Origin of the sequence: Pseudomonas sp. F01002 (genome assembly GCF_004402115.1) — a bacterium.
Classification (GTDB): domain Bacteria; phylum Pseudomonadota; class Gammaproteobacteria; order Pseudomonadales; family Pseudomonadaceae; genus Aquipseudomonas; species Aquipseudomonas frigoris.
Map to the genome: position 1 here is coordinate 279 of NZ_SOPU01000003.1, position 57,671 is coordinate 57,949.

General features: G+C 58.8%; 48 protein-coding genes and 4 pseudogenes (1 of these 52 only partly in view). 23 read left to right on the plus strand and 29 right to left on the minus strand.

Annotation, left to right across the window (positions count from 1 at the left end; genetic code table 11):
- Positions 1-258 precede the first annotated feature (258 nt).
- Both E3W21_RS00615 and E3W21_RS00620 read right to left on the minus strand, forming a co-directional pair.
- Positions 259-529 (minus strand): annotated as a pseudogene (locus tag E3W21_RS00615) (DUF6124 family protein); the annotation flags it as partial.
- Positions 530-555: 26 nt separating this feature from the next.
- On the minus strand, positions 556-1,524 hold the full coding sequence (locus E3W21_RS00620) for a LysR family transcriptional regulator (RefSeq protein WP_008150590.1): 969 nt from the start codon (positions 1,522-1,524) through the stop codon (positions 556-558).
- 294 nt (positions 1,525-1,818) lie between these two features.
- Here E3W21_RS00620 and E3W21_RS00625 point away from each other — a divergent pair, with 294 nt between their 5' ends.
- The 4 genes from E3W21_RS00625 (at position 1,819) to E3W21_RS00640 (ending at position 6,757) form a co-directional block, all read left to right on the plus strand.
- A complete protein-coding gene (locus E3W21_RS00625) occupies positions 1,819-3,330 on the plus strand; it encodes an efflux transporter outer membrane subunit (protein WP_134417197.1) in 1,512 nt (503 codons plus the stop codon).
- Between the two features lie 138 nt (positions 3,331-3,468).
- Positions 3,469-5,679 carry an FUSC family protein gene (locus E3W21_RS00630; RefSeq protein ID WP_134417199.1) on the plus strand — a complete coding sequence of 737 codons (2,211 nt, stop codon included), beginning with the start codon at positions 3,469-3,471 and terminating at the stop codon, positions 5,677-5,679.
- Positions 5,669-5,869, plus strand: a complete 201-nt coding sequence (locus tag E3W21_RS00635) for a DUF1656 domain-containing protein (RefSeq protein WP_007896379.1) — start codon at positions 5,669-5,671, stop codon at positions 5,867-5,869. Before E3W21_RS00630 ends, E3W21_RS00635 begins: the two co-directional genes overlap by 11 nt.
- Before the next feature lie 39 nt (positions 5,870-5,908).
- A complete protein-coding gene (locus E3W21_RS00640) occupies positions 5,909-6,757 on the plus strand; it encodes an HlyD family secretion protein (RefSeq protein ID WP_134417201.1) in 849 nt (282 codons plus the stop codon).
- 144 nt (positions 6,758-6,901) lie between these two features.
- Here the strand turns inward: E3W21_RS00640 and E3W21_RS00645 are convergent, their stop codons facing one another.
- Genes E3W21_RS00645 through E3W21_RS00655 form a run of 3 tightly spaced genes read right to left on the minus strand, consistent with a single transcriptional unit; the run spans position 6,902 to position 8,623 of the window.
- The gene (locus tag E3W21_RS00645; RefSeq protein WP_134417203.1) at positions 6,902-7,300 is read right to left on the minus strand and encodes a DUF4440 domain-containing protein; all 399 of its coding nucleotides are present in this window, start codon (positions 7,298-7,300) and stop codon (positions 6,902-6,904) included.
- Positions 7,297-8,124 carry an SDR family oxidoreductase gene (locus E3W21_RS00650; RefSeq protein WP_134417205.1) on the minus strand — a complete coding sequence of 276 codons (828 nt, stop codon included), beginning with the start codon at positions 8,122-8,124 and terminating at the stop codon, positions 7,297-7,299. The genes E3W21_RS00645 and E3W21_RS00650 overlap by 4 nt, the downstream gene beginning before the upstream one ends.
- A gap of 34 nt (positions 8,125-8,158) precedes the next feature.
- Positions 8,159-8,623, minus strand: coding sequence for a multidrug transporter (locus tag E3W21_RS00655; protein ID WP_134417207.1), 465 nt, complete (start codon positions 8,621-8,623; stop codon positions 8,159-8,161).
- A 182-nt stretch (positions 8,624-8,805) separates the two neighbouring features.
- Between E3W21_RS00655 and E3W21_RS00660 the strand changes: the two genes are divergently transcribed.
- Positions 8,806-11,541, plus strand: coding sequence for an RHS repeat-associated core domain-containing protein (locus E3W21_RS00660; RefSeq protein WP_256661479.1), 2,736 nt, complete (start codon positions 8,806-8,808; stop codon positions 11,539-11,541).
- A gap of 95 nt (positions 11,542-11,636) precedes the next feature.
- On the opposite strand, the gene E3W21_RS00665 is transcribed toward E3W21_RS00660, so the two are convergent.
- The 13 genes from E3W21_RS00665 to yaaA all read right to left on the minus strand — a co-directional run bounded on the left by E3W21_RS00665 (position 11,637) and on the right by yaaA (position 29,923).
- On the minus strand, positions 11,637-13,088 hold the full coding sequence (locus E3W21_RS00665; protein ID WP_129438309.1) for a mannose-1-phosphate guanylyltransferase/mannose-6-phosphate isomerase: 1,452 nt from the start codon (positions 13,086-13,088) through the stop codon (positions 11,637-11,639).
- 283 nt (positions 13,089-13,371) lie between these two features.
- Positions 13,372-14,025, minus strand: a complete 654-nt coding sequence (locus E3W21_RS00670; protein WP_129438307.1) for an alginate O-acetyltransferase AlgF — start codon at positions 14,023-14,025, stop codon at positions 13,372-13,374.
- Between the two features lie 14 nt (positions 14,026-14,039).
- Complete coding sequence (locus E3W21_RS00675; protein ID WP_134417209.1) at positions 14,040-15,215, minus strand: alginate O-acetyltransferase; 1,176 nt, start codon at positions 15,213-15,215, stop codon at positions 14,040-14,042.
- 11 nt (positions 15,216-15,226) lie between these two features.
- A complete protein-coding gene (locus E3W21_RS00680) occupies positions 15,227-16,792 on the minus strand; it encodes an MBOAT family protein (RefSeq protein ID WP_129438302.1) in 1,566 nt (521 codons plus the stop codon).
- A 213-nt stretch (positions 16,793-17,005) separates the two neighbouring features.
- Positions 17,006-18,139: a mannuronate-specific alginate lyase gene (locus E3W21_RS00685; RefSeq protein WP_134417211.1), complete on the minus strand. Its 1,134-nt coding sequence runs from the start codon at positions 18,137-18,139 to the stop codon at positions 17,006-17,008.
- Between the two features lie 10 nt (positions 18,140-18,149).
- The gene (locus tag E3W21_RS00690) at positions 18,150-19,598 is read right to left on the minus strand and encodes an alginate O-acetyltransferase (RefSeq protein WP_129438298.1); all 1,449 of its coding nucleotides are present in this window, start codon (positions 19,596-19,598) and stop codon (positions 18,150-18,152) included.
- A gap of 10 nt (positions 19,599-19,608) precedes the next feature.
- Positions 19,609-21,198, minus strand: a complete 1,590-nt coding sequence (algG, locus tag E3W21_RS00695; RefSeq protein ID WP_134417213.1) for a mannuronan 5-epimerase AlgG — start codon at positions 21,196-21,198, stop codon at positions 19,609-19,611.
- Between the two features lie 26 nt (positions 21,199-21,224).
- Complete coding sequence (locus tag E3W21_RS00700; protein ID WP_129438293.1) at positions 21,225-22,709, minus strand: alginate export family protein; 1,485 nt, start codon at positions 22,707-22,709, stop codon at positions 21,225-21,227.
- A complete protein-coding gene (gene algK, locus E3W21_RS00705) occupies positions 22,706-24,112 on the minus strand; it encodes an alginate biosynthesis TPR repeat lipoprotein AlgK (RefSeq protein WP_134417215.1) in 1,407 nt (468 codons plus the stop codon). The genes E3W21_RS00700 and algK overlap by 4 nt, the downstream gene beginning before the upstream one ends.
- 12 nt (positions 24,113-24,124) lie before the next feature.
- Positions 24,125-25,294: an alginate biosynthesis protein Alg44 gene (locus E3W21_RS00710; protein WP_129438290.1), complete on the minus strand. Its 1,170-nt coding sequence runs from the start codon at positions 25,292-25,294 to the stop codon at positions 24,125-24,127.
- A gap of 35 nt (positions 25,295-25,329) precedes the next feature.
- Positions 25,330-26,811 carry a mannuronan synthase gene (alg8, locus tag E3W21_RS00715; protein ID WP_371927029.1) on the minus strand — a complete coding sequence of 494 codons (1,482 nt, stop codon included), beginning with the start codon at positions 26,809-26,811 and terminating at the stop codon, positions 25,330-25,332.
- 210 nt (positions 26,812-27,021) lie between these two features.
- Positions 27,022-28,338, minus strand: a complete 1,317-nt coding sequence (locus E3W21_RS00720) for a nucleotide sugar dehydrogenase (RefSeq protein ID WP_129438286.1) — start codon at positions 28,336-28,338, stop codon at positions 27,022-27,024.
- 805 nt (positions 28,339-29,143) lie between these two features.
- Complete coding sequence (gene yaaA / locus E3W21_RS00725) at positions 29,144-29,923, minus strand: peroxide stress protein YaaA (protein WP_134417217.1); 780 nt, start codon at positions 29,921-29,923, stop codon at positions 29,144-29,146.
- A gap of 232 nt (positions 29,924-30,155) precedes the next feature.
- Here yaaA and E3W21_RS00730 point away from each other — a divergent pair, with 232 nt between their 5' ends.
- From E3W21_RS00730 to cyoE, 12 genes are all read left to right on the plus strand, one after another.
- A complete protein-coding gene (locus E3W21_RS00730; RefSeq protein WP_134417219.1) occupies positions 30,156-31,280 on the plus strand; it encodes a polysaccharide deacetylase family protein in 1,125 nt (374 codons plus the stop codon).
- Between the two features lie 337 nt (positions 31,281-31,617).
- Positions 31,618-33,012, plus strand: a complete 1,395-nt coding sequence (locus E3W21_RS00735) for a PhoH family protein (protein ID WP_129438280.1) — start codon at positions 31,618-31,620, stop codon at positions 33,010-33,012.
- Positions 33,013-33,249: 237 nt separating this feature from the next.
- Positions 33,250-33,723 carry a cyclic pyranopterin monophosphate synthase MoaC gene (gene moaC, locus E3W21_RS00745; RefSeq protein WP_129438276.1) on the plus strand — a complete coding sequence of 158 codons (474 nt, stop codon included), beginning with the start codon at positions 33,250-33,252 and terminating at the stop codon, positions 33,721-33,723.
- A complete protein-coding gene (gene moaD, locus E3W21_RS00750; RefSeq protein WP_134417223.1) occupies positions 33,720-33,962 on the plus strand; it encodes a molybdopterin converting factor subunit 1 in 243 nt (80 codons plus the stop codon). Before moaC ends, moaD begins: the two co-directional genes overlap by 4 nt.
- 3 nt (positions 33,963-33,965) lie before the next feature.
- Entirely contained in the window at positions 33,966-34,418 is a 453-nt protein-coding gene (gene moaE / locus E3W21_RS00755) for a molybdopterin synthase catalytic subunit MoaE (protein WP_134417225.1), read from the plus strand.
- A 319-nt stretch (positions 34,419-34,737) separates the two neighbouring features.
- A complete protein-coding gene (locus tag E3W21_RS00760; RefSeq protein ID WP_129438269.1) occupies positions 34,738-35,514 on the plus strand; it encodes an ABC transporter substrate-binding protein in 777 nt (258 codons plus the stop codon).
- 190 nt (positions 35,515-35,704) lie between these two features.
- On the plus strand, positions 35,705-36,214 hold the full coding sequence (locus E3W21_RS00765; RefSeq protein WP_129438267.1) for a disulfide bond formation protein B: 510 nt from the start codon (positions 35,705-35,707) through the stop codon (positions 36,212-36,214).
- A gap of 817 nt (positions 36,215-37,031) precedes the next feature.
- Positions 37,032-37,976: a ubiquinol oxidase subunit II gene (gene cyoA, locus E3W21_RS00775; RefSeq protein WP_008147621.1), complete on the plus strand. Its 945-nt coding sequence runs from the start codon at positions 37,032-37,034 to the stop codon at positions 37,974-37,976.
- A gap of 3 nt (positions 37,977-37,979) precedes the next feature.
- Positions 37,980-40,010 carry a cytochrome o ubiquinol oxidase subunit I gene (gene cyoB, locus E3W21_RS00780; RefSeq protein ID WP_129438263.1) on the plus strand — a complete coding sequence of 677 codons (2,031 nt, stop codon included), beginning with the start codon at positions 37,980-37,982 and terminating at the stop codon, positions 40,008-40,010.
- Between the two features lie 3 nt (positions 40,011-40,013).
- Entirely contained in the window at positions 40,014-40,640 is a 627-nt protein-coding gene (locus tag E3W21_RS00785; protein ID WP_008147627.1) for a cytochrome o ubiquinol oxidase subunit III, read from the plus strand.
- Positions 40,641-40,976: a cytochrome o ubiquinol oxidase subunit IV gene (gene cyoD / locus E3W21_RS00790; protein WP_033061037.1), complete on the plus strand. Its 336-nt coding sequence runs from the start codon at positions 40,641-40,643 to the stop codon at positions 40,974-40,976.
- Positions 40,977-40,987: 11 nt separating this feature from the next.
- Positions 40,988-41,875, plus strand: a complete 888-nt coding sequence (gene cyoE / locus E3W21_RS00795) for a heme o synthase (protein WP_095132943.1) — start codon at positions 40,988-40,990, stop codon at positions 41,873-41,875.
- A 278-nt stretch (positions 41,876-42,153) separates the two neighbouring features.
- On the opposite strand, the pseudogene E3W21_RS00800 reads toward cyoE, so the two are convergent.
- Positions 42,154-42,846, minus strand: a pseudogene (locus E3W21_RS00800) (aminotransferase class I/II-fold pyridoxal phosphate-dependent enzyme); the annotation flags it as partial.
- A 280-nt stretch (positions 42,847-43,126) separates the two neighbouring features.
- Here E3W21_RS00800 and E3W21_RS00805 point away from each other — a divergent pair.
- Both E3W21_RS00805 and E3W21_RS00810 read left to right on the plus strand, forming a co-directional pair.
- Positions 43,127-43,404 (plus strand): annotated as a pseudogene (locus tag E3W21_RS00805) (DUF3077 domain-containing protein).
- A 185-nt stretch (positions 43,405-43,589) separates the two neighbouring features.
- Positions 43,590-44,084 (plus strand): RidA family protein, encoded by a 495-nt coding sequence (locus tag E3W21_RS00810; protein WP_129445070.1) that lies wholly within the window; start codon positions 43,590-43,592, stop codon positions 44,082-44,084.
- Between the two features lie 74 nt (positions 44,085-44,158).
- On the opposite strand, the gene E3W21_RS00815 is transcribed toward E3W21_RS00810, so the two are convergent.
- The 4 genes from E3W21_RS00815 to E3W21_RS00830 all read right to left on the minus strand — a co-directional run bounded on the left by E3W21_RS00815 (position 44,159) and on the right by E3W21_RS00830 (position 47,811).
- Positions 44,159-44,863 carry a hypothetical protein gene (locus E3W21_RS00815; protein WP_134417229.1) on the minus strand — a complete coding sequence of 235 codons (705 nt, stop codon included), beginning with the start codon at positions 44,861-44,863 and terminating at the stop codon, positions 44,159-44,161.
- Between the two features lie 137 nt (positions 44,864-45,000).
- Entirely contained in the window at positions 45,001-45,516 is a 516-nt protein-coding gene (locus E3W21_RS00820) for a hypothetical protein (protein WP_134417231.1), read from the minus strand.
- Positions 45,517-45,580: 64 nt separating this feature from the next.
- Positions 45,581-47,098 carry a HAMP domain-containing sensor histidine kinase gene (locus tag E3W21_RS00825; RefSeq protein ID WP_134417233.1) on the minus strand — a complete coding sequence of 506 codons (1,518 nt, stop codon included), beginning with the start codon at positions 47,096-47,098 and terminating at the stop codon, positions 45,581-45,583.
- Positions 47,095-47,811, minus strand: a complete 717-nt coding sequence (locus E3W21_RS00830; protein WP_123365373.1) for a response regulator transcription factor — start codon at positions 47,809-47,811, stop codon at positions 47,095-47,097. The genes E3W21_RS00825 and E3W21_RS00830 overlap by 4 nt, the downstream gene beginning before the upstream one ends.
- A gap of 151 nt (positions 47,812-47,962) precedes the next feature.
- Between E3W21_RS00830 and msrB the strand changes: the two genes are divergently transcribed.
- From msrB to msrA, 3 genes are read left to right on the plus strand one after another with little or no spacing between them, the layout of a single operon-like run.
- Complete coding sequence (gene msrB, locus E3W21_RS00835; RefSeq protein WP_134417235.1) at positions 47,963-48,481, plus strand: peptide-methionine (R)-S-oxide reductase MsrB; 519 nt, start codon at positions 47,963-47,965, stop codon at positions 48,479-48,481.
- A 42-nt stretch (positions 48,482-48,523) separates the two neighbouring features.
- Entirely contained in the window at positions 48,524-50,299 is a 1,776-nt protein-coding gene (locus E3W21_RS00840) for a cytochrome c biogenesis protein DipZ (RefSeq protein WP_134417237.1), read from the plus strand.
- Between the two features lie 31 nt (positions 50,300-50,330).
- On the plus strand, positions 50,331-51,038 hold the full coding sequence (msrA, locus tag E3W21_RS00845) for a peptide-methionine (S)-S-oxide reductase MsrA (RefSeq protein WP_129438249.1): 708 nt from the start codon (positions 50,331-50,333) through the stop codon (positions 51,036-51,038).
- Positions 51,039-51,057: 19 nt separating this feature from the next.
- Here msrA and E3W21_RS00850 read toward each other — a convergent pair whose 3' ends face one another.
- Both E3W21_RS00850 and E3W21_RS00855 read right to left on the minus strand, forming a co-directional pair.
- Positions 51,058-52,071 carry a sensor domain-containing diguanylate cyclase gene (locus E3W21_RS00850; RefSeq protein ID WP_134417239.1) on the minus strand — a complete coding sequence of 338 codons (1,014 nt, stop codon included), beginning with the start codon at positions 52,069-52,071 and terminating at the stop codon, positions 51,058-51,060.
- 75 nt (positions 52,072-52,146) lie between these two features.
- A complete protein-coding gene (locus E3W21_RS00855) occupies positions 52,147-53,052 on the minus strand; it encodes a LysR family transcriptional regulator (protein ID WP_056743154.1) in 906 nt (301 codons plus the stop codon).
- A gap of 102 nt (positions 53,053-53,154) precedes the next feature.
- Between E3W21_RS00855 and E3W21_RS00860 the strand changes: the two genes are divergently transcribed.
- A complete protein-coding gene (locus E3W21_RS00860; protein ID WP_134417241.1) occupies positions 53,155-54,330 on the plus strand; it encodes an aspartate aminotransferase family protein in 1,176 nt (391 codons plus the stop codon).
- A gap of 119 nt (positions 54,331-54,449) precedes the next feature.
- Here E3W21_RS00860 and E3W21_RS00865 read toward each other — a convergent pair whose 3' ends face one another.
- The 4 genes and pseudogenes from E3W21_RS00865 to E3W21_RS00880 form a co-directional block, all read right to left on the minus strand.
- Positions 54,450-54,647 carry a hypothetical protein gene (locus E3W21_RS00865; protein ID WP_134417243.1) on the minus strand — a complete coding sequence of 66 codons (198 nt, stop codon included), beginning with the start codon at positions 54,645-54,647 and terminating at the stop codon, positions 54,450-54,452.
- Positions 54,648-54,749: 102 nt separating this feature from the next.
- Positions 54,750-55,195, minus strand: a pseudogene (locus tag E3W21_RS00870) (bleomycin resistance protein).
- 24 nt (positions 55,196-55,219) lie between these two features.
- Entirely contained in the window at positions 55,220-55,723 is a 504-nt protein-coding gene (locus E3W21_RS00875; protein WP_134417245.1) for an adenylate kinase, read from the minus strand.
- 46 nt (positions 55,724-55,769) lie between these two features.
- Positions 55,770-57,671 carry the 3' portion of an alkaline phosphatase D family protein gene (locus E3W21_RS00880; RefSeq protein ID WP_134417247.1) on the minus strand. Its footprint extends 21 nt past the window's final position, so only the last 1,902 of its 1,923 coding nucleotides appear in the window; its start codon lies beyond the right edge, outside the window; it ends in the stop codon at positions 55,770-55,772.

Consider the following 57,671-nt stretch of genomic DNA (forward strand, 5'->3'; position numbering starts at 1 on the left):
TATAGGGCGGGTGGATCAAGATCAAGAGCTGCAGGCGAGCTAACGCTCGTCCTGTTGAGTGGTGAGGAGCGAAAGGCGTATCTGAACCATAGATGTGGGAGCTGGCTTGCCTGCGAGGCGGCCTGACAGCCGACCAATATATTGCTGATGTACCAAATTCAATTGTGGGAGCGGGCTTGCTCGCGAATGCGGTGTGTCATTCAGCATTAATATCGACTGAAGCACCGCTTTCGCGAGCAAGCCCGCTCCCACAAGGGATTAGCTGTGCGGCGAAGGTTTTGGTGTGTCGATGTTACCCAGCACTCGGTTCGCCGTGATCTCCGCCAGCATGATGATGTTTGAAATGCCCAGCAGGGTATTGCGCGACCCACCGTCAAGATGGTCCACCAGGTGATGGACCATCACATCGACCGAGGCTAGCGTCTCGACCAGAAAAACCACGAGGGTTTCGGTCGTGGCCTCTGAGTCCACTGTGAACAGTGTTGGGCGTGCGCGGGGTGGCTTTGATGTCGGCAATCGACGGGAAGTGGAGGTGGCAGCTGTACGCGGACAAAATCAGTTCGCCACCCGAACCCCACCCATACTCCCGCTCAATTCATACGCCACCAATTCCGCCTGATGCGCCGCCAATATCTCCGGCAACGACCCGCGCAAATACTCGACCCACGTCTTGATCTTCGCATCCAGATACTGCCGCGACGGGTAGATCGCATACAGATTCAATTCCTGCGACCGGTAGTTCGGCATCACCCGCACCAGCGTACCGTTGCGCAACCCTTCAATCGCTGCATACACCGGCAAAACCCCAACCCCCATGCCGCTGGTGATCGCAGTCTTCATCGCATCAGCGGAGTTCACCAGAAACGGCGAGCTATTAATCGTCACCATCTCCTGGCCTTCCGGGCCGTCAAAGGTCCATTTCTCCAGCGGAATCACCGGGCTTACCAAACGCAGGCACGCGTGGTTCAGCAAATCGCTGGGCTTCTGCGCGCAGCCGTTGGCTTTCACATACGCGGGCGAGGCGCAAACGATGCTGTAGGTGATGCCCAAACGCTGGGAGACGAAGCCCGAGTCCGGCAGCTCGCTGGCGAGCACGATGGACACGTCGTAGCCCTCGTCGAGCAAGTCCGGCACGCGGTTGGCCATGGTCAGGTCGAAGGTGACGTCGGGGTGGGTCTTGCGGTAGCGGGCGATGGCGTCGATCACGAAGTGCTGGCCGATGCCGGTCATGGTGTGCACCTTGAGCTGCCCGGCCGGACGGGCATGGGCGTCGCTGGCTTCGGCTTCGGCTTCTTCGACGTAGGCCAGGATCTGCTCGCAGCGCAATAGATAGCGCTTGCCGGCCTCGGTCAGGGCGATGCGTCGGGTGGTGCGGTTGAGCAGGCGGGTTTGCAGGTGGGCTTCCAGGTTGGAGACCGCGCGCGAAACGTTGGCCGTCGTGGTATCGAGTTGCACGGCGGCGGCGGTGAAGCTGCCGGCCTCGGCCACGTAACTGAAGGCGCGCATGTTTTGCAAAGTGTCCATGGGGTGCTCTCTAGGCGAATGGCAAATTGTGACACGAAGTTGCTGACTTTCTACAGGCGACTAAAGATGGACTGACGGATTATCGCGTTAACGGTAACAAAGATTCACAGGATTCCCAGCTTATCGCCAACAAAGCCGACCCCTAGAATTGCGCCCACCTCTGTAGGAGCTGTCGAGTGAAACGAGGCTGCGATCTTTTGATGTTGCCTTTAAAAGCGAAGATCAAAAGATCGCAGCCTCGTTTCACTCGACAGCTCCTACGGGGGATCTATCTCAACTCAGGAATTTGCAGCAGTGCCGCGTCGCATCAACAGAGCGCTTCAGACGCTCAGTGTTTTGGCTTTAACCCTGGCAATCAGCGGCTGCATCGGTACCGGAGGTATTGCCCCACAGGGCAAGGCATTCGAGGCCAATTCATTGGCCACCGACGAAGCCATCCAGAACGCTGCACAGGACGCTCACTGGCCCACCGCCCAATGGTGGCAGGCCTATGGCGACCCGCAATTGAACCGCTGGATCGACCTCGCCCTGCAAGGTAGCCCGACCATGGCCATGGCGGCGGCGCGAGTGCGTCAGGCCAAATCCATGGCCGGGATCGCCGAGTCCGCTGAGTCGCTGCAGATCAATGGCGAATCCACTCTCAAACGCCACAACTGGCCCACCGATCAGTTCTACGGGCCGGGCGAGTTGGCCAACACCACCACCTGGGACAACAACGCCGCGCTGGGCTTCAGCTACACCCTCGACCTTTGGGGGCGCGAAAGCAACGCCACCGAGCGCGCCGTGGACATGGCCCACATGACGGCCGCCGAAGCGCGTCTGGCCCAGCTCGAATTGCAGAACAACATCGTGCGCGCCTACATCGAGCTGTCGTTGCATTACGCGCAACGGGACATCGTCGCCGCGACCCTGAAACAGCAGCAGCAAATTCTCGATCTCGCGCAGAAGCGCCTGAACGGTGGCATCGGCACCCATTTTGAAGTCAGTCAGGCTGAAACGCCGCTGCCGGAAACCCACCGCCAGATCGATGCACTGGACGAAGAAATCGCCCTTAGCCGCAACCAGCTCGCGGCACTTGCGGGCAAAGGTCCGGGGGAGGGCGCGCAGTTGCAACGGCCGACGTTGTCGTTGGGCGCGGCGCTGAAGTTGCCATCGACCTTGCCCGCGCAACTGCTTGGCCAACGCCCGGACGTGGTCGCCAGTCGCTGGCAAGTAGCGGCCCAGGCGCGGGGCATTGACGTCGCCCATGCCGGGTTCTACCCCAACGTCGATCTGGTCGGCAGCCTCGGTTACATGGCCACGGGCGGTGGAGCGTTGGAGTTCCTGACCGGCAAGAAGCTCAACTACAGTGTCGGCCCGGCCATCTCGTTGCCGATCTTCGACGGCGGCCGTTTGCGCTCGGAGCTGGGTGAAGCCTCGGCCGGTTACGACATCGCCGTGGCCAAGTACAACCAGACGCTGGTCAACGCGTTGAAAAACATCTCCGACCAGTTGATCCGCCGCGAATCCATGGACAAGCAGCAAACCTTCGCCGCCGAGTCGGTGGCCGCTGCGCAGAAGACCTACGACATTGCGATGATCGCCTACCAGCGCGGGCTCACCGACTACCTCAACGTGCTTAACGCCCAGACTTTGTTGTTCAAACAGCAACAAGTTCAGCAGCAAGTGCAGGCCGCGCGACTGAGTGCTCATGCCGAACTGGTGACGGCGCTCGGCGGCGGATTGGGCGCGGGTAGCGACGTGCCGAAAGACAGCCAGATCGCCGTACCGAAAACCCCGACTCTTCTTAAGAGCATCTCGAAGTGAGCACGGACCCTGTGGGAGCGAGCTTGCTTGCGATGACTGAGTGCCAGTCGACATCAATGTTGAATGTCAGACCGCAATCGCGAGCAAGCTCGCTCCCACAGGTTCCCAGCCTGACTGAATATCAATGAGCAGGACTCCATGACTCCCTTGCCCGCACCTTTGCGCTGGCTGTATTCCCTTGAATGGCGCCGGGGTTTCTTCGATTGGGCGCGCAGCGATGGCGTGACCTGGGTCTACATTTTCAAGGTGCTGTTCGCCGCGTTCCTGACCCTGTGGCTGGCCATGCGCCTGGAGTTGCCGCAGCCGCGCACGGCGATGATCACCGTGTTCATCGTCATGCAACCGCAAAGCGGCCACGTGCTGGCCAAGAGTTTCTATCGCTTCCTTGGGACATTGGCCGGCTCGGCGGTGATGGTCGCGTTGATCGCTTTGTTTGCGCAGAACACCGAGCTGTTCCTCGGTTCGCTGGCGATCTGGGTGGGCATCTGTTCGGCGGGCGCGGCGCGCTATCGCAACTTTCGCGCCTATGGTTTCGTGCTCGCCGGGTACACCGCCGCGATGGTCGGTTTACCCGCATTGGCTCACCCGGACGGCGCGTTCATGGCGGCAGTCTGGCGGGTGCTGGAAATCTCCCTGGGGATTATTTGCTCCACGCTGGTCAGCGCCGCAATCCTGCCGCAATCCGCCAGCGCCGCCATGCGCAACGCCTTGTATCAGCGCTTCGGCGTGTTCGCGCTATTCGTCACCGATGGCTTGCGCGGTCGCAGCAAACGGGAGGCTTTCGAGGCGAGCAACGTGCGCTTCATCGCTGAGGCCGTGGGGCTGGAAGGGTTGCGCAGCGTCACCGTGTTCGAAGACCCGCACATGCGTCGGCGCAATGGTCGGCTCAGCCGCTTGAATAGCGAGTTCATGGGCATCACCACCCGTTTCAACGCCTTGCACCAGTTGCTCGAACGCTTGCGCAGCAGCGGCACCGATCACGTGGTTGCGGCTATCAAGCCGGGTTTGCAGGACCTGGCCGAACTGCTCGACGGCTTCAGCGGCCGTGCGCTGACCAATGCCGATGCGGGGCGTCTGGTCATCGCACTGACCGCCTATAAAGAAGGTCTGCCGGCGCGGGTTCGCAGCCTGCGGGCGATCTTCCAGGAGGGCGATCCGAGCGACGCCGAGCAGCTGGATTTTCATACCGCGTACGAGCTGCTCTATCGCTTCGTCGACGACTTGCACAGTTATGCACAGACCCACGCGTCGCTGGCCGATCACAGCCATGCGCGCGAGCAATGGGATGAGCCGTTCACCCCGCAAACCAACTGGATGGCGTCGGCCGCCTCGGGGATTCGCGCGGCGTTCATTCTGGTGGTTCTGGGCAGCTATTGGGTCGCAACGGCATGGCCGAGCGGTGCGACGATGACCCTGATTGCCGCCGCTACCGTGGGCCTCTCGGCGGCGACACCGAATCCAAAACGCATGGCCTTTCAGATGGCCTGCGGGACGCTCCTCGGGGCTCTGATCGGCTTCGTCGAGATGTTTTTCATTTTCCCCTGGATCGACGGTTTTCCGTTGCTCTGCGTGATGCTCGCACCGGTGATCGTACTCGGTTCGTTCCTGACTTCACGACCGCAATATGCGGGCATAGGCCTCGGCTTGCTGATCTTCTTCAGCACCGGTTCGGTGCCGGACAACCTCACCGTTTACAACCCTTACGCCTTTATCAACGACTACATCGCCATGGTGCTCGGCATGCTGGTATGCGCGGCGGCCGGGGCGACCATTCTGCCGCCCAACAGCCGCTGGTTGTGGCGTCGGCTGGAACAGGATTTGCGCGGGCAAGTGGTGTACGCCATCAGCGGCAAACTCAAGGGTTTGGCGTCGAGTTTCGAAAGCAGCACGCGGGACTTGCTGCACCAGGCCTACGGTCTCGCGGCAGGGCAACCGCAGGTGCAGCGGGACTTGTTGCGCTGGATGTTCGTGGTGCTGGAAGTCGGCCACGCGATCATCGAGTTGCGCAAGGAGCAGGCGATCCTGCCGGTGCATCCGGCGTATGCCGAATCGCAGCCGTGGCGCCAGGCGATCCGCGTGATGGGCCGTTCGCTGGTGCGGTTGTTCCTGCAACCGAGCCAGAGCAATCTCGAACGCGGCCTGATCGCCGTCGATCACGCGATCAGCCGCGTGCAAGCCACCGACGAACCTTTCGCGCCGCACTTCGACACCTCGGCCCTGCGCCGGGTGAAGAGCTACCTGCACTTTATCCGCACTTCGTTACTGGACCCGCAATCGCCGCTCGCCGGCTACATAAAGGCCAACGCCAACGCCACCGCCAAGCCCCAAGGACTTGAACATGCCTCGTGAAATCGCCTTCCACGGCGTGTACATGCCGACCATGACCCTGATGTTTTTCATCGCGGCGGCGCTGGCCTGGGCACTCGATCGGTTCCTGTCCGGGTTCGATCTGTACCGCTTCTTCTGGCACCCGGCGCTGCTGCGCCTGAGTCTGTTTACCTGTCTGTTCGGCGCCCTGGCGCTGACTGTTTACCGTTGACTCTCTATCACTGACTCTCTATCACTGAAGAAGGCCCTGATGAAAAAGCTTTTCAGCCTGCTCGCCACTCTGCTGGTGCTGGCTCTTGCGATGTGGATCGGCCGGACCCTGTGGGTGCATTACATGGACACCCCGTGGACCCGCGACGGCCGGGTGCGCGCCGACATCATCAACGTCGCCGCCGACGTCACCGGGGAAGTGCTGGACGTGCCGGTGCGCGACAACCAACTGGTAAAGAAGGGTGATCTGTTGATGCAGATTGACCCCGAGCACTACCGCATCGCGGTCAAACAGGCGCAGGCGCTGGTGGCCTCACGCAAGTCGACGTGGGAGATGCGCAAGGTCAACGCCCACCGCCGCGCTGACATGGACAACCTGGTGATCTCCAGGGAAAACCGCGACGACGCCAGCAACATCGCCGACTCGGCCCTGGCCGATTACCAGCATGCTCAGGCACAGCTCGAAGCCGCCGAACTGAACCTCAAACGCACCGAGGTCCGTGCAGCGGTGGACGGTTATGTGACCAACCTCAATGTGCACCGCGGCGACTACGCGCGCATCGGCGAAGCGAAAATGGCCGTGGTCGACATGAACTCGTTCTGGGTCTACGGCTTCTTCGAAGAAACCAAATTGCCCCACGTGCGGGTCGGCGATAAAGCCGACATGCAGTTGATGAGCGGGGAAGTGTTGAAGGGGCATGTGGAAAGCATTTCTCGCGGCATCTACGACCGTGATAACCCGCAGAGTCGCGAGCTGATTGCGGATGTGAACCCGACCTTTAACTGGGTGCGTTTGGCGCAGCGGGTGCCGGTGCGGATTCACATTGATGAAGTGCCGGAGGGTGTGCTGTTGGCGGCGGGGATTACGTGCACTGTGGTTGTTAACTGACCGTAAGACCGAGTCGCGGCCTTCGCGAGCAAGTCGGATCGCCGCACCGCCGCTCCCACATTGGATCTTCAGCGAACACGAAGAATGTGTACGACGTAGATCAAGTGTGGGAGCGGGCTTGCTCGCGAAGGGTACGACTCGGTCTCACTCCTTGCAAAACGTCTCATGCAAATGCCGCCAAACCACTTTGCCATCCGCCCGCTTCTCAAACACCACCGCCGACCGCCGATCAGAGTGCAGCCCCGTCGCATCGGTCTGCTGCTCGCGATAACTCACCACTGCACCACCGTCGTACAAAGCGATGCCGCGCAACTCGCTGAGCTCAATTCTGAACCCGAGCTTCTTCCCGCCCGCCATCAAAAACAACTCACTCAACGCATCGAAATCCAGCGCCCGGCCCAACGGCGAGACCATGGAAAACTGCGGTGAAAAACGCGTCAGCAACCGTTCAAGCGCCGGCTCGTCTTGATCCTCGGCCAACCATTGCTCGATGGCGACGTGGGCCTGGATCACTTCATCAAAGTATTCGGTGTAGTCGGTCATGGAAGTTGCCCCTTCAGCCCGAACCGCTTCATCAACCCCGCCTCCAGCAGCCCTTTAGGCAACAACCCCGCCAGCAACGGTAACGCCCGACTGCCATTGCCCAGACGAATCAGGCGCGGTGGTTTGCTCTGCTGCACGGCCTTGAGCAAACCGGCGGCAAATTCACTGGCCGGGGTCGGGTTGTCCTGGGAGGCCTTGGCCCGTGCGCGAATGCCTTCACGCAGCGGCCACCAAGGCGATTGTTCGGTAATCAACTGCTCCGCCTCATGGCCGGCATTCTTGGCAAAACTGGAGGCGATGGCGCCCGGCTGGACTTCCATGACGCGCACACCGAACGGCGCCAGTTCCATACGCAACGCATCGGTCAAGGCATGTACCGCCGCTTTCGAGGCGCAATAGGCGCCGGCAAACGGCGTGACCAAAACCCCGGACACGCTGCCGATGTTCACCACCAGACCCTTGGCGCGACGCAGCACCGGGAACAGGGCGCGGGTGACGCCGACGATGGCGAACACGTTGGTTTCGAATTGCCGCTGCATGGCCGGTACACCGCCGTCGAGCAACGGCCCCATGGCGCCATAACCGGCATTGTTGATCAGCACATCGAGGCCGCCATGTTGCTGGTTGATGCGCTCGTTCAAGTGTTCGAGTGCGGCGCCATCGTTGACGTCCAGTTGCACGGCGGTGAAACCGGCAGCGGCCAGCGCCGCCACGTCTTCTGTCTTGCGGGCGCTGGCCCAGACTTCGTATCCGGCACTTTTGAACACCTCGGCGAGGGCGCGGCCAATGCCGCTGGAGCAACCGGTAATCAACGCAACAGGCATGGCGCGGTCCTTGTGCAAAAAGAGGAAGGGAAGATCAATCGGAGAAACTACCTTGCAAACGCTCGGCGCGAAACTCCAGCGTTTGCGGGCGATAGCCAGGGCGCAGCGGCGGCAGGGGCAAACAGTCTTCCCAGTTCGCGCCGGCCTGCAGTTCGCCGGGGCCGCGATAGCGCGGTGCGGCGTATTGATTGTCGGCCAGATTGACCGTGTCGCCCGGCGCATAGGCTGCGATGCGCCAGCGCAGTTCGGTCAGCGGCACGTCGTTGCCGTTGTTCATCTTCAGTTGCAGTGGGCGGTCGGCCGGGCACTGTTCTGGCGCGTAAGTGATGCGCAACTCCAGGCGCGCCAGTTGCTTGACCTCGCGGTTGTCCATCCAGATCACCCACGTTGCCACCAGGCCCAACCCGATGGCGGCTGCCACAGAGACGGGGAGTGCTTTGGCCGGGTAGCGCAGCAACAAAATCAGCCAGGTGATGACCAGCAGGACGCCGATGAACATGTTTGAACGCTCCTTGAGCTCATGACCACCATCCTACCGAAGGGCCGAAGGAATGGACATTCGTCGATCAAGGTCCTTTACCGTTGGTCGGCACTGTAATTTCTGACAGTAGCCTGACATGCCCACGAACGGTTAGATGACCGCTGGTAAACAGGGACGCGACCGGCATGCAGGCCTCGACGATGGGAATGCACCACAAAACACCCGGATTGTCCGTTGTCGACCCGCGGGGTCTGCCGATCCGTTCGGTTGATTATTGGCGTGAGGTCGAAGGTGACCTCACTCAGGCACGCATCAATCGCACCTTTTACGATGCCGCAGGACGTGCGATTGAACAGTGGGATCCACGGCTTTGGGCGCTGCCAAAGGAAGAGCCGCTGAGGCGCGCCAACCTCACGACGGTGTTTTCGCTGTCGGGTAACGCGCTGTTCACTGACAGCGTCGATGCCGGTTGGCAGCTCAACCTGCCGGGGCTGGGCGATGAGGTTTTGCTGGGATGGGACGGCCGAGGCACCGGACGCGAGGTTGAGTACGACGACTTGCTTCGTCCGGTGTTGGTGTTCGAGCAGGGCGCGAATGAACCGCGAAGGTCTGCTGAGCGCATGGCCTATGGTGGTCCCGAACATGGTGCCCAGAATCAATGCGGGCAGTTGATCCGTCATGACGACCCCGCAGGGACGGTGCTGTTCGAGTCATTCTCAATCACCGGCAAATGTGTGAAGCAAGTCCGTCACTTCACCCTGGACCCTGTTGCACCTGACTGGCCGGTGTTGGAAGCCGATCGCCAGCGGCTGCTTGAGCCGGGGGAGGGGGCCGCCTCGATGTGGCATTTCGGTCCGCAGAATAATGTGCTGGAACAGATCGATGCCAAGGACAACCGCCAGGCCTTCAACCTGACCCTTGACGGTCGCTTGCGCGAGACGCGACTGCAACTTCAGGGACTGAGCACCTGGCAAACGCTGGTCAGCGATATCCAGTACAACGCCGAGGGGCAAGTTACACACGAAACCGCCGGCAACGGTGTAGAAACAACCCTCCTTTACCGCGCTGAAGACGGTTCGCTGATAGAGCGTCGGGCACAGGATGCGAGTGCTCGGTTGTTGCAGCATTTGATCTACGACTATGACCGGACGGGCAATGTCCTGAGCATCGAGGACAAGGCACTGCCGGTGCGTTACTTCGCCAACCAGCGTATCGATCCGGTCAGTCGCTTTATCTACGACAGTCTTTACCAAGTGATCGAGGCCTTTGGTTGGGAAGCGGGCGGTCCTAACCAGGGACCGGCCTCGGAGGGGCGAACCGATCCGGCGGCGGTCAGCAACTATCACCAGACCTACGACTATGACGAGGCCGGCAATTTGCTGAAACTGACGCACGTCGGCGCGCAGGGGCCGGGGCGTGAACTGAAGGCGGCGCGTAATAGCAATCGCTGTTTGCCCTATCGCAACGGCGTGCCGCCCACAGAGGAAGCAATTGCCGCTGCGTTTGATGCCAGGGGCAATTTGCGGGAGCTGGATCAGGGACGGTTGCTGACCTGGGACCTGCGTAACCAGTTGCAGTCAGTCAGTCCGGTGGAGCGTGCCTCAGGGCTCAATAATCGGGAGTCCTATCTTTACGATGGTGGTGGTCAGCGCGTGTGCAAAATTCGCTCGTTGCAGACCAATGCCCGAACCGTGGTGGCCGAAGTGCGTTACTTGCCGGGACTTGAATTGCGCACCGACAGCGGTACCGGGGAGGTGCGGCAGGTCATCAGCGCGCAGGCCGGGCTCAATAGTGTTCGGGTGTTGCATTGGGAAACTGATCCACCGTCCGGTGTGACCAACGATCAGTACCGCTACAACCTCGTCGATCACTTGAACTCCTGCACGCTGGAACTCGCCGATGACGCGCGAATCATCAGTCGAGAAACCTATTACCCCTTTGGTGCAACCGCCTGGTCTGCGGGCCCGAACGATACCGATGGGGATTACAAAACCGTTCGGTATTCGGGGAAGGAGCGGGATGCAACGGGGCTTTATTACTACGGATTCAGATACTACATACCGTGGTTGCAGCGTTGGTTGAATCCCGATCCTGCCGGGGATGTGGATGGTCTCAATCTATACCGGATGGTTCGAAACAATCCGGTAGGGTTGGCTGATATAGACGGTCTCGCACCTACTCCCAATAAAAATCAGCCCGTAGTGCCTGTACGCCCGCCAGTCCCTCCACGGCCGGCTTCACTTGCGCCAGCCTCAGTTCGGCCGGCTATTGCACCTCGGCCGAGCCCGGTGCAAACGGGTCAGTCCTCGAAAGCCGCAGTGCCCGCGCCTAAAAGACCGCCTCCTATATTGTTACCAACGGCGGATAAGCCAAAAGAAGCACTTCCTTCCTATGCTGCCGATGTTGTGACTGTGGGCACACATCAATTGATGCGTGCTCCATCGGGCGGCGTTATAGCCATGAGGGGGGACAATCGTTCCCCCGACACAATCCGTAAAGCGGGTGGTTTTTTCCCCAGAGATAACAGAGGACCCGAAATCAAGCAGGAGTTCAAGCAGACCGCTGTGACCAAAGGGATTAACACCCTGGCCCGGGAACACGTTAGCAGCCCCAATCCAGCTTACGTATCCACCGGCATGGATGAAGACTCAGGAGGATACAGTGACACAAGAAACTTCCTGTACCGGATGGAAGTCCCGGGTTTGATAGAGCGAGATATCAATGATCAGACGCTGGGGCTCGGGAAGCCCTTCAAATTCACTCCAAAAGGACGATTGGACACCAGACTTTTGATGAGTGATGACACGCTTGATCAGTCCACATTCGTGGCGGTGATTCCGGCCACGACAGTGGAATTGACTTTTATTACCCCGATTCCGAGCGCCAACATCGTCGCTTACAGGGAGGCGAGGAGCAATCAATGGAAGCCTTTTTAACGACGATTACGCAGATGTAAAAAAGCCCCCACCCAACCCGCTGCGGATAGGGAAACGCAGCGGGTCGGGCGGGGGCTTCTTGTGTTACAGATCAATCACCGCGCGATGGTTTTCACCGACACGCCGCGTTCGATCGGGGTAGAGCGACCGTAGATATCTTCAAACCGCTCGATATCGTCTTCGCCCAGGTAGCTGCCCGATTGCACTTCGATGATTTCCAACGAGATCTTGCCCGGATTGCGCAAGCGGTGGACCGAGGCGATCGGGATGTAGGTCGACTGGTTTTCAGTGAGCAGGAACACGTTTTCGTCGCAGGTCACTTCAGCAGTGCCGCTGACCACGATCCAGTGTTCGGCGCGGTGGTGGTGCATCTGCAGCGACAGGCACGCGCCCGGTTTGACCGAGATGCGCTTGACCTGGAAGCGGCCGCCCATGTCCACCGAGTCGTAGGAGCCCCACGGACGATAGACTTCGCAGTGGTTCTGGGTTTCGCTGCGGCCTAGTTCGTTGAGGGTGTTGACCATCTGTTTCACGCCTTGGACCTTGTCCTTGTGGGCGATCATCATGGCGTCCTTGGTTTCGACGACCACGATGTTTTCCAGGCCGATCACCGACACCAGTTTGCCGTTGCCGTGGATCATGCAGTTTTTGCTGTCCTGAATGACCACATCGCCTTTGGTGACGTTACCGTTGGCGTCTTTTTCGTTCACTTCCCACAGCGACGCCCAGCAACCGACATCGCTCCAGCCGGCGGTCAGCGGTACGACGCAGGCGCGTTGGGTTTTTTCCATCACCGAGTAGTCGATGGAATTGTCCGGGCAGCAAGCGAAGGTGGCGGCGTCGATGTCGACCGTGTCGGCATCCTGCTCGCTGCGTTCCAGGGTCAGCACGCAGGTGTCGTAGATGTCCGGATCGTGTTTTTTCAGCTCTTCGAGGAAACGGCTGGCGCGGAACAGGAACATGCCGCTGTTCCAGAAATAACCGCCGGACTCGACGAACTCGGTGGCGCGTTTCACGTCCGGTTTTTCGACGAAGTGCGAGACGCGGCTGACGCCTTCCGGCAGCAGCGAATCATTGGTCGACTTGATGTAGCCATAGCCGGTTTCCGGTTTGGTGGCCGGTACGCCGAACAGCACCATTTCGCCGTTTTCTGCAGCAACCGTGGCCAGGGCCAGCGCGCGTTGCAGGGCTTTCTGATCTTCCAGCACGTGGTCGGCTGGCAGTACCAGCATCAACTCGTCGCGACCTTCGTTGACCAGCATCAGTGCGGTCAAGGCCACGGCTGGCGCGGTGTTGCGGCCGAACGGTTCCATCAGGATGCGCTGCACGTCCAGTTTACGGGCGGCCAGCTGCTCGTTGACGATGAAACGGTGTTCCTTGTTGCAGACCACGATGGGGGTGTCCATGCCTTCGAACACCAGGCGTTCCAGGGTTTGCTGGAACAATGTTTGTTCGCCGGTCAGGGCGAGGAATTGCTTAGGGAACTGTTTGCGCGAAAGCGGCCAAAGACGTGAGCCACTACCACCTGACAAGATCACCGGAATCATGTTGTTACTCCTTAAAATCGAATGGGTCAGAGCTACTGCGTTCTGTCGTTTCACTCTTGTTCTTATTCCGTAGCCAGGTTGGTTCACCGATTTCTGTAGCAGCTGCCGAGCCTGCGAGGCTGCGTTCGAGCTGGGCGGCATTCCGACGAAGCGGTCGTAATTCTGGCAACTCGGTCTCTCTGAAAGACCGCATATGCCGGTTTTACGACTGCTGCGCCCGAGCGCGGACCGGCCGACGCAGGCTTCGCCAGCTGCTACAGGGATCACCGTCCTGACAAAATGATTAGCGCGTCGAAACCGGGCGTTTTACCCAGACTGGCGCCAGGCTGCTGCCGGTGCCGGTCACGTACAGCACGGCGGCTTCACCGCGTTCCAGGGCAACCGGTTTCACGTCGCCGACTTTCTTGTCGCCATCGTATAGAGCCAGGCTGACTTTAACCGGGTTGATTTCACGCTCGCCACGGCCCTTGGCGGCCACGGTCGGGACCACTTCGGTCTTGCCGTCAGCGGTTTTCAGGGTCAGGGCCTTGTCGCTGAGGTTCTGCACGCGAACCAGGGATTTTTGCTTGTTCTTGAACGGCGGCTCTTCGATCAGTTGCGGTGCGCCGCTGGCGTTGTTGACCAGGGTGTAATAGTGATCACCGGCCAGTTTCACCGGCAGGGACTGGCTACCGACCTTGGCGCTGTAGTCGCCGCCCGGCATGAAGCTGAAGTCAGTGCTGGACAGCGGCGCGACTTCGGCCAGGTTGGTGGTGCCGACGGTGGCGCTGACTTCAGCGTTGCCGGCGTTGTAGACACGCACGAAGCTTGAGCCTTTCGGGGCGGTCGGGCCGTAGAGCGCGGCATCGCCTGCGAAGGCGGACATCGACAGAACGCTCATGCCTGCAACGAGTGCGAAGGTCTTGGCGAGACGGCGAGGAGTAGTAGTGAAAGTCATGGTGTACCTCTCTTTCAGTTTTGCGCCCGGTCGGGCGTCTCGGATTTAGTGTTTGCGGCTACGTTTTGTTGGCGAGCGCCGGCTTCTTTGAGCTCTGCGACCCACTGCGGGTCGGCGTCACCGATTTCGTTGTTCACAGGCAGATAACGTTCAGGAAACTCCCAGATCAGCACCTGTGGCGGGCTGTTCTTGAAAGCATCACTTTTCAGATAGCTGAGCATCGGCAGAATCGGGCCGTGGCCGTCTTCGGCGTAATTGACCACGTCGCTGTTCAGCGCTTGTTTCAGCGCACCGACGAAGTTCCAGTTGGGGTTGGCGCTGTAGCTGGTGCCGATCAGGGCCACCGGCACTTCAGTGTTGGCGAACAGGGCGTCATCACCGGCAGGCTGGTCCTGGGCCGCAACGGTGTTGCGTTTCTGCAACGGCTCAGGCTTGGGCATCAGGTTTTCGAACAGCGGGTCCAGCGGCAGGAACAACCGCAGGTCGCCCTTGTGAGTCACCTTCTCCGCAGGTTCAGTGATGAAGTGATGCGGCTCGCCGCTCAGCGGGTATTTGTCGGTAATGGATTTCGCCAGGGTCTCGGCGGCGATTTGTGCGCCTTCCGGGGTCCAGTGGGTGTCGGTGCGCAGGAACACTTGCTGACCGTCCAGCTTGGCTTTCAGCATCGGGCCGTACAGGTCGGGCGCGAGGACCTTGTTGGCCGCCACATGAGCGTGGAAGTCCTCATAGAGGTTGGCGTGGATGCTCGAAGGCTTCACTTCACCCAGGTGTTCCGGGTACAGGCGAGTCTTGGCCGGCACGATCGCCATGACCAGTTTCACGCCTTTCGCTTTCAGTTCCTGGCGCACGCCTTCAACCAGCGCATAGTTGCCTTGCAGGTTCAGTTCTTCGTTGACGATCGGGTTGAATTCCTCATCGCTGTACAACCACTGATCGCGGCCGAGCACGACGCCCGGACGACCTTCGTTGAACAGTTTGAAATCCAGCGCAGCCCAAAGGTTGGTGCCCAGGCGCTTGATCGGGAACTCGTCGTCGTAATGCGTTTCCACGGCTTTGGTCCAGCGGCCGTTAAGCACCGTCGTTTCGGCAGAGGTACTGAAGCCGAGGAAACTGCGCGTGGACCACAGGCCCAGGACCAACAGCGTCACCATGAACAGGCTGATGTAGAGGATGCGTAATGAGCGGGTCATAGTCAGATCCCTCAGAACTGGAAGTAAAGGAACGGCGAGAAGCTTTGCGCCGAGAGTTTGAAAATCGAGGCGATGAACAACACCAGTACCAGCGTGCGCATCACGTAACGAGACCAGTCCGCAGTCCAGTAGGCCGGTTGCACAGTCGCTTCAACGCCGACGGTGTAGCCAGGTTCGTGGATGCTGCCCGGGTTGTCGCCCGGTACGGCTTTGATCATTCCAGGGGTCGCGGCAGCCGGGCCATCGGCCTCGACGTTCACAACAGGCTTGGTCTTCTCAGGCGGCAGGTTGGTGTAGAAGTCACGAATGCCGAAGAACGCCAGGGTCATGTAAGCCACCACCAGGGTCGCCACTTGCAGGCCGGTGAGGCTGGCCGCGTTGAGTTCCGACAGTGACCATTCGCCGAAGCTGAACATCGCGCCGTACATACGACCGGCGACGTGCAGGTTTTCCGAGCGGAAGATCACCCAGCCCATGACCACGAGCAGGAAGGTCAGCGCCCAGCGGATCGGGTTGATGCTGCGCGGCGAGGTATTCAGGCCGAGGGCTTTTTCGATCGCCAGCCACATGCCGTGCCAGGCGCCCCAGACGATGTACGTGATGTTCGCGCCGTGCCACAGACCACCGAGCAGCATGGTCAGGAACAGGTTGCGATAGGTCATCAGCGTACCTTTACGGTTACCGCCCAGCGTGATGTACAGGTAGTCACGCAACCAGGTGGACAGGCTGATGTGCCAGCGACGCCAGAACTCGGTAATCGACTGGCTGATGTACGGCTGTTTGAAGTTTTCCATGAAGCGGAAACCCATCATCAAGCCCAGACCGATGGCCATGTCGCTGTAACCGGAGAAGTCGAAATACAGCTGTGCGGTGTAGGCCAGCGCGCCGAGCCAGGCGTCGCCCGTGGTCGGGTTCTGCAAGGCGAAGCAATGGTCGGCCACGACCGCCAGGGTGTCGGCGATGAAAACCTTCTTGATGAAGCCCTGCATGAATCGCGTCGCACCTTCGGAGAACTTGTCGAGGGTGTGGGTACGGTTGTTGAACTGGTCGGCGAGATCGCGGAAGCGCAACACCGGACCGGCGATCAGGTGCGGGAAGATCGCCACGAAAGCGGCAAAGTCGATCAGGTTGCGGGTCGCCGGCGTGTCACCACGGTAGACGTCGATGATGTAGCTGATGGACTCGAAGATGTAGAACGAGATCCCGATCGGCAACAGCACGTGGGTCAGGATGAACGGCGACAGACCGACGGAGGTCATCATCGCGTTGATGCTGTCGACGCCGAAGTTGGCGTACTTGAAGTAGCCGAGAATGCACAGGTCGACGGCCACGCCCAGGAGCAACCAGCGTTGTGCCGGTTTGGTCCGAACGCCTGCGGCACCGACTTTGAGGCCGATCCAGTAGTTCCACAGCGTGACGGCTGCGAACAGCGCAAGGAAGTCCACGCGCCACCAGGCATAGAACACGTAGCTGGCGATCAGCAGCAGCAGGTTGCGATAGCGTATTCCGCTTAAGTAGTACATGCCGAGAAAGAGCGGCAAGAACAAAAACAGGAACACGTTGGATGAAAATACCATCCCGGTCTCTCCATGTTTAACCAACAGTCAAGGGCCAATGGCCCCCCCTAACCCCCCACCGAAAACCGGAGGGCGTAACACACAAAACTCAAACTCGACACTGACCCCTGTGGGAGCGAGCTTGCTCGCGATAGCGGTCTGACATTCACATCGATGTCGACTGACACTCAGTCATCGCGAGCAAGCTCGCTCCCACAGGTTTTATATGTGCCTTCAGGAGCCTTTTTTGCCCTTCTCGTTCGCCGGGTCGTAGACCTTGGTCAGGTCACCACCGAGGCGGAAGGTTTTGAACGGCTGCATCTCGTGCTTTTTCTCAAGCACATCCGGCGAGCAGGTGTAGAGCGTGCAGAACGGTTCGAGCCAGGCGAATTTCGAGTCGACTTTCAGGTCGGTCATGTCCTGATCCTTACCGTTCTTGTTCTCGAATTCTTCCGGGTCTTCGACACCCGCGAGCACTCGATCACCCAGGCGTTTCAATGCGCCGTTGTTTTCCTGACGCAAGTCCACACCGTTGACCTGAGCGAAACTGGCGATCATCGCGAGCGGCGGCAGGGCGTAGTTGTGATAGGCGAGGGCGCGTTGCTGGCGCTTGAGTTCGTTGGGCAGGAAACCCTGGGCGTCGATTTGATTGGCGCCGACCTTGAATTCCTTCACCGACCAGTCGAACAGGTCGCGGCGGTTGGTGGCGATGGACGTTGCCATCACCGACCAGGCGGCCCAGTACGAATGGTTGTTGGTTTGTTCCAGCGGCAAGTTGTCCCAGTCGCTGACCACCTGATCGGCCATTTTGTTGAACCAGGCTTCGATCAGTTGCGACTCTTGCTGATGGTTCGCCAACGGATGCGAGTCGGAGAACTTCAGGCGGATATAGGACGACGCCATGCTGCCCAGCGCCCATTTGCGCATGGACTTGCCGGTGTGGTTGAAGTCCTTGGACATTAACGCATCGGCCTTGGCCCAAGCGGTCAACCAGTTCAGGGTGCATTCCAGCTGTTCCGGACGACCGTCACGCATGAACTGCATCACGCGCTTGCTGGTGCCGCGTTCCAGTTTGGTGATGTCGGCGGTGCTGTCGCGGAAGGCTTTTTCCGATGCCTCGTTCAGGGTCGAACGGGCCTTGTCGGAACCTTCGTATTTGCTGCGAAATTGCAGCGAGCCGGTGTACGGCGTCGGCATCGCATCACAGCCTTCGCTCTTGTCGCCGGTTTTGACTTTTTCAATCGGCGCGAAGTATCCCTGTGGCGGACGCAGGGGCGCGGCTGCCTGGGTGGCGCCAGCGAACATCGCCAGAGTCAGCAGGGAGGGCGCGAGTAACTTTTTCAAAGTTCGGGTTTGCATGCATGTCATAAGAGTTGCCTCATTGCCCGGCTTGAGCGGTACGCTGCCCAACGCCAGGGAACACGTTGCGTTTGCAGATTTTCGCTTCGACTTTCTGTGGCGCGGCACCTGCTTCAGGGCCCTGGACTTCGACGGCCAGCAGATTCTGCGAGGCCCAGTCATCGTCCGTGCGCAACTCAAAGGCGAAACGCCCGTCGGTATCGGAGGTTTCCGGTTTCTCGATCTTGATGTCCTCGTGGCGACCGTTCATGTACCAGAGGGTGGCTTGCAGGGTTTTCACCGACGGATCGGCGAAGCGGATATCAACCTGGTGGCTGCTGTTTTGCAGGTTCAGGTTCTTGCTGTTGACCATCAATTCGTTCTTGCCCGGTTTCAACGTGGTGCTGCCGGTCATCTGTGCATCCTTTCCTTCGCAACCGTTGTCCAGCAGCGCCATCATCTGGCGGTAGATGGTTTCCTGGTCGAGGCGATAGAGCGGCGAGAATTCCCAGATCAGAATCTTCGGCGGCTTGGTCTGGAACTCTTCGCTGCCCAGGTACTGCAGCATCGAACCTTCCAGGCCACCGCCGGGGAACGCCACGTTGAGGATGTCGGCGCCGATGGCCTCTTCGAGGAAACCGGCGAAGTTGTAGTTCTTGCCACTGTGGCTGGTACCGACCAGGGTGACTTCCGGATTGCCGGAATCACTGAACAGATCGCCATCAGCTGCTTCGCCTTTCGGCTCGGTGGTGAACTGATCCATGTACTGGATCGCGTAGCTGGTGCCACAGAGTTGACCAGCCATGTTGTGTAACGTTCCGGTCTTGCCCATACGACCCGACTTATGGCTCTCGAATTCGCGCTTGGGCACGTCGGCAAAGGCCGGCATTTTCTTGATTTGCTCACCGACGATTTTCGCCGTGCGCTGGGCGCCATACGGCGTCCAGTGTTGGTCGCCCTGGAAGTAGAAATCGTGGGCCGGCAGAGTGTCAGGCAGCGACTCGTTGGTCAGCGGCGACAGGTCCGGCACGGTGTAGCCCATGGCGGCGAAACGCCCGAGCATGGTCTTGTAGTTCTTCAGGGCCTTGTCGAAATCGTACTTGGCCTTGTCTTCCGGGTTGAGCTTGTTGCGGTTCACCAGGCCACGGGTCGGCTGGTAAACGATGACCAGTTCAATGCCTTTGCTCTTGAACGCATCGTGCAGTTCTTTCATGCGTTTGTAGCCGCCGGGTGTGGTGTCGAACTCGGTGCGCAAGTCTTCTTGCGTACGGAACAGCCAATCGCCCTGAGCCTGTACCAGTGTGGTGAAGTTCTGCTGGTAACGCGTGGTGTAGTTCTTCGGGTCGTTGGCTGCCGGGCACAGGCTGCAGCACGGCTCGGCGCTGAAGGCAGGTGCTTTGGCTTCATCGGCACGAGCGCCGGCGCTGGCCGCGAAAATGCCGACGGTCAGAGCCGACAGGCTGAGTAATTTGATCAAGTGTGGGTGCATAAAATTATCCTCAGTCCCGCATTTCGGTCTGGCGTTCGACAGGGTCGATCAGCACGGCTTTCTGCTGGCGCACCAGCAGGTCGAGAATTTCATCCTGGCGCTCACCGAGAATTCCCGAGAAGCTGATGCCGCTGGATTTGGTCGGTGCGAGCATGGACACGCGATACAACTCGACGCTCAGCGGCGAGTCGATGGACAGTGGTCCGCTGCCGTTGCCGGCCAGTTCGCCGCCGACCACGATCAGGGACACCTGGGCGTCGAACGGGTCGAGCTTGATGTCACGGTCGGTGTCGCTCAGGTCCTTGATGTGTCCGTAGACACCGGTCAGGCCGTTGGCCATGGACAGGTTTTCGTAGAGGCGGATGTTCACGCTGTTACGAATCCGGATGCCGTGACGACGGTTGCTGATCACTTTGTTGCCCCACAGCAGGTTGTCGCCACTCTCGTAGAGGGTGATGCCGTCGGTGTGGTTCTTGTAGATCTCGTTGTAGGCGATCAGGTTGTTGACGCTGTTACGGTCGATCACCAGGCCCGACAACTTGTTGTCGTAGCTGCGGTTGTTGAAGATGAAACTGTCGTTCACTTCTCGGGAAATAATGATCCCGTGCTTCTTCTTGGTACCGAATACCGTGTTGTCGGCAATGATCAGACCGTGGGAACGGTCATGCGGGTCAATGCCATAGACGATGTTGTCTTTGTAGGTGTTGCCCTTGACCACAAAGTCGCGGGCTTCGTAGCAGTAGAAGCCGTACCACATGTCCGAGAACTCGGAGCCGACGATCCAGCCGGTCGGTTCAGGGCGCTTGAGTACCTTGGCCATGTTCGGCGTGTATTGGGAAATACTCACGCCATAGGACTTACTGTTGGCGTAGCCGAAACTGGCGATTTTGCTGTTGGCGATGTAGGTCTCGGTGCCGCCCCAGGACAGCAGGAACGGACGGAATTCCTTCGGCGACTTGAAGGCCGCCGGGCCGTTTGCCTTCTCGCTCCAGCCAGTGATTTTGGTATCACGCACAAACAGCTGACCGTCGTTGACCAGGAACGAACCGGCCTCTTGGGACAGGCGCAATTCCTGGGTCTGCTTGTCGATTTCCAGAATGCCGTGTCTACCGACCACGATCGGCAACTTCGCCAGGAACACACCCGGTGAGGTTTCACTGAAGTACTGCTTGGGCACCTTCTTGGCCAGATCCTTGAGGTTCATGTAGCCGTCGTCGACGAAGATGGCCTGCGGGATGCCGTGCTGACGCACCACCCATTCAGACATCTTGTTGTCGCCGCCGATGAAGTCCTTCAGCGCGTCTTCCTGCATCATCCGGCGCACGCTGATTTTGCCGGCCGTGGTGCGCACGATTTTCGCGGCGATGGCTTCGGCGGTGTAGCCGGACGTGTCCGGCAGTTTCGGTTTGGCCAGCTCCAGCGGCGCAGTCGGTGCGCTGCTGACGGTGTAGGTCCTGGCCTGTTGCAACCCCTTGGCACTGGTCGCCGGCTGGCCTTTGTGAACGGGCGAGGCCGGCTCCACAGTGGCGAAGACTGCCGTGCTGGCCAGCAACATCGCGCCGGCCAGCAAGGTTATCGAGCCTCTCTTCGGACTGTTCATGTCAGGAACTCCCTTAGCGGTTCGCATCAGAAGCGCCAGATCACGTCGACAAACGCGCGGTGCATGTACGAGTCGACGCCTTTGCCGTACGCATCACCGGGCTTGAACACGCCGCCACGCAAACGCACCAGGGCCGAAGGCTCATCGATCGATTGGCTCAAGGCTGCGGGCAGCAGGCCTTGCTTGAAGTACTTGGTGACGACCACGTCCATTTCCTGACCGAGGTCGTTGTTGCCATCTTGCAGCGGCAGGGACGTGCTGGAAAGAATCGCGCCGGTCGCGTCGTCGGTGTTGTTCTCGACGGCGTTGATGCCGTTGCTGCCGACCGGCTTGCTGCCGTCGACGCGCCAGAATTTGTGGTAGATCACACTGGCGTCGTATTCGTCGTTGAGCATCCACGAACCGAACAAGGTAGCGGACTGCATATTGTTCGTTTCACCACGGAACGCTTCGCCGAAACGGTGAACCCGCGAGCGAGTACCGGTGTAGTTCGAACGGTTGCTTTGCAGGCCGTTCTGTTCGTAATCAGCGCTGGCACGGGCATAAGCTGCACCCACTTGCCATTGCGGATCGAGGCGCAGACGCACACCCAAATCGGTGGCCCAACCATCAACATTGCCATTGGTTTTGGCTTGTGCCGGAGCGGTGCCATCGGCGTTCAACGGGTTGACCTTGTCGCGGTCGCCGCTCATGCCGGTGACGCTGCCCCAGTAGTTGACGGTGTTTGTGTTGCGCCAGTTGTAGGCATCGCTGTCGGCGGTGAGGCCGATCCAGCTGATGTCGCCGTTCTGTTTCTTGTCCAGCGAGTCGCCGGCCACACCCGGTTGCGGGTAGTCGAGCTTGCCGTCATCGTGGGTGTGATGACCACGAATGCCGACCCAGTTGCCTGGGGTCCACTGGTACGCCGCATCGGCGTAAGCGTGCAGGCGATCCTTGTCCTTGGGCGCGAGTTCTGTGAGGTCGGTGCGGTACTCGCTGAAGCGTTCGGCAACACCGGCGTTGGCGCGCAACAGGGTAGTGTCGAAGGTCCAGTTCAGGGCTTCGATGTTGGTGTCGCGCCATTGGCCGTCGTCATTGCGCAGGCGCTGGCGACCGAGTTTGAGCATCTCGCCGGGGTAGGGCGTGAGGCCGCTGTAGCCGACCCAGAATTCACGCATCGCCAGGTAATTTTTCTTGGACGTGCGATCACCGCTATTGGTGGTCTGGTTGGCGTCGTCGGCCTGTTGCAGGGTGTCGGTTTCGATGATGTCGGTGGACGTCACCGCCTGGCCCATGGCGTAGGCGCTCCACGCGCCGCTCTCGCCATAGATCCACGGACGCAAGTCGAGGCCGACGCCATTGACGTCACCGCCCTTGGCAGTGCCGAGGTCGGCGTCGTCTTCGGACTGGGCGGTGACTTTCACGTCAAGGCCGTAGTTCTTGCTTTCAGTCAGGGCCGCCAGGGTCGGGCACGACCACAAGAGGGCGAATGACAGGCCAATACCGGCCTTAACGAATGGATTCAACTTCATAGGGATTCCTCGCCGTCTTCTTCTTCCAGGGCATGCAGTTCCAGCGGGTTCTGGCTCAAGGCACCACGAACGGCCTGTTCTTGTTTCAACAGGCGTTGGGCCTCGGCGAGCTGGGCAGGCGGCAGTTGGGCTTCGAGTGTTTGTGCAAGCTCGGTGGCTTGCGGGGTGTTCTGAGCCTTGGCCAATTGGCTGAAGACATAAGCGTTAAGCGGGTCGGGCCGGGTGCCCTTGCCTTGGGAGAACAGTTGGGCAATGGCGAAGTCGGCGCTGTTCTGACCGTTACGTGCAGCCTTGAGCAGGTGATTCAGCGCTTTCTGCGAATAGACCTTGCCCAGGTAACCGCGACGGTAGATCTGGCCGAGGTAGTAATCGGCGGCCACTTCTCTGTCGACGGCTTTCTTGAAGTGTTCTTCGGCGACCTTCGCGTCGGCCGGCACCATTTTGCCTTCGTAGTACAGCTTGCCCAGCAACAGTTCGGCACGCGGCTGGTCGGCGGCGCGGCCGTTGTCCAGGTACTTCATCATCTTGTCGACGTCACCCAGTTCCGGGAAGTCGTAGAGCAGTTGCGCCAGGCTGACCCAGGAAGCGGGGTAGCCGGGTGCGATGCCTTCGAGCAGCGACTGGGCGGTTTTCTCGTCGGTCGTGCCCAGGGATGCATCGCCCAGTACGCGGGCCACGCTGTCCACCCGCTGGGCGGAAACCGCGCCGCGAGCCTGAGCGGCTTGCATTTGCTTGATCAGCTCGGCCTGTTTCTCTGGCTGGGCTTTTTTCTGATAGACCGTGGCCAGTTCGACGTAGCAGATGTCGGTGGTGTTCAACGCGGCTTTGCAGATCGTTTCCACTTCGTCCAGATGCTGGTCGTAAGTGCCCTGGGTGCGATAGAGCAGCACTTGGGCCAGGCCCGCTTCCGGCTTGCCTTCGGCGCGCCATTGGCTGATCTGCTGTTGCGCGTTGACGTTCGGGAAACTGTGCGGGTATTGCAGGTACAACATGGCCAACGGGATCAGGGTGTTGCCTTCGCCTGCGGCAGTGGCTTTCTTCAACAGGCCTTCGGCTTCGTGCTGTTCGGCTTCGGTGGAGCCGGGTTTGGCCACCAGCAGACGACCCAGGCGAGCCTGAGCCCGCGGCGAAACGCTGGCCGCAGCGCGATAAGTCGCCTCAGCTTTCTTGATCTGCGCCGGGTCACGGCTGTCGACCTGGATATCGGCGAGGCCAACCTGTGCTTCGCTGTAGCCCAGGTCTGCCAATTGCTGGTAATTCTGCGCCGCCAGCGTGGTATCACCGCGCTTGAGGGCTTCGTTGGCCAGACGCTGGTCGGGCAGGCCGGCGCATCCGGCCAGGGCGATTGCCATGGCCAGAGTCAGCGGGACTGGCAGGATTCTGAGTGGGCTAGTCACGGGCATGTCCTCTTGTTTTTATCGACCGGCGGCCATGGCTTTGTCGATCAGCCAGTTCAGGTTCGGACCACGGGTGGCGTTGACTTCAACCGGGCGACCGGCGAATTTGCTGTCCAGCGGCTCGTCAGGCTTGATCAGCACGCGGATGTCGGACGACAGGTCGGCGCTTTTCAGGCTGGTGCTGCTGATGATCGTGCCGGAGCGGGTTTTGTCTTCGCCGGCGATCTGGAAGCTGACCGAGCTGCCTGGAAGCACGTCGCCGAACTGGCGATAGGAGAAGCGCGCTTCAACGTTGGCTTCGCTGTTACGCGGCACCAGTTGGAAGATCACGTCGCCCTTGCTGGCGTACTGACCGTTGGCGACCATTTGCTGCGCTACGGTGCAATCACACGGCGACGTCAGGGTGCCGGTCATTTGCTTGCCGAACAGTTCTTCAACCTTGGCCGGTTGTAATTGATTGTCGTCAAGATGGCCCTTGAGTACGTCGAGCATGCTGGTGCTGAACGTCGCCAGTGGCGCGCCTTTGGCCGCAACGCCGTCGGTTTTGATCAGGCTCTGCACCGTGCCGTCGCGCGGCATGGTGATGTTCATACCTGCCACGCTGACCAGACCGGCCTGGGCGTGGCTGACGAAGTACATGCCGTACACCGACTTGAAGATGAAGCCGAATGCCGTCAGACCGACGAGGAAGATCGCGAAGCTGAAGGTCACTGCACGCAGACGACCGAACGGGGTCATGCCGTGGCCGCCATCCTTGTTCTTGCGCGCCTTGGTGAAGTTGTCGCGTTGCAGGGTGGCCAGCACTTCACCCATGGTGACGATGTCGCCGGCCAGGTGCGAAGTGATCAGGTGGCGCAGGGTGGAAATATCCTGGGATTCGAGGTTCTGGAACTGGCAACCGGTACGACCGGTTTCGCGGTCGTGGGAGCGCACCAGTAACTCGACGTCCATGGCCAGGCCGAGGTTATCGATGACGAACTGCAGGCGAGCCTTGTACACATCGCCGATCTTCAATGGCAGCTGACCGGCGTTGAAAGCCAGGCCGCCAGCGGAGAGGTCGATGACCCGAGCTTCTACCGGGGTCCGGTCAGGACCGTAGAAGCGCAGCTTGGCCGGGATTTTTACCCGGGCGTGCTGGCGCTGGGCTTCTGATTCATGCACTACGTTGGCGTTGACGGCGGTATTCATATGGACGATTTCCTAGTTAATTCAGGCGAGTTCGGTCAGACCATCATCAGCAGCACAGCAACAAAAATGCTGCCGGCGGAGAAGGTCATGGTCCGAGACGACCAAGTGTTGAACCAACCTTGAAAGCTGGCGAGATCACGGGTCAGGGAAGTGGGCTGGCGAGTCCAGGACTGTCGGTCGAGGCGGAAGAACACGTAGATCTTCACCAGCGCGCCGACGATCTGGTTGTAATAGAGAATCGCCGGGTAGGCCGGGCCGATCGTGTGACCGGACAAAGACAGCAGCACGGTCAGGATCAGACGGGTAATGCCGATCCACAGCAGGTAAACCAGGATGAACGCGATGCCGTACTTGAAGCTGGCGATGATCGCGACGGTCAGGCCCAACAGCGATGTCCACATTGATACACGCTGGTCGAACAGCACCACCGAAGTGAACAGGCCGAGACGTTTCATCCCCAGGCCCAAGGCGCGGGAGTTCTGCCGCAGGTTGTTGCCGTACCAGCGGAACATCAGTTTGCGACTGGCCTTGATGAAGCTTTTTTCCGGCGGGTGTTCCACGGTGTGAATGGCGGCGTCCGGTACGTAGAACGTGTCGTAGCCCAGGCGCATCAAGCTGAACCAGCTCGACTTGTCATCACCGGTGAGGAACTTGAAGCGACCCAGGCGCCAGTGTTGCAGCGAGTCGCTTTCCACGTCGGCGATGAAGTCCGGGTTGGTCACCACGGTGGCGCGGAATACCGACATCCGCCCGGTCATGGTCAGCACGCGCTTGGACAGGGCCATCGAGCACATATTGATGTGGCGCTGGGCGAATCGCAGTTTGTGCCACTCGCTCATGATGTAGCCGCCGCGCACTTCGCAGAACTCGTTGGTGGTCAGGCCGCCGACATTGCCGAACAGCTGGAACCACGGCACGGTCTTGAGCACGACGCCTTCGGCGAGCACCGTGTCGCCATCGATCACTGCAACCACTGCGCGGTCGTCCGGCAGGTGGCGGGAGATGGCGCGGAAACCGTAAGCCAGGCCATCGCGCTTGCCGGTGCCGGGAATGCGCACGAAGTCGAGCTTGACGCGAGCCGGTGGATTCATTTTCACCCAAAGGCTTTTCACCAGCTTCTCATCGGACATTTCCACGATGGAGCAGACCATGGTGGTCGGCAGGCCGCAGTCGATCGCTTCGCGAATCACCGAGGCGTAGACCTGGGCGGTGGTCAGCGCGTCGATACGAAAACTGGTGACCATCAGAAACACATGGGACGGGTCTGCCGCTTTACCCAGCTTGCGCACTTTGCGCCGCAGGTGCGGGTAGACCACGTACAGAAACAGCATGCCGCGCAAAAAGTGCGTGGCACCCATCGAGTAGCGCCAGATACCGACGATACCGATCAGGAAGATGAAGTCCTTCGACTCGGAGTCGAACGTGGACGCAGGCAACGCCATGGCGATGCCCATCAAAATACTTAAGTAAAACAGCCAACCGGCGGCCTGAAGTAGGCCGTGCTTTAGCCTGTGCATAATCTGCATCCGTCTCTATCTCGGGCGAGCCTGTGGGGTGGCCCGATGGGGTTAAGGCAGGCTTACGAAAACTGGCGACATCCGGTCTGGATGACGCCAGAAATCCTGTAGGAGCTGGCGAAGCCTGCGATCTTTTGATCTTTCGCTTGAAGCTCAAGTGGACCTGGAAAGATCGCAGCCTCGTTTCACTCGACAGCTCCTACGACCGCATTACCAGCAGATGCCTTCAGTCCGGCCACTCACGCTGGTGGCTTGGGACATGAAACCGACCAGGTCGATCACTTGCTTGCCGTGTGGAGCGTTCTGCGCCAGGGCGCGGAATTTCTCGTCACGGTTGCCGAGGATGATCACGTCTGAGCTGTTGATCACGTCGTCGAAATTGGAGTTGAGCAAGGACGAGACGTGAGGGATCTTCGACTCGATGTAATCCTTGTTCGCACCGTGGACACGGGCGTATTCGACGTTGGTGTCGTAGATGCTCAGGTCGTAGCCCTTGCCGATCAGCATTTCCGCCAGATCAACCAGTGGGCTTTCGCGCAGGTCGTCAGTACCGGCCTTGAAACTCAGACCCAGCAGGGCGACTTTGCGTTTGCCGTGGCTGGTGACGATGTCGAAGGCGTTCTGCACCTGGGACTCGTTACTGCGCATCAGCGAGTTGAGCAGCGGTGCTTCCACATCCAGGGAACCGGCGCGGTAGGTCAGGGCGCGAACGTCCTTCGGCAGGCAGGAACCGCCGAACGCGAAACCAGGGCGCATGTAGTACTGGGACAGGTTCAGCGTCTTGTCCTGGCAGACCACTTCCATCACTTCGCGACCATCGACGCCGACAGCCTTGGCGATGTTGCCGATCTCGTTGGCGAAGGTCACCTTGGTGGCGTGCCACACGTTGCAGGTGTACTTGATCATCTCGGCCACGGCGATGTCCTTGCGGATGATCGGAGCGTCGAGTTCTTCGTACAGCGATTGCAGAACGTCGCCGCTCGCCTTGTCGAACTCGCCGATGACGGTCATTGGCGGCAGGTCGTAATCGGCGATCGCGGTGCTTTCACGCAGGAACTCAGGGTTCACTGCAACGCCGAAGTCGACGCCGGCTTTCTTGCCGGAGCAGTCTTCGAGGATCGGGATCACTACGTTTGCCACAGTGCCTGGCAGTACGGTGCTGCGAACCACGATGGTGTGACGGGTGGTCTTGTCACGCAGGACAAAACCGATCTCGCGGCACACGGCTTCGATGTAGTTCAGTTCCAGGTCGCCGTTCTTCTTGCTCGGCGTGCCGACGCAGATCATCGACAGGTCGGTGTCACGAATCGCCTCGGCGAAGTTGGTCGTGCCGCGCAATTTGCCCGTCTCGATACCCTTCTGCAGAAGCTCGCCCAGACCCGGTTCAACGATCGGCGATTTACCGGCGTTGATCATATCGATTTTGTCTTTGGCAACATCGACGCCAACGACGTCATGGCCCCGTGCAGACAGGCAACCGGCACATACTGCGCCGACGTAACCCAAACCAAATATGCTGATGCGCATCGCAATTACCTCTGTGTTTATCAAGCCATTACATGGCCGGAGTTAATGGTGTTCAGCGGTGGTAGTGCACTCGGAAGTGCGCCTTAAAGGCGCCACAATGCCGCGTGCAGGCATATAAGTTCCGAGTGTCTAAATAAGTTCACTCAAAAGGTGCGCAACTAGGCTTTTATTGTTATGGCGTGCCCTGTTATGCAGCAGATCTTCTAATCAGAAGACATTCGTGCAAAGGTCTTGCGCGCTCAATGCCAGGCGGAAGCCCGTAAATCAAGCGGTTGGGTGCTCAGGTGAGCACGTTTATAGGGGCGCAGCCTTGGCCTCGTAGGGGATACTCAAGATGTTTATCTCCTGTCCTTCATGTGTTGCCCAAATCAGGGACCCGTTCGCGGAAGTTAATGTGACAACTTTGCTACGTGAATCTCTTCTCTGCGTAAGTTATCTCGTACAAGCTCAGAGAGAATGGTTACCGGTGGTATGAGCGACGCATTTGGACATAGTTCCTGTCCACCCATCGCGAATTCTGAAATTTCTTGAAATATTGAAAAAGATGGCACTGCTCTCATATTGATAGCAACACCTGTTTCGCCCTTGATATATAGGGTTATTGTCGGATTAGATAGTTATGTGCCACTACCGATAAAAAATTTCAGTGCCACTACTGAAAAAATTCAACAAAGTCGAGTGAAACTAAAGTTAGGAAATCGAGTGATTGATTTCTGGCGTCAGTAATATGACGAATGAGGCGGGGAATTGTTGGACGATTGGACGTGGCGCACGACCCTTAATGAGGCGTGCGCCAACCAGGTGTTTACTCGGGTGCGTGATCGCGCAGGAACACCAGATTGTCCGGTTTAGACTGCTCGGCGCTGTAGCGATAACCTTGTACGTCGAACTGCTTGAGGGCTTGCGGGTCGTTGATGCGCTCTTCAATGACGAAGCGACTCATCATGCCGCGGGCCTTTTTCGCGTAGAAGCTGATGATCTTGTACTGGCCGTTCTTCAGATCCTTGAATTCGGTATTGATGATGCGCGCGTTCAGGACGTTGCGTTTGACCGCCGAGAAGTACTCGTTGGAGGCCAGGTTCAGCAGCACGTCATCGCCTTGATCGGCCAGGGCTTCGTTCAGCCATTCGCTGATCCGTGTGCCCCAGAAGGCATACAAGTCCTTGCCACGGGCATTCGCCAGTTTGGTGCCCATCTCCAGTCGATACGGCTGCATCAGGTCCAGTGGGCGCAGCAGGCCGTACAGGCCGGACAACATGCGCAAGTGCTGCTGGGCGTAATCGAAATCGGCCTCGCTGAAGGTTTGAGCATTCAACCCGGTGTAGACGTCGCCCTTGAAGGCGAGCAGTGCCTGTTTGGCGTTTTTCGGAGTGAACGCGGGCGTCCAGCTGCCGAAACGCGCGGCGTTGAGCCCGCCGATCTTGTCGGAGACGTGCATCAACTCGCTGATCTGCGCAGGGGCCAGCTCGCGCAATTGCAGGATCAGCTCCTGGGAATGGTCGAGATATTGTGGCTGGGTGAAGCGCTGGGTCGCCGGCAGTGTTTCGTAATCGAGGGTCTTGGCGGGGGAAATCACCATCAGCATGAAGTCGTCTCCTTTAATCGTGGGGGCGATTCTAGGGGGTTGTCCGTGTTCACTCCAGCGATGAGCGTCATAGGTGATCGGTGGTGTCATGGAACAAGATCGCAGCCTCGCTTCGCTCGACAGCTCCTACGGTGCGCGTACATCTGTAGGAGCTGTCGAGCGAAGCGAGGCTGCGATCTTTTGATCTTCCCGCGATATAGTGCCGCGCGGGTTTTGTTATGGAGACATCCCATTGCGTATCGTTTTTCTATTCTCGGCCTGGCTGTTGAGCTTCGGTGCCATGGCGGCGTCGGGCGATGTGGCGACGCTTGATCGCAGCACCTGGCCTGAACAGCTCAACAGCCCGACCCTGTTTGATGTGGCGTCACGGGCCGAGATCCTCATGTTTTCTCGCGTCCTGTTGGCCAGCGAATCCCTGGATGAAGTGAGCCTGGCCCAGCGCCTGGGGTTGCGCACGGTCAATCTGGAGTCGATCAACAACCTGCGCCAGCGCATGTGGCAGCGGCTGCTGACCAACTACAACTACGCCCAGCAGAGCTGCGATCAGGATGCCTCCTTCTGTTTCCTGGTCGAGGACATGGACACCCTGCGCCAGCAAGCCGCCAAGTTTCAGGTCAGCGATGAGAGCTACTACATAAAGTGGGCCGAGCCGAGCCGGCTGTTCCACGCCCAGTACCTGGACGAGCAATTGCGCAAGGCAGCGCTGTTTCCGCAAACCAGCAGCGAAGTCGATCGTTTTGGCGACTATGAGCGCAACGGCGATCAGATGCATGACCGGCTGTTTTTGCTGACCTTCGACAGCGCCGCCAATACCGCGCCGGATAACACCGCCTGGGCCACGGAATACCTGCGCAAGTCGAACATGAACGGCACGTTCTTCGTCCTCGGCAAGGACATCCAGGCCCGTCTGGCCGATCGTTCGGTAGCCAGCCTGCAAGCGACGTACTCGAAGCAGTGCATTGGCGCACAAGGCTGGGAATTTCGCTCCCACAGCCACTGGCAGGACTGGCAGGACTCGGTGCGACGCAGCGTCGAACTGGTCAAAAGCAAACTGCCCGAAAACTACGTGCCATTGTTTCGGCCGCCCGATGGTCAACGTCGGTCTGACGCTGAAGGATTCTTCAAATCCCAAGGCTTGCAGGTGGCGCTGTGGGATATCGATGCCCAGGACGGTGCCGGCAAGCTAAAAGCCAATCGGAGCGCGCAACGGGTGTTGAGTCTGATGCTGTTGTGGCGCCACGGGGTGATCAACTTCAACGTGAAGCAGGATGCGCTGAAAACGGCGATGCCTTGGCTCATCACGCAAACGGCGCAAAGCGGAATCGGCTGGGAAGACTGTCAGGACGCGTTTCGCTGAAAACGGCGAAAGGCCGTAAACATTGGGGGAGGGATGATTTTGGGCGAGAATTCGATGCAGGCGGACTTCTGACTTTAACGGGGTGATGGCAATCCGCCTAGTGCTATTGGTCACTCTGAAAAATAAACTTCAAAAAAACGTCAAAGTACTTTTTTCTGTCACAGGTTTTGGAGTATTACGAAGACAGACCGCCGAAACCTGCAACACAGGTGGCGTCTTCCAAGACCCAGCTATGGATGCAGTTCACTTGAATCCTCGCAGGTGAATTCGGTGGCCACTTCGAGGCGCAGCACTGTCACGGTATTGCGTCGACTGGCTCCCACAAAGGTGACCGAGTATGGATGATCACGGACGTAGTTCTTCCTCCAACCAGCCAATCCTTTATGTACTCGATACCAACGTATTGATTCACGATCCAAACGCCCTGCTTAACTTCGAAGAACACCACGTCGCCATCCCGATGACCGTGCTTGAGGAGCTCGACAAGCTCAAAAGCGGGCATCACAGCGTGGCTGCAGAATGCCGTCAGGCGATTCGCCTGATCGACAAGACCTTGGGCGATGCCAGCCCCGAAGATGTCGAACTCGGTGTGCCGATCCAGCGCGGCAAGAGTGGGCCCAAGGGTTTGCTGTCAATTTTGATGAGCAAACGTGCCGAACCGAACATCATTCTGCCCGAGCACCTGAACGACAACATCATCATCAACCAGTTGATCGACCTGCACGCGCGCGAACCAAAGCTGCCCGTGGTGCTGGTCACCAAAGACATCAACATGCGCCTCAAGGCCCGGGCTTGCGGGATCGCGGCCGAGGACTACAGCACCGACCAACTGGTCGACGACGTGTCGCTGCTGCCCAACGGTTATCACAACATGACCGGCTCCTTCTGGGACCGTGTGAGGAATGTCGACACCCGTCAGGATCACGGCCGCACCTGGCACCAAGTGCAGTTGATCGACAACCTGCCGGCGGTGCACATCAACGAGTTCATCATCGACGAACAGGGTTTTGTCGGCTGGATCAAGGAGATCGAGGAAGACAAGCTGCTGATTCTCGACCTGCATCAGGAACCCCTGTTGCACCAGGAAGCCTGGGGCCTGAAACCGCGTGACATCTATCAAAGCCTGGCGCTGTACGCCTTGCTCGACCCGGATATCCACCTGGTCAACCTGACCGGGGCAGCAGGTTCCGGTAAAACCATCCTCGCACTGGCGGCGGCGATCGAGCAGACCATGGTCAGCAAACGCTATCGCCGGATCATCGCGACCCGTAGCGTGCAGGGTCTGGACCAGGAGATCGGTTTCCTGCCCGGCACCGAAGCGGAAAAAATGGAGCCTTGGCTGGGCGCCATCACCGACAACCTCGAAGCCTTGCACATGGATGACGAAAACACCCATGGCAGTGTCGATTACATCCTCAGCAAAGTGCCGTTGCAGTTCAAATCCCTCAACTACATTCGAGGCCGCAGCTTCCAGCAGAGTCTGATCCTGATCGATGAATGCCAGAACCTCACGCCGCACCAGATGAAAACCATCATCACCCGTGCCGGCGCCGGTTCCAAAGTAGTGTGCCTGGGCAACCTGGCGCAGATCGACACCCCTTACCTGTCCGCGACCAGTTCCGGGCTGACGTACCTGACAGAGCGCTTCAAGGATTTCCCCAACGGTGTGCACATCACCCTGCAAGGGGTGCCACGTTCGATTCTGGCCGAATACGCCGAATCGCATTTGTAAACCCTCACCAAAACCGGGCGGCCTCCAAGGTCGCCCGGTTTTTTATGTCCGACACAAATTAAATGTGGGAGCGGGCTTGCTCGCGAATGCGGTGTGACAGTCAGTATCTATGTCGACTGACACACCGCATTCGCGAGCAAGCCTGCTCCCACATTGGATCGTGGCAATCATGCAATCAAACGTGCGGAATTTTGACCCACAGGTTTACAATCGGTGCTCCTGATCAGGAGTATCCCTGTGCTGACTCATCTCGATTCCCAAGGTCGCGCCAATATGGTCGACGTCACTGAAAAAGCCGTGACGTTCCGTGAAGCAACGGCCCAAGCGCTGGTGCGCATGCTGCCCGAAACCCTGCAGATGATCGTCAGCGGCGGTCACCCCAAGGGTGATGTATTCGCCGTGGCGCGTATCGCCGGCATTCAGGCCGCGAAGAAAACCAGCGATCTGATCCCTCTGTGCCATCCGCTGCTGCTCACCGGCGTCAAGGTCGAACTCAATGCCGAAGGTGACGACACCGTGCGCATCGTCGCGCGCTGCAAATTGTCCGGGCAGACCGGCGTAGAAATGGAAGCCCTGACCGCCGCCAGCGTCGCGGCGCTGACTATCTACGACATGTGCAAAGCCGTGGATCGCGGCATGACTATTGAAAGCGTGCGGCTGCTGGAGAAACTCGGCGGCAAGAGCGGCCATTTCCAGGCGGACCAGCCATGAACCTCACCGTGAAGTTTTTTGCCCGTTACCGTGAAGCGATAGGCGTGGACTCGGTGAAGGTTGAAGGTGACTTCGCCACAGTCGACGATGTGCGCGCGCTCCTGGCCCAGCGTGACGGTGCCGAAGTGTTGAGCGAGCAAAACTTGATGTGCGCCCGCAACGAAGACCTGTGCCAGCTCGATGAGCCGGTGAGCGATGGCGATGAAGTGGCCTTTTTCCCGACCGTGACCGGAGGCTGAGCCATGGCGATTCGCGTGCAATCCACGGCGTTCGATCCGGGTGCTGAAGTCAACGCCATGCATGCAGCCAATGTGGGCGTCGGTGCGGTGGTGAGTTTTGTCGGTTATGTTCGCGACTTCAATGACGGACTCGACGTCGCCGGGATGTTCCTTGAGCACTACCCGGGCATGACCGAAAAAGCCCTGGCCAAGATCGCCATAGAGGCCGAGCAGCGCTGGCCGCTGCTCAAACTTGAAGTGCTGCATCGCATCGGCGCCCTGGAACCGGGGGAGCCGATCGTCTTCGTCGGCGCCGCCGGTGCCCATCGCCAGGCCGCGTTCGATGCCTGCGCCTTTGTCATGGACTACCTGAAAACCCGCGCACCGTTCTGGAAGAAAGAAAACACCCCTGACGGGTCGCGTTGGGTTGAAGGGCGCGACAGTGATCATGCGGCGGCGGATCGCTGGAAGCAGTAGACAGCCAGTTAGTTCTTCATTGACTGTCAGTCCGCCTTCGCGAGCAAGCCCGCTCCCACATTAGATCTCCATCAAACACTAGTTTTGTGTTCGACTCAGAACCAATGTGGGAGCGGGCTTGCTCGCGAAGAGGCCATCCGCATCACCCAATTTCCCACTGATTCACCTCCCGACCATCGGCGGCCACATCTTTAAGGGCCCCGATTGACGAATAATACATAAAAGTCCAGTATGGAATTATAAGTACAAAAAAGCGCTTCTCCGTTTCTGCTCTTTCTTCTGTCTTGCCAAACCAACAACAACCCGCGAGAGAACGAACATGAAGAAATTCCCCCTCATCACCGGTCTGGCTCTGAGCCTGCTGGCGTGCAGCAGCCTGTTCGCCGCCGATAAAACCCTGCGCATCGGCATCGAAGCGGCTTATCCGCCGTTCGCGTCCAAAACCGATAAAGGCGAGATTGTCGGTTTCGACTACGACATCGGCAATGCCCTGTGCGCGCAGATGAAGGTCAAGTGCGTCTGGGTCGAAGGTGAGTTCGACGGTCTGATTCCTTCGCTTAAAGTGAAGAAAATCGACATGGCGCTGTCGTCCATGACCATCAACGAAGACCGCAAGAAGTCGGTGGATTTCACCCACAAGTACTACTTCACCTCATCGCGTCTGGTGATGAAGGACGGAGCGGTCGTGGATGACCAGTACGCCAGCCTCAAGGGCAAGACGGTCGGCGTGCAACGCGCAACCACCACTGACCGTTACGCCTCTGAGGTTTTCGAACCGAAGGGTATCAACGTCAAGCGTTACGGCAACAACGAAGAGATCTACATGGATCTGGCTGCCGGTCGCCTCGATGCCATTTTTGCTGACACCATCCCGCTGAATGACTTCCTGACGATGCCTCGTGGCAAGGGTTATGCCTTTGTCGGACCGGAGCTCAAGGATCCGAAATACGTGGGCGAGGGCGCCGGGATTGCGGTGCGCAAGGGCAACACTGAGTTGGTCTCCGAGCTGAACACGGCCATCGATGGCATTCGCTCCAGTGGCGAATACCAGAAGATTTCAGAGAAGTACTTCAAATCCGATATTTACGGCGACTGATCAATCGCTTGCAGGGGCTTTCTCGTGAAAGCCTCTGCGCGGTTCCGATTCCTGAGAAACGCTTGAAAGTTAATCCCTTCTTAACCGGCTTGCCGTCTATTCCCCGATACCCCGCTGTGCGCGCCGGACTCTCAAAGGTCAGGGCCAGCGTGTAGACTTCGGGGCAATCGATATTTAGAAGGGAAACGCAATGAGCGAGGAAACGATGCGATTGGGCCGTGAACGGCGCTATCTGGTGTTGCTGGGCATCATCTGCCTGGCGCTGATCGGTGGCGCGCTGTACATGCAAATTGTTCTGGGCGAGGCGCCATGCCCGCTGTGCATACTGCAACGTTATGCGTTGCTGCTGATCGCGCTCTTCGCGTTCATCGGCGCGGCCATGCGCACCCGCCGCAGCATCACGGTATTTGAAACCCTGGTGGTGATCTGCGCCCTGGCAGGCGTCGGGGTGGCCGGGCATCACGTCTATACCCAGTTCTATCCGGCGGTCAGCTGCGGCATCGATGTGCTGCAGCCGATTGTCGACGGTTTGCCACTGGCGAAGATCTTCCCGCTGGGCTTCCAGGTCGACGGCTTCTGCTCCACGCCGTACCCGCCGATCCTCGGTCTGTCGCTTGCACAGTGGGCGCTGCTAGCCTTTGTGCTGGTCGTGGTGCTGGTGCCGCTGCTCACTTCACGTAACCGCAAAGCCCTGCGCTGAAGTCATCCGCCGTATCGCTACGTCATACAAAAAAACGCCCCGGCCCTCGTTGAGGGGGCCGGGGCGTTTTGCATTTCAGGGCGCAGGTAAAATGACCTTGATACGTGACAAGTATGGGTGCGGCACGTGTGCGACATGTTGTCACAGCAGGAGTGTCGCAAGGCATTTCAAGGCGCCGAATTGGTACACGGCTACGCAACAAAATTGGCCTTCTTTAGCGTCTGGCGACTTCAGCCCCAAAAATCCGGAACAGGCAGTTTTAACAGGCCTTGGCGAATTGCCGAAGCCCTTGTCACATGGGGGCTTTGGCAGGGTCGAAGGAGGGCGCAGAGCCTTCGATACTGTCTGAACTACCTGAGGTAGACCTACAATTTTTGGTGTTTTTGTTGAGAATGAATTTCGATACCATGGCGCACTTTTGCAAATACCGTTAATGATTGTTGCTGGAATGGATAAAAATTATTTCGGGATGAGACATGGTTTATAAAACGTTACATATCTACAATCGCCCGCACTGAAATCCCGGCACTGCTCATCCCTGAGCAGGAATAGGGCGTCGAGAGGCCGAAGGGCTTCATACGACTCCCAGGTGTCGGTGCCTTCCAATTATCCGCACCAAATGGAATTGGTCTGTAACAAGGCCTTTGACCACGAATTCGAATAAGAACGCAACGCTAGCCCAGGATTTGTCGAACAGCGTCTGACGCGCGACGGGTAGCCACTTATTCAATCCAAGAAAAATGCCAACCCTTGGCAGGGTGAAGTGTTGGCGATCAAAACCCAACTGCATTGCGCAAGCTGCTTTAGAGGTCGTGAGATGAGTAAAAACAGGTACCCCAGACTACTAGGCTTATTGCCGCTGATCGGCACGTTGTTGCTGTCAGGCTGCAACATGACCTTGCTCGATCCCAAGGGCCAGGTCGGCCTGGACGAGCGAAACCTGATCATCACCGCAACGCTGCTGATGCTGTTGGTCGTGGTTCCGGTCATCGTCATGACCTTCCTGTTCGCCTGGAAATACCGCGCGTCCAACACCGACGCTGTCTACACGCCGAAATGGTCGCACTCCACCAAGATCGAAATCGCGGTGTGGGCTGTTCCAGTGCTGATCATCATTGCCCTGGGTTATGTCACCTACAAGTCGACCCACGCGCTGGATCCTTACAAGCCGCTGGAATCCGACGTCAAGCCGATCACCATTGAAGTAGTCGCCCTGGACTGGAAGTGGATGTTCATCTACCCGGAACAAGGCATCGCTACCGTCAACAAGATCGTGTTCCCGGCGCACACACCGATCAACTTCAAGGTGACTTCGGACTCCGTGATGAACTCGTTCTTCATCCCGGCCCTGGGCGGCCAGATCTACGCGATGGCCGGCATGCAGACCAAACTGCACCTGATCGCCAACCAGAACGCTGAAATGGACGGTATCTCCGCCAACTACAGCGGCGCTGGTTTCACCGGCATGAAATTCAAAGCTATCGCCACCTCTCAGGAAGATTTCGACGCCTGGGTCAGCGAAGTCAAAAAGGCACCTAAACAGCTTGAAAAAGCTGAATACGAAGCCCTTTCCAAGCCAAGCCAGAACAACCCAGTCGAGCTCTACTCCTCGGTCACGCCGAACCTGTTCCAGATCATCGTCGACAAGTACGAAGGCATGAATCCGGGCAAGCCGATGCACCACGAGAAGAAAGAGCACGAAATGGCCGCCATGGAAGGGATGGACATGAGTTCGCATTCAGCTGCCGGGGCAGAGGAGTAAACGATGTTTGGTAAATTAAGTTGGGAAGCGGTCCCGTTCCACGAACCGATCGTGATGATAACCATCGCCATGATCGCGCTCGGTGGTCTGGCGCTGTTCGCTGCAATCACCTATTTCAAGAAGTGGACCTATCTGTGGTCCGAGTGGCTGACCTCGGTCGACCACAAGAAAATCGGCGTGATGTACATCATCGTTGCCATGGTCATGCTGCTGCGCGGTTTTGCCGACGCCATGATGATGCGTACCCAGTTGGCCATGGCCACCGAGGGTTCGCCTGGCTACCTGCCGCCTGAACACTATGACCAGATCTTCACCGCTCACGGTGTGATCATGATCATCTTCATGGCGATGCCATTCTTCACCGGCCTGATGAACCTTGCAGTGCCGCTGCAGATCGGCGCGCGTGACGTGGCCTTCCCGTTCCTGAACTCCTTGAGCTTCTGGCTGCTGGTGTCTGGCGTGGTGCTGATCAACCTGTCCCTGGGCGTCGGCGAATTCGCCAAGACCGGTTGGGTTGCCTATCCGCCGCTGTCGGGCCTGCAATACAGCCCTGGCGTGGGGATGGATTACTACATCTGGGCGCTACAGCTATCCGGGTTGGGTACGACGCTGACGGGGGTCAACTTCCTGGCCACCGTGCTGAAAATGCGTACCCCGGGCATGAAGCTGATGGACATGCCGATCTTCACCTGGACCTGCACCTGGGCCAACGTCCTGATCGTGGCCTCGTTCCCGATCCTGACCGCTACCTTGGCACTGCTGACGCTTGACCGTTACATGGATTTCCACATTTTCACCAATGAACTTGGTGGCAATCCGATGATGTACGTCAACCTGTTCTGGGCCTGGGGTCACCCCGAGGTTTACATCCTGATTCTGCCGGCGTTTGGGATCTTCTCCGAAGTCATCTCGACCTTCACCGGCAAGCGTCTGTTCGGCCACCACTCGATGGTCTACGCATCGGGCGCGATCTCGATCCTGGGCTTCATGGTCTGGCTGCACCACTTCTTCACCATGGGTTCGGGTGCCAGCGTCAACGCCTTCTTCGGTCTGGCGACGATGCTGATTTCGATCCCGACGGGGGTGAAGCTATTCAACTGGCTGTTCACCATTTACCAAGGGCGTCTGCGTTTCACCAGCCAGGTTCTGTGGACCCTGGGCTTCATGGTGACCTTCGCCATCGGCGGCATGACCGGCGTACTGCTGGCCATCCCGGGTGCGGACTTCGTCCTGCACAACAGCCTGTTCGTGATCGCTCACTTCCACAACGTGATCATCGGCGGCGCAGTATTCGGCTACATCGCAGGCTTCGGCTTCTACTTCCCTAAAGCGTTCGGCTTCAAGCTGCACGAAGGTTGGGGCAAGGCAGCGTTCTGGTTCTGGATCTCGGGCTTCTTCGTCGCGTTCATGCCGCTCTATGCACTGGGCTTCATGGGCATGACCCGTCGTCTGAACGCCACCACCAACCCTGAGTGGGTGCCGTACCTGTACGTCGCCATGTTCGGTGCGGTGATGATCGCGGCCGGTATCGCCTGCCAGCTGATTCAGCTGTACGTCAGCGTGCGTGATCGCAACAAGCCGGAAAACATGTGCGATCACGGTGACCCGTGGAATGCGCACACGCTGGAATGGTCGACCTCGTCGCCACCACCGTTCTACAACTTTGCCGTGCTGCCAAAAGCGGACACCATCGATCCGTTCACCGAAGCCAAGGAAAACGGTACCGCGTACAAGGCTCCGGCCCGTTACGAACCGATCCACATGCCAAACAACACCGCGACCGGTGTGGTCATGGGTGCTCTGTTGACCGTGTTCGGTTTCGCGATGATCTGGCACATCTGGTGGTTGGCCATCGTTGGCCTGGTTGGCACCGTGGGCTACTTCGTGATCCACGCTGCCCGCGATGATCAGGGCTATATGGTGCCGGTCGACGTGATCGAGCGCATCGAAGCCGAGCAGCACAAGCGTCTGGTAGCGGCCGGGAAAGTTCCAGCCACTGCCACCCGTGTTGAAACCTCGTTGGAACAGGCTTAAACCATGTCGAACTTAGTGACCACTGCTGGACACGCCCATGGCACGGACCATGGGCACGACGACCATCACCACGACTCGGGCGAGATGACCGTATTCGGTTTCTGGCTCTACCTGATGACCGACTGCATTCTGTTTGCGTCGATCTTCGCGGCGTACGCGGTACTGGTTAACAACGTAGCGGGTGGCCCGTCGGGCCACGACATCTTCGAACTGCCATACGTACTGGGCGAAACCGCTCTGCTGCTGTTCAGTTCGATCACCTACGGCTTCGCCATGCTGGCGTTGTTCAAGGGCAAGAAGAACCAGGTCCTGGGCTGGCTGGGCATGACCTTCCTGTTCGGTGCCGGCTTCATCGGCATGGAGATCAACGAGTTCCACATGCTGATCTCCGAAGGCTTCGGCCCGAGCCGCAGCGGCTTCCTGTCCGGGTTCTTCACCCTGGTCGGCACCCACGGTCTGCACGTGACCAGCGGTCTGATCTGGATGGCGATCATGATGTATCAGGTGCAGAAAAACGGCCTGACGGCGACCAACAAGACCCGTCTGAGCTGTCTGAGCCTGTTCTGGCACTTCCTGGACGTGGTGTGGATCTGCGTATTCACCGTTGTTTATCTGATGGGGACTATGTAAATGGCTAACGCTCATTCCCACGATAGCCACGACGCCAGCCACGGCAGCGTCAAGTCTTACGCTATCGGTTTCATTCTGTCGGTGATCCTGACGGTCATTCCTTTCGGCCTGGTGATGTACCCATCGCTGCCGAAAGCCCTGACCCTGTGGATCGTACTGGCCTTCGCAGTGATCCAGGTGCTCGTGCACCTGGTGTACTTCCTCCACCTGGACCGCTCCGCTGCCCAGCGTAACAACGTGATCGCGTTTGTCTTCGCTGCACTGGTAATCGTTCTGTTGGTAGGCCTGTCGCTGTGGATCATGTACAGCATCCACACCAACATGATGGCGCACTGAGGAAAGTCCGGATGTCCTTTAAGCACTTTATCCAAATCACCAAACCGGGGATCATTTTCGGTAACGTGCTTTCTGTGGCGGGCGGATTTTTCCTGGCCTCGAAAGGGCATGTCGATCTGGCCATTTTCCTGGCCGCCATGATCGGCACGTCGCTGGTGGTGGCTTCCGGTTGCGTGTTCAACAACTGCATCGACCGCGACATCGACCTGAAGATGGAACGCACAAAAAACCGGGCGCTGGTCCAGGGCTTGATCTCCCTGAAACTGGCCCTGGCTTTTGCGACCGTCCTGGGTGTTTTCGGCGTTGCACTGTTGTACAAAGTGGCCAACCCATTGGCCGCTTTGTTCGCGGTGATTGGCTTTGTCATCTACGTCGGTTTCTACAGCCTGTACCTCAAGCGCAAGTCGGTTCACGGCACGCTGGTGGGCAGTCTGTCGGGCGCCATGCCGCCGGTGATTGGCTACGTCGCGGTGACGAACAGCTTCGACATGGCCGCACTGACGTTGCTGGTGATGTTCAGCCTGTGGCAGATGCCGCATTCCTACGCCATCGCGATCTTCCGCTTCAACGATTACCTGGCCGCATCGATTCCGGTGTTGCCAGTGAAGCGCGGGATTCAGGTCGCCAAGAAGCACATCCTGCTCTACATCCTGGCCTTCCTGGTCGCGACCCTGATGCTGACCTTCAGCGGCTACGCCGGCATGAGCTACCTCGCCGTCGCCGCGGCCATGGGCATGTACTGGTTGTACATGGCCTGGACCGGTTACAAGGCAGTGGATGACACGGTCTGGGCACGCAAGCTGTTCGTGTTCTCGATCTTCACCATTACCGCGTTGAGCGTGATGATGTCGCTGGACTTTAAAGTGCCGAGTGAGCTGTTGCTGACTTACGCGCCTTAAGGTTTCGATGCCGAAAAGAAAAGCCCCGCCTTCGAGAGAAGTGCGGGGCTTTTTGTTGGGGATTGTCTGGTGGACCGTGTCGCCGCTTTCGCGAGCAAGCCCGCTCCCACATTAGTTTGGCGCCGGTCACAAAAGTGCTGGCAACGCCGATCAAATGTGGGAGCGGGCTTGCTCGCGAAGGCCTCACCGCGGTGTATCAAGAATGCTCAGCTATCAAGCAACCGAAAAAACCGTTCCCGCACCTGGGTGTTATCGCTGTGCGCCACGTTGAAACTGCCCCGGTGGATGGTGATGACGTTGGCACCATGCAAGGCCAGATTGGTGTGCATGGTGAAGTAACACGGATCGTCGAGCAGCACCGTGTCGCCGGGCTTGACCAGCAAGCGCATCAGGATGTCGATGGCCTGCACGGTGTTGGCCGTGGTGATGATCTGGTCCACCGGCACTTCGATGCCCAAGGCCGACAGCTTGACCCGCAACGCCTCGCGTAGCGGCAGGTAACCGCCGGCGACGCCGTATTCGCCCATGCGAAGGGAGGTTGCGCGCAACGTGCCACGCACGGTTTTAAGCAACTCTTCAGCCGGCAGCCACGAGGACGGCAGGAAACCGGCCCCAGGGCGCAGCGCGCCATTGTCCAGCAGCACCGCGCGGCGGACCACGCTGAGCGTGTCTTGAGGTTGCAGGTCCGGGCCGGCATCGGTCTTGATCGGGGTGCTGGAACGGTGCACGTAATGCCCCGAGCCCTGGCGTGAAACCACCAAACCCTTGGCCCGCAAGCGGTCCAGAGCATCCACCACCGTGGATTTGCCCACGTTCATCAACTCGGAGAGTTCGCGGATTGACGGTAGTTTGGTCCCGTGAGACAGCCCGCCCTGGCTGATCGCCACCGACAACTGATCGACGATCTGCTGGACCAGCGGCACGCCAGGCTGGAACTCGATGGTGGCGATGACTGCGCGTTGAATCTGAATTTTACTGGTCTCTCCGGCAATAAAGTTCGTTCGATTCTATACAAACTTGCTCTGATCAAGACGGACGTTTCTCACTACCATCGGCTTACAGGTATTGCGGAATGTTAGTGCTTTAAGCCCTTCAAACCGTTGCTTTCCGCTCTGTGACCGGGTTAGTGAATCCGGTCGCAAAATCGCTACTAAAAGGAGTTCCCAAAATGTACGCAATCGATACGTTCGAAACTTGCACCTCAGATCCAAAGGTAATAACCCACCTCCGTCCAATCACAGGAGGTGCCCAATGACCAATCCCCAAGACCTAACAACCATTGGCCTCACCCCCTTTCCTATCACGCTAACAAACCACTATTCCGCATAAACGCCGGCGTCCCGGTGATTCAAGCCCTCTCCCACGCCTCTGATCTGCTCCACGTCGCCAAACACCTTGCATCAGACGCCGCCATGGTTCGCGATACAGACCGCCATGCCTGGGCGTCGCATTTTTTGCAGGATATGAGCAAAGCGATCATCGATGACGTGCTAAAGGTGCTCGACGCACCGGGTAGCAACCGCGCGTGAACAAAAAAAGCCCCGCACTTCTTTCGAGGGCGGGGCATTCAGGTGTTCGCTCGTCAGTTCAATCGTTTTGGAATCTAAGGGACATCAATTTGATCCAAGCTGATTTTCATAGGCCGGCCCCCGAATCGAGATCTTTGGGCTAATCTGTCAAAAAAATGGATCCAATTTTTGATCGAGGGGGAGAGATGACTGAACACATGACCTGTGATGAACGATTCATCGCGCTGGCAAAAGAGCTCGGTTACGACATCTACGGTGAGAATACGGCCGGCGGGCATTACGCGCTGTTGGTGCGGCATCACGATCAGCTTTATATCAGCGGTCTGGTGCCGCGGATGAATGGTGAAATTCAGTATCCGGGCAGGGTAGGCCTGGATCTGACGCTGGCAGATGCACAGAGCGCTGCCAGCATCAGTGCGTTGCGCGGTCTGGCATTGATTGTTGATTCCATCGGTTCGCTGGACAAAATCAAGTCGCTATTGCGCGTCACGGTATACATAAAGTCCACCGCGGACTTTGTCGATTTGAGCGAAGTGGCCAACGGTGCGTCGGACGTTTTCAGTCATGTACTGGGCGATGCCGGTAAACATACACGAACCACGATCGGCGTTTATCAACTGCCGAAAGACGCAGCCATTGAAGTTGACATGATCGTGGCGATACGGCCATCAACGCTCTAACGATGAACCTGCTGGCAATAGAAAGGCCCGCGTTGAATCTCAGTGCGGGCCTTTTCAGTCATCGATGGTGTGTGTTACTGCGCGGCGATGCTGTAGCCATCGAACGCGGTTTGCTGCTGAAGCGCGGTGATGATGTTCTTGCGGTTAACCGCTTGTTCGGCCCCGGCATTGTCCAGGAACGTCTCGCTTTCCAGTTCCGCTTCTTCGCCTTCACCGACGAAGGTGAAACCCAGGAACTCCAGCGCTTCACGGTCAACGTTCAGTCGCGAACGCGGGGTGCGCAGCGGCAGCGTCACGCTGATCCCGTCTTTGCTGATGATGAACACTTCGACATCTTTCTTGGCGCGAGCAGCCTTGCTTTTGCCACTACTCGGGTTGCTGATGGCCTGGTGGGTCTGGTTCAGCACTTTCAGTGCGAGGCCATAGACCAATTCCTGAAATGCCGGGTCGTCCTTGAAACTGGAGAGAATCCGGCTGATCGGGAATTTGCTGCTCAAGTCTTCCAGGGCTGCGATGTCGGCAGCCTCGGCGTCCTTGAGCTGCTTGAGTTCGCCCATCAAATCGTAGGCTTTATCGTCGTCGAAGCTGTCGTGAGCCTGGCGAATCGCGGCGCGCAGCTCGCGGATCTGGTCGCTTTCCCGGGTGGACTGGAAAGCGTCCAGGACCATCTCGCTGATGGTCTTGGCCTGGGGCACGTGCTGTGAAAGATTGATGGAGTTTTCGTATTCCGCTTTGGACGACAAGGTGACTACGGATTCAGCGGTATTGGAATCGGACATTGAAATTTCACTACTTCTTTTAACTTGGGTTGAGGCGAGAAAGCACAGGGCCTTTTCAGGCCGCCTAATCTATTGGACCGAGGCGGCGTTGTCACGGATGAACAGGCGGCGGGTCATCATTTTTGGCACAGCGGCTTTTAACTGGCGGCTAGCGGGGGGCGTTTTGCCTGAAGTGTCAGCAGCAGCCGGTAAAACGTCAACGCCCGACCGCTGATCAGTCCACAGACAAAACCGGAAGCTGACGCCTTGAGCAGCAACATTTCAAGGGTGGTGGCCATTTCCGGGTGAACGTCATCCTGGTAGCCGAAGTAATAGTTCACCGCAAAAAACAGCAGATAGAGCACCAAGGTTTTTAGCGTGCCCGGTACGACCAGGCCGGTTTGCGGATCATCCAGCTCAATGCCCTTGCGTGGGAAAATCAGCAGCGCCGCGAGGCTGCCCAGGATGACGGCGGCCAACCAGCAACTGACCGATAGCTGCGGATTCAGCGTCAGGTTCAGCGAATAGAGTGACCAGCCCAGCAATATCGGCGCTGTGACGAGCAATGAAGTTTTGCTTTCACGGGTCGGGGACAGGGCTTTGACACCGTGGTAGCACAGCAGCAGAAAAATCGCGTAAACCCACAATGGGGTATTTTGCAGGGTGTTGAGCATTGTGCAGCGTCCTTGCCGAAATGGGTGCCAGGATATTAGCCGTTGCTGTAGCCCAGGCAGTCGACTATTTCCCCAGCGTATTCAGATTCATCGACCGAACCGCCAATTGCTCAGCCGTTTGCTGGTCCACCGGCAACGAAAAGCGGAAGGTCGCGCCGCGGCCGGGAACGTCAATCAGCTGGATCTCGCGGCCGTGCAATTGCAGGATCCGGTGCACGATCCGCAACCCCAGTCCACCGTCACGCCGTGCGCCGCCAATGTTGAACGGGCGCAGGAACAGACCTTCGCGCAGTTCGGCAGTGATGCCGGGGCCGGTGTCGCTGACGGTGACTTCAATAAAAGGTCCTTGACGGCGCAGGCTGAGCTCGATTTCTCCCCCTTGCGGGGTGTGGCGCAGGGCGTTGTCGAACAGGTTGGTGAGCACCCGCTCGATCAACCCAAGGTCGGCGCAGGCCGCTGAAACATTGGGTGCAAAGGTGGCCTTGAGTTCGACGTGACGCGCCTCGGCCGTCAGTTCGAATTTCTGGAAAATGTCCTGCACCAGATCGGTCAGCGAAAAACGTTCCAGCACCGGTTGCACGAAACCATGTTCCAGGCGCACAAGTTCCAGTAGCGATTGCGCCAGTCCACCCACCTTGCGGCTTTGATCCAGTGCGATGCCCAGGTAACGGCGGCGATCGGCGGGTGACAACGTGGCGTCCTTGAGCGACAAGGTTTCCAGGTAACCGTGCAGCGAGGCGAGAGGCGTGCGCAGGTCGTGGGAGATGTTAGCCACCAGTTCGCGGCGTTCCTGATCCTGGCGGGTCAATGAACGCCATTGCTCACCGAGGCGAGCTTGCATCTGCCGGAAGGCGGCATCGAGTATGGCAATTTCATCGTGGCTGGCGGCTTGTTCCACCGGGACGGATGCCGGCGGCGTTACCGGAGTGCCATCAATGTCGAAGCGGCTGACAGTTTCGGTCAAACGGCGCAAAGGTCGGGTGATGAGGGCGAATGCCGTGAGACCGGCAATCAGGCACAGCAACGCCACCAGCCCGATGGACAACAGCGCGGTATTCAGGGCGGCGCTGGTGGCGCCGCGTTCGGCGAAGCGGTCGTGCTCTTCGCTGAGCAGCACCACATAGAGATAGCCCACCGATTTGCCGTTGACCTGTAATGGCGCGGCGCTGAACACTTTGCGGCCATCAATGCTGCGCGGATCGTCGCCGAGAATCGGCAGGGCATCGCCCTTGAGCAGGCGCTGGATCGGCGCCAGATCGACCCGCTCCCGGTGTATCCGACCCTCGGGCGCAGCACTGCCGACAATCCGGCCCTCGGTGTCGAGCAGATAGACCTCGACACTGGGATTTACCAGCATCAGTTGACTGAACAGGTCGCGCACGGCGTCGGGCATCAGGCCTTTGGAGTCCATCAGCACGGTGTCATGGGCGATGTGCCGGGCCAGATCCCGCGACAACCCTTGCACCACTTCCAGCTCATGCATCTGGTTGGACCGCACCTGCAACCAGGCCGACGTGCCGCAGCACACGAGCAGCAACACGGCGAACACCAGAGACAGGCGTTGAGTCAGGGTCAGTCTCACGGCTGCTCCTCCCTGGCCGCGAATTTGTAGCCGCGTCCCCACACGGTGAGGATGCGCGCGGGTTGCGCCGGATCGGCCTCGATCTTTGCCCGCAGGCGGTTGATGTGAGTGTTGACGGTGTGCTCGTAGCCTTCATGGCTGTAACCCCAGACGGCGTTGAGTAGGTCCATGCGCGAGAACACTTTGCCGGGCTGACGGGCGAAGAAATACAACAGGTCGAACTCCCGTGGCGTGAGGTCGAGGCGGCGACCGTCAAGGGACACATCGCGCGTGATCGGGTCGATGGAGAGACCGTCCGTGATCAGGCTGCCGGCGTCCATTTTCAGGTTGCGGGCCATGGCGTCGACCCGTCGCAACAGCGCTTTGACCCGGGCCACCAGCTCGAGCATCGAGAAGGGTTTGGCCAGGTAATCGTCGGCGCCGAGTTCGAGCCCGAGAATCCGGTGCACTTCGCTGGAGCGCGCGCTGGTAATGATGATCGGTGTGTAGCGGGCCATGGCGCGGGCCCTGCGGCAGATTTCCAGGCCGTCGACGCCGGGCAGCATCAGGTCGAGGATCAGTGCGTCCCAGCTTCCTTGCTGCAGCAGTCGCATGCCTTCATCGCCATCGGCGCAGTGCACCACCTCGAACTGCTCATCGCGTAGATGCAGGCAGATAAGGTCGGCGATATGCAGGTCGTCCTCGACCACGAGGACGCGTTTGGTCTGTTCCATCAAGCTCAATCCTTCGGCGCAATGAGCGCATTGTGCGGGTTTTCCGGGGCCGGAGTTATCACGAATTATTTAACTCTCCGTGAGGATTTGGCGATCAACCCAAGCCTAGGCTGTGTTCCATGACAGGCACCTGGAATTTTCGGAGACGACCATGATTTCACGGCGACAGTTTCTCGTAGCAAGCGGCGGGCTAGGCGCTGCAGCCCTGGTCATCGGTGTATTGCCAAAATTTGCCGCGAGCTCTGCACTGGTCAGTGATGCCAGCGCGGCAGAGGTGTTCGAGGTGACTCACAGCGACAACGAATGGCGCGCCATGCTCAGCGCCGAGCAGTACGAAATCCTGCGCGAAGAGGGCACCGAACGGGCCTACAGCAGCCCGCTGAACAACCAGCACCGTGAAGGTACGTTTGCCTGTGCCGGTTGCGACCTGCCGTTGTTTTCTTCCGCGACCAAGTTCGACAGCCGCACCGGTTGGCCGAGTTTCTGGGCACCGCTGGACAAGGCTGTGGCCACTCGTCAGGACCGTTCCTTCGGGGTGCTGCGCGAAGAAGTCCACTGCCGGCGTTGTGGCGGTCATCTGGGCCATGTCTTCGACGATGGGCCCAAACCCACCGGCCTGCGTTACTGCATGAACGGCCTGGCGATGACTTTTGTGCCGAAGACAGCTTGATCCGCGGGTACTCCCTTTCACTCATTTTTGCAGGTCGACGTTATGTGGCTTCTAGTCCTCGCTTATCTCGGTGGTGTGTTGACGATTGTCAGCCCGTGCATCCTGCCGGTACTGCCCTTTGTCTTCGCTCGCACAGGGCAGCCGTTCATGAAGAGCGGGTTGCCGCTATTGGCGGGAATGGCGCTGACCTTTGCGCTCGTCGCCTCGTTGGCGGCGGTGGGTGGCGGTTGGGTGGTGCAAGTCAATCAGTACGGTCGCTGGCTCGCGTTGCTGTTCGTTGCACTGTTCGGGCTGACGCTGTTGCTGCCGCGACTGGCCGAGCGCCTGACGCGGCCACTGGTGGCAGCGGGCAGCCGGTTGTCGGAAGCCGCGGGCGCCGATGCCCGGCCGCGTCCCGGCGCTTCGTTCCTGATCGGCGTCGCCACGGGCCTGCTCTGGGCTCCGTGTGCCGGGCCGATTCTGGGGCTGTTGCTGACCGGAGCCGCGCTGCAAGGGGCAAGCATCGCAACCACCTTGTTGTTGCTGGCCTACGCCGCGGGTACCGCAACTTCCCTCGCGGTGGCGCTGCTGCTGGGCGGTAAAGTCTTCGCGGCGATGAAGCGTTCCATCGGCGCTGGCGAGTGGCTGCGTCGAGGCCTGGGCGCCGCGATGCTAGCCGGTGTCGCGGCGATTGCCCTGGGGCTCGACACCGGGATCCTGGCGCGGGTTTCGACGGCGTCCACCGGCGGTATCGAGCAGGCTTTGGTTGGACGGCTGGCCGGAAAATCACCGAACGGTAGCGGGGCGATGATGGCGCAGGTTCCGGCCTCGGGAAGTGCAATGAAAGTGGCTGACAAAGCGCCGGGCGCACTGCCGATTGAAGGCAACCTTCCATCGCTGGACGGCGCGGTGCAATGGCTCAACTCGCCACCGCTCACAGTGCAGGCCTTGAAGGGCAAAGTCGTGCTGGTGGATTTCTGGACTTACTCCTGCATCAACTGTCTGCGCACACTGCCGTATGTGAAGGCTTGGGCCGAGAAGTACCGCGATCAGGGATTGGTGGTGATTGGCGTCCATGCGCCCGAGTTTGCTTTCGAACGAGACGTAGGCAATGTCACCAAAGCGATGAAGGACCTGGGCATCAACTACCCAGTGGCCATCGATAATGACTTCAAGATCTGGCGAGCTTTCAACAACGAATACTGGCCGGCTCACTATTTTGCCGACGCTCAGGGTCGCATTCGTTATCACCACTTTGGCGAAGGCGAGTACGCCGAATCGGAGCGGGTGATCCAGCAACTGCTGCGCGAAGCAGGTGCCGTGAAGGTCGCGGACGGTCTGATCAATGCCAGCGCCGAGGGTGTTCAACTGGCCCCGGACATGAACGAAGTGCAATCACCGGAAACCTATGTCGGCTACCAGCGTGCCGAGCATTTCGTGCCTGAAACCAGCCTGGTGCCGGACAAGGTGTCGGCCTATAGCGCTCCATCGCAATTAGCACTCAACGACTGGAGCCTGGACGGTCAATGGAATGTCGGCTCGGAGCGGGCGACTTCAAGCGGCCCGGCCAGTCGCATCGTCTACCGCTTCCATGCCCGCGATCTGCACCTGGTGCTGGGGCCTGGCACTCACGGTAAACCGGTGCGTTTCAAAGTGTTGATTGACGGAAAAGCCCCCGGCGAAGACCACGGTACCGACGTGGCGCCCGACGGCAGCGGCAGCGTGACTGAACAACGCTTGTACCAGTTGGTGCGCCAATCCGGTGGCGTGACGGATCGGATTTTCAGCATCGAGTTTCTCGATCCCGAAGTGTCGGCGTATGCGTTTACGTTCGGTTGATCGTCATTCCATTCATTCAGGAATCAGTCTCATGAAAACCCTATTCACCTGGCGCCGCACCCTGTTGGGCCTGGCCGCTGCCGGCGTCATCGGCCAATGCCTGGCGTTCTCTTTCGGTGCGGCGGAAGACGCGGTCATCATTCCTCCACCCACCCTCGACGAAACCACCCAGGCCGACAGCGAAAAGGCGGTCTTCGCCGGCGGTTGCTTCTGGGGCGTCCAAGGTGTGTTCCAGCATGTCAAAGGAGTGAAGAAAGCGGTCTCCGGTTACGCCGGCGGTGCAGTCAACACCGCTCAGTACGAACGGGTCAGCAATGGCGATACCGGTCATGCGGAATCCGTCGAAGTCACCTTCGACCCCCGTCAGGTCAGCTACGGCACCTTGCTGCAAATCTACTTTTCGGTGGCTCACAATCCTACCGAACTCAACCGTCAGGGACCTGACCGCGGCACTCAGTATCGCTCGGCGCTTTTCCCGGAAAACAGCGAACAGCAGCGTATCGCTCAGGCCTACATCGCCCAGCTCGACGCCGCCCATTCGTTCAACAAACCCATTGTCACCAAGTTGGAGACCTACAACGGTTTTTACCCGGCCGAGGAGGAACATCAAGACTTTCTGACCGAGCACCCGACCTATCCCTACATCGTGATCAACGATCTACCGAAGGTCGCGCAGTTGAAAAAGCTGTATGCGGATCGGTATCAGGAGAAACCGGTGTTGGTGAAGGCGGGGATGTGAGAAGTGAAGGGCATAGCCCTTACCCCGAAATCACATTCTTGCCCGCGATCTTCGACCGATACAGCGCCTGATCAGACCTGGCCAGCAACCCGGTCTGTTGTTCTTCTTCAAAGCGCTGAACCACGCCAAAACTCATGGTCACTTGAAAGTCCCCCACGGGTAGCAGGCTTGCGAGGCCATGGCGGATACGTTCAGCGAGGGCCCGGGCATCGACGAATGGTGTATTGGGCAGGATCAGGATGAACTCATCGCCGCCCCAACGCGCGAGCAGATCGCCCTCGCGTACGCAGTGCTTCACGCTATCGATCACCTGCACCAATGCCGCATCACCCAGCGCGTGGCCGTAGTGATCGTTGATGTTCTTGAAGTCGTCGATGTCCATCGCAATCAGCGACAGCGGTTGTCGAAAGCGCTGGGCGCGTTCGCATTCCTGGGGCAGGACTTTTTCCAGAAGATAGCGATTGGCGATTGAGGTCAGTGTGTCGGTTTCCGCCAGTTTGCGGTTTTCTTCGAGTTGGATTTGCAGTTGCTGATTGACGCGAGACAACTCTCGGGTGCGTTCTTCAACGATCGCTTCAAGTGATTGGTTGCGCCGTTCAAGCGCTTCATACAGGCGCTTCTTGTCTTCGATGCTGCGGTGCGCGCCGACCATCCGCGCCACCGAACCGTCGGCATTGCGTGCCAGTACGTAGCCACGGTCTTCGATCCAGGTATAGCTGCCATCCTGCATGCGGCAGCGATACTCGGCCTGATAGCCGGGGGCGCACTGATTCAGGTAGTCGTCGAACAGCGCCATGACCTGCTGGTAATCGTCGGGATGGATCACGTTTTCCCAGGTCAACACGTTGTTATCCAGGGAATGAGGCGGGTAGCCGAGCATCTCGTACCACCCGGGGTTGCGATAGACGAACCCGGTGTTGGCATTCCAGTCCCAGATGCCGTCGCTGACCAGTTCCAGAATGGTGTGCAGCATGTCTTCGTTCAAATCCGACAGATTGAACTTCAACGGCTCGATATTCGACGCTTCACTCATCTCCGCACTCCCTGCCGCCCTGATATCTAAGTGACCCGCCTGTCGAGGAGATTAGTGCATGGGGTATTCGGTCGGCTAGTGCTTGCCCCATCTCTGCAAGGCAAAGTCGACGAAACTACGCAGTTTTGGCAAACGGTAGCGATCCTGGGCATACATCAGGTTCATCGGTCGGCTCGGCGGCAGGTAATTCTGCATCAATGCCACCAGTTTTCCGTCCTTGAGATCTTGCTCCATCAACGCATCAGGCAACACCACGATGCCCATACCGGTTCGCGCCGCTTGATGCAGTCCTGCCGAACTGTTGATCAACATCGGTCCATTGACCGCGACCGCCACTTCTCCCTCGGGGCCGGTCAGGCGCCAATGTTTTTCCACCGACTGCCAGTCATCCCCGGCTGGATAGGCAAAGGATAGACAGTCGTGGTGTTGCAGATCATCAGGTTTCTGCGGTGTGCCTTTGCGCGCCAGGTACTCCGGTGATGCACACATGGTCAGGCTGTAGTCGAGGAGTGGACGGGCGATCAGGTGGGCCTCCTCGGTATTGCCCAGGCGAAATGCCACGTCGAAACCGTTTTCGAGCAGGTCCGGACGGCGATTGGTGAGGACCACATCCAATTTGACGCGTGGACACAGCAGGGCGAATTCACTCAGGGCGGGTGCCAGTTTTTCGGTGCCGAACGTCAGCGGTGCGGTGATGCGCAAGGTGCCGCTCGGTTCATCGAGAGCCTGCTCGGCCAAGCGTTCGGAATCGGCGACCAGCCCCAGCACTTCGAGGCAACGCTGGTAATAAGCGGTGCCGAATTCCGTTAACCGCTGGCGTCGCGTCGTACGGTTGAGCAGGCGCACACCCAGGCGTTGCTCCAACGCCCGCAGGTGATTGCCGACCATGGTGGTGGACATTTCGCACTGCAACGCGGCGGCGGTCATGCTGCCGGTTTCCACCACTTTGACGTAAACGGTCATTGCCTGGAACAAATCCATTATCAAACCCAGCTTTAAAATGATTGAAGTGTTGCAGCGTTTATCTAGCTCAGGTGGCTAACCATACTGCAAAAACACCGACCGTTGATGGAGCTTGATGTCATGACCGCCGCCTGCCTGATGACCACTTACCAACCCTTGGCCTTGAGTTTCAGCAAGGGCCTGGGCACACGCCTGTGGGATCAGGCCGGTCGTGAATACCTGGACGCGGTGGCGGGCGTGGCGGTGACCAATGTGGGCCACTCCCACCCCAGAATCGTCTCCGCCATCAGTGAACAGGCTGGTCTGTTGCTGCACACCTCCAATCTTTACAGCATCGACTGGCAACAGCGGCTGGCGCAGAAACTGACCCGGTTGGCGGGCATGGAGCGGGCGTTCTTCAACAACTCCGGTGCTGAAGCCAACGAGACCGCGCTGAAACTTGCACGGTTGTACGGTTGGCACAAAGGCATCGAACAACCGCTGGTGGTGGTCATGGAAAACGCTTTCCACGGCCGGACGCTCGGCACCTTGTCCGCCAGCGACGGCCCGGCGGTGCGCCTGGGTTTCAACGAGTTGCCGGGGGACTTCGTCAAAGTGCCGTTCGGCGACCTCAAGGCGTTGGACAAGGTGCAGCAAGCCCACGGCCCGCGCATCGTGGCGATCCTGATGGAACCGATTCAGGGGGAAAGCGGTGTCCAAATGGCCCCGCCCGGTTACCTGAAAGCCATTCGCGAACTCTGCACTCGCCGCTCGTGGCTGCTGATGCTCGACGAAATCCAGACTGGCATCGGCCGCACCGGCCAGTGGTTTGCCTTTCAGCACGAAGGCATCGTTCCGGACGTCATGACCCTGGCCAAGGGCCTGGGCAACGGTATTCCCATCGGCGCCTGCCTGGCTCGGGGCAAAGCCGCCGACCTCTTCACCCCCGGCAGTCACGGCAGCACTTTCGGCGGCAATCCACTGGCCTGCCGCGTGGGTTGCACGGTGCTGGAAATCATTGAAGAACAAGGGCTGCTGGAAAACGCCAAACTTCAGGGCCAGCGTTTGCTGGCCAGATTGCGCATTGAATTGGCGGACGACCCGAACATCCTGGAGATCCGCGGCCAGGGCTTAATGATCGGCATCGAACTCAAACAGCCGATTCGCGACCTGACCCTCATCGTCGCACGGGATCACGGCTTGCTGATCAACGTGACACGGGGCAAAACCATTCGCTTGCTGCCGCCGCTGACGATTGATGAGCGGGAAGTGGAGATGATTGTCAGAGGGGTTTGCCGGGCGGTGAAAGCGGCCTGAAATCCCTAGGACTCACGCAAGCCTTTCGTAGGAGCTGCCGAAGGCAGCGATCTTTTGATCTTCAGCGATTTCAGCTCCGGCCAGAATCAAGATCAAAAGATCGCAGCCTTTGGCAGCTCCTATAGGATCGGCGTTTCCGTCGGTGTAATTGGCTTGCCGATACTGGTTGTTCCTGTCCTCAAAGTAGCGATCGACTTGAGCAAACGTTTCGCATTGGCTTTCGAACTCAAAAGGTAAGCGGTTTCATCACTTGCTTTGAAGTTGGCAGCAGAGCCTTTTCCAAAGTGATTGCTATCTGATTGTTGTGTGGTTTGCATCGTGTTCTCCGCATTTGACAGACGCTCAGTATCCATCGACTTACCAAAAGACGTTTCCGTGATCGATGTAATCCCGATCCGAATAACAAGCCATCTCTTGGCTCAGTGGCTGCCTGACGCGTACGGCCGCTCGCCCAAACTCTCCACCAATCGGACCAGATAACCGTCCGGGTCCTGCACCAGAAATTCGCGTTGGCCGACTTCCACTGCATCCGCGCGATACCAGACATCGGCGCAGGGACGAAACAGCGGCCATTCAAATTTGGCCAGGCGCTGGAGTATCGGTTCGACGACATCAACTGTGATTTGAAAGTTTATGCCTCGACCATACGGCCATACGGCGCTTGCAGTGCGCCGGTTACCCACTGACCTTCGGCCGGGTCGTATTGCTCCAGCATGATTTGAACACCGTTTTGATCGAGGTAGGCAAATCCGACTTCGGGGCGTTCATAGGCGATTTGTAAACCGATCAGGGAGGTCCAGAAGTGAAGACTTTTCTTGATGTCCGTGACCATTAATTCGGGGACTAATTTGCTCCGTGCAAACATACGTATCCTGGTAAACAGTGTGAGTTAGTTGGCTTGTAACACGGTGTTCGCGAATGTCGTGATTTCGGCTCGATCCGTGAGTTTGAGTTTCGAACCGCCAAACCCTTCGAACAGACGCTGATGCGCGGCAAATCCACTGGACTCTTCGCGCGTACGATAGCTGCCGGCCCAGTCGAGCAATGCAATCAACAACTCGTCATTCTTGTCCCGCAGCGCCTCTCGCTGACGAATATTGGCGACACATTCCTCATCTTCAACACACAGCCAGATCAGTGTTGTCGCCCGGGGCAAGAGTTCGCTGATGATCCAGCCGTAAACGCCTTCGATAACCCAGCGCTCTTCACTGGCCACCACCCGTGCAATGCCCAACGCCTCGGCACGGGGGCGGGCGATGCTGTGTTCGTCGGACAACCAGTGAATCGAATCGAGATCGACCCACGGCAGTTGAAGGTACTTGGCCAGTCGTTCGGCCAGCCAGCTTTTGCCGGAACCGGAATTGCCGATGATCAGGGTTCGGGTGAGGTTCATGAGCAACACCAATCATGTAAGGGAGCCGTAAACCGATCGAATGCCTTCAGTCGTCATTCTCAGGCGCAACCATCCGCGTCTTCGGCGAACCGTTCGAGTTGTGCTGATAGATCTCCTGCGGCTGTCCTTTTTCATTAAAGAACACTTGCCCGATCCCCGCCGAATTCCACAGCCGTTCACCCGCTTCAGCATGTTCCGGGACATGCGGAACAATGCGCATTCGCCGGCGTTTGGTCAGCCAGTTCAGTGGCGAGCGGGGCGAGTAGAGCCAGCGGTTGAGGCGGTCGAACCACTCGAGCAGGGCGGGCGGGAATTCGTTTTTGATGCCGCTGCTGGTGATCTGCCAGATGCGCGGGCCGGCCTTGCGGTGTCGGATCAGTACTTCGTAGACGAAGGAATAATGCACATCGCCTGACAGCACCACGTAATTACCGGGTGTACGCGAGTGTCGGAAAATGTTCAGGATCACCTGGGCCGCGCCGCGATGGGCCATCCAGTTTTCGGCGTCCACCAGGAGGGGATAACCGCACCAGCTGAAAACGCGCTGCACGGTTTCGATCAGTTTGACGCCGAAGATCGGCGCCGGCGAAACGATGATGGCCGAAGGGTGATCGAGCAGTTCCTGTTGCAGTTCGCTGAGGGCTTCCCAGTCCAGCAAGCCCGAAGGCTGCTTGAGGTTCATCTCGCTGCGCCAGCGCCGGGTGCGGGTGTCGAGCACGACGATGGCCGGGCGGGTGGGCAGCACGTAATGCCAGTTCTGAAACCTCAGCAGTTCGTCAATCAACTCGTCCTGAATGTCACTGTCGAGGTAACGGTCATGCCCGGTCGCGCTCAATCCGCCGGCCTTCTTCAGCACAGCGCCGAACGCATCCGGGTTGTTGCCCCAGCCCTGGCACAGCATATAAGCAATCAGTGCGTTGCCGATGATGCGTCTGGAGAACGGATGGCCGTAGGCCGTTTCCTCCCATTGCGCGGAAAGATTCCAGTCATCGGTAATATCGTGGTCGTCGAAAATCATCAGGCACGGCAGGTGCGCGAGTGCTCGGGCGACGCCTCCAAGCCCGGCCTTGAAGCCGTCGATGCGGGTCTGCTCAAGGGCATAACGCTCGCGTCTTTCAGGTGTCAGTGCCGGTGGCTGCGGGGCGATCAATGTCCAGGGTGTCGGCGACCAGACCAGCAGGTACATGGCCATGACTTCGGCGAACGTCACCAGATGGTTGTCGGCACTGCTGCTGGTGAAAATCGGCTTACGCGCCCCACCGAAAAATCGCTCGCGCAAGGTTTCGTTGCTCTCCAGCGCCGGTAATAAATCCGCACGATGGTAGTAGCTGGCGTGGTGCTCGTAGAGTTTGGCGCTGTCACTGACCACCGCGCCTTCGAGGTGCTCTTCGAACAGCCCCAAGCGCTTGATCAAGGCATGGATGGCTCGCAGCATCGGCCCCGCGACATCGTCGGCGTACACCTGATCGCCGCTCATCATCAACAGCGCCGGACGTTTGTGTGCGTCCGGCTCGGCCTCCAGCAAACGATCGACGCACAGCAAGCCGTCCGGGGCCGGATGGTGGGGTTTGCGGCAGGAGCCGTGCAACAGATGATCGGCCCGTTTACGCAGGACGAAGTTTGGGCAACGGGCGTCGCCGTACAGCAAGTGCGGAGCCCAATCGGCGATGCCTTTGCCAGCGTCGTCAATCAGCAGGTCGTATTCGATTAACGTATCGCAGGGCAGGGCGGCGTCCAGCGACACATCGATCAAATGAACAAAGGCCTGGGAGCCCACCGCAATGACCGTGCACTGACTCGCGTCGAGGTGGATAGCGTCGCGATCTTGCAGGCGCAACCTCAGCGACAATGCCCGCGACCCCACCAGCCACATCACCAGCCGCGTGGGCTCCAGACGCCGCAACAGCGGCCCGACCAGGACCGGTGGCAGTGAGTGTTGATCATCAGG

What these genes read in the sequence shown, in the direction of transcription:
- E3W21_RS00620 (WP_008150590.1), bottom strand. Translation starts at nt 1,524, where the DNA reads ATGGACACTTTGCAAAACATGCGCGCCTTCAGTTACGTGGCCGAGGCC.
- E3W21_RS00630 (WP_134417199.1), top strand. Translation starts at nt 3,469, where the DNA reads ATGACTCCCTTGCCCGCACCTTTGCGCTGGCTGTATTCCCTTGAATGG.
- E3W21_RS00635 (WP_007896379.1), top strand. Translation starts at nt 5,669, where the DNA reads ATGCCTCGTGAAATCGCCTTCCACGGCGTGTACATGCCGACCATGACC.
- E3W21_RS00640 (WP_134417201.1), top strand. Translation starts at nt 5,909, where the DNA reads ATGAAAAAGCTTTTCAGCCTGCTCGCCACTCTGCTGGTGCTGGCTCTT.
- E3W21_RS00645 (WP_134417203.1), bottom strand. Translation starts at nt 7,300, where the DNA reads ATGACCGACTACACCGAATACTTTGATGAAGTGATCCAGGCCCACGTC.
- E3W21_RS00650 (WP_134417205.1), bottom strand. Translation starts at nt 8,124, where the DNA reads ATGCCTGTTGCGTTGATTACCGGTTGCTCCAGCGGCATTGGCCGCGCC.
- E3W21_RS00655 (WP_134417207.1), bottom strand. Translation starts at nt 8,623, where the DNA reads ATGTTCATCGGCGTCCTGCTGGTCATCACCTGGCTGATTTTGTTGCTG.
- E3W21_RS00660 (WP_256661479.1), top strand. Translation starts at nt 8,806, where the DNA reads ATGGGAATGCACCACAAAACACCCGGATTGTCCGTTGTCGACCCGCGG.
- E3W21_RS00665 (WP_129438309.1), bottom strand. Translation starts at nt 13,088, where the DNA reads ATGATTCCGGTGATCTTGTCAGGTGGTAGTGGCTCACGTCTTTGGCCG.
- E3W21_RS00670 (WP_129438307.1), bottom strand. Translation starts at nt 14,025, where the DNA reads ATGACTTTCACTACTACTCCTCGCCGTCTCGCCAAGACCTTCGCACTC.
- E3W21_RS00675 (WP_134417209.1), bottom strand. Translation starts at nt 15,215, where the DNA reads ATGACCCGCTCATTACGCATCCTCTACATCAGCCTGTTCATGGTGACG.
- E3W21_RS00680 (WP_129438302.1), bottom strand. Translation starts at nt 16,792, where the DNA reads ATGGTATTTTCATCCAACGTGTTCCTGTTTTTGTTCTTGCCGCTCTTT.
- E3W21_RS00685 (WP_134417211.1), bottom strand. Translation starts at nt 18,139, where the DNA reads ATGACATGCATGCAAACCCGAACTTTGAAAAAGTTACTCGCGCCCTCC.
- E3W21_RS00690 (WP_129438298.1), bottom strand. Translation starts at nt 19,598, where the DNA reads ATGCACCCACACTTGATCAAATTACTCAGCCTGTCGGCTCTGACCGTC.
- algG (WP_134417213.1), bottom strand. Translation starts at nt 21,198, where the DNA reads ATGAACAGTCCGAAGAGAGGCTCGATAACCTTGCTGGCCGGCGCGATG.
- E3W21_RS00700 (WP_129438293.1), bottom strand. Translation starts at nt 22,709, where the DNA reads ATGAAGTTGAATCCATTCGTTAAGGCCGGTATTGGCCTGTCATTCGCC.
- algK (WP_134417215.1), bottom strand. Translation starts at nt 24,112, where the DNA reads ATGCCCGTGACTAGCCCACTCAGAATCCTGCCAGTCCCGCTGACTCTG.
- E3W21_RS00710 (WP_129438290.1), bottom strand. Translation starts at nt 25,294, where the DNA reads ATGAATACCGCCGTCAACGCCAACGTAGTGCATGAATCAGAAGCCCAG.
- alg8 (WP_371927029.1), bottom strand. Translation starts at nt 26,811, where the DNA reads ATGCACAGGCTAAAGCACGGCCTACTTCAGGCCGCCGGTTGGCTGTTT.
- E3W21_RS00720 (WP_129438286.1), bottom strand. Translation starts at nt 28,338, where the DNA reads ATGCGCATCAGCATATTTGGTTTGGGTTACGTCGGCGCAGTATGTGCC.
- yaaA (WP_134417217.1), bottom strand. Translation starts at nt 29,923, where the DNA reads ATGCTGATGGTGATTTCCCCCGCCAAGACCCTCGATTACGAAACACTG.
- E3W21_RS00735 (WP_129438280.1), top strand. Translation starts at nt 31,618, where the DNA reads ATGGATGATCACGGACGTAGTTCTTCCTCCAACCAGCCAATCCTTTAT.
- moaD (WP_134417223.1), top strand. Translation starts at nt 33,720, where the DNA reads ATGAACCTCACCGTGAAGTTTTTTGCCCGTTACCGTGAAGCGATAGGC.
- moaE (WP_134417225.1), top strand. Translation starts at nt 33,966, where the DNA reads ATGGCGATTCGCGTGCAATCCACGGCGTTCGATCCGGGTGCTGAAGTC.
- E3W21_RS00760 (WP_129438269.1), top strand. Translation starts at nt 34,738, where the DNA reads ATGAAGAAATTCCCCCTCATCACCGGTCTGGCTCTGAGCCTGCTGGCG.
- E3W21_RS00765 (WP_129438267.1), top strand. Translation starts at nt 35,705, where the DNA reads ATGAGCGAGGAAACGATGCGATTGGGCCGTGAACGGCGCTATCTGGTG.
- cyoA (WP_008147621.1), top strand. Translation starts at nt 37,032, where the DNA reads ATGAGTAAAAACAGGTACCCCAGACTACTAGGCTTATTGCCGCTGATC.
- cyoB (WP_129438263.1), top strand. Translation starts at nt 37,980, where the DNA reads ATGTTTGGTAAATTAAGTTGGGAAGCGGTCCCGTTCCACGAACCGATC.
- E3W21_RS00785 (WP_008147627.1), top strand. Translation starts at nt 40,014, where the DNA reads ATGTCGAACTTAGTGACCACTGCTGGACACGCCCATGGCACGGACCAT.
- cyoD (WP_033061037.1), top strand. Translation starts at nt 40,641, where the DNA reads ATGGCTAACGCTCATTCCCACGATAGCCACGACGCCAGCCACGGCAGC.
- cyoE (WP_095132943.1), top strand. Translation starts at nt 40,988, where the DNA reads ATGTCCTTTAAGCACTTTATCCAAATCACCAAACCGGGGATCATTTTC.
- E3W21_RS00810 (WP_129445070.1), top strand. Translation starts at nt 43,590, where the DNA reads ATGACTGAACACATGACCTGTGATGAACGATTCATCGCGCTGGCAAAA.
- E3W21_RS00815 (WP_134417229.1), bottom strand. Translation starts at nt 44,863, where the DNA reads ATGTCCGATTCCAATACCGCTGAATCCGTAGTCACCTTGTCGTCCAAA.
- E3W21_RS00820 (WP_134417231.1), bottom strand. Translation starts at nt 45,516, where the DNA reads ATGCTCAACACCCTGCAAAATACCCCATTGTGGGTTTACGCGATTTTT.
- E3W21_RS00830 (WP_123365373.1), bottom strand. Translation starts at nt 47,811, where the DNA reads ATGGAACAGACCAAACGCGTCCTCGTGGTCGAGGACGACCTGCATATC.
- msrB (WP_134417235.1), top strand. Translation starts at nt 47,963, where the DNA reads ATGATTTCACGGCGACAGTTTCTCGTAGCAAGCGGCGGGCTAGGCGCT.
- E3W21_RS00840 (WP_134417237.1), top strand. Translation starts at nt 48,524, where the DNA reads ATGTGGCTTCTAGTCCTCGCTTATCTCGGTGGTGTGTTGACGATTGTC.
- msrA (WP_129438249.1), top strand. Translation starts at nt 50,331, where the DNA reads ATGAAAACCCTATTCACCTGGCGCCGCACCCTGTTGGGCCTGGCCGCT.
- E3W21_RS00850 (WP_134417239.1), bottom strand. Translation starts at nt 52,071, where the DNA reads ATGAGTGAAGCGTCGAATATCGAGCCGTTGAAGTTCAATCTGTCGGAT.
- E3W21_RS00855 (WP_056743154.1), bottom strand. Translation starts at nt 53,052, where the DNA reads ATGGATTTGTTCCAGGCAATGACCGTTTACGTCAAAGTGGTGGAAACC.
- E3W21_RS00860 (WP_134417241.1), top strand. Translation starts at nt 53,155, where the DNA reads ATGACCGCCGCCTGCCTGATGACCACTTACCAACCCTTGGCCTTGAGT.
- E3W21_RS00865 (WP_134417243.1), bottom strand. Translation starts at nt 54,647, where the DNA reads ATGCAAACCACACAACAATCAGATAGCAATCACTTTGGAAAAGGCTCT.
- E3W21_RS00875 (WP_134417245.1), bottom strand. Translation starts at nt 55,723, where the DNA reads ATGAACCTCACCCGAACCCTGATCATCGGCAATTCCGGTTCCGGCAAA.